Here is a 57,671-nt window from a genome sequence, read left to right on the forward strand (position 1 = left end):
TCCGCTTCCAGCGTTTTGATGGATTCCACTACGCCAGGATAGCGTGCCAGCACCTCGGCCGGGATTTCCGGCAGGCTGATGCTTTCGGCAATAATGCGGTTCTTCACGTGACGTTCGAACACTTCCGACAGCCCCTGTACGCGGGCTTCGTTACGGGTATTGCCCGCAGACATGCCGTTGGAAACGTACAGGTTCGCGACGATGTTCATCGGAATGTAGATGGTTTCGCCGTCGGACTGACGGGTAAACGGCAGCCCGCACACGCCGCGATCGTCGTTGCCGGACTGCAGATCGACCAGCATGCTGGCGGTCAGCTGATCGTCAGGATCGTAGAATGCGCGCAGGCGCGCGTCGAGCAGACCTTCCGGCACTTCGTCGTCGTCGGTCAGCGGGAACCATTTCTCATTCGGGTAGTGAACGAACGGGCCGTTGGCGATTTTGTCACCCAGCCAGAAGTCAGCGAAGAAATAGTTGGTCGACAGACGCTCGAAGTATTCACCCAGCGCGGATGCCAGCGCCGCTTTTTTGGTCGCGCCTTTACCGTTGGTAAAGCACAGCGAGCAGGCTTTATCACGGATATGTACCGACCAGACGTTAGGAACCGGGTTCAACCAGGAAGCTTCTTCAATATCGAAGCCTAGGTCGAGCAGCTTTTGCTGGAAGCGAGCGATGGAATCTTCCAGTGCGGCATCTTTGCCGGGGATATAGGTTTGCGTCATAGCAATCTCTTTTGTCGTACGGAAAGCGCGCAATGATACGGGTTTTGCGTGACGGGTGCTATCTTCGGCGAAAATAAAAGAGACGGCTATGCTTACAGGCAATAACCGACTGTTACGGCGCAGAAAAAATGAAAGCGTTTGATCTTCAGAGAATGGCATTTGACAACGTTCCGCCAGAATTTTTAGGCGAGGTGGCGCTGAGATGCGTGTTTACCTTCGCGCTGGTGTTTCTGTTTCTCAAAATGACCGGACGTCGCGGCGTGCGGCAGATGTCGCTGTTTGAAGTGCTGATTATTCTCACGCTGGGATCGGCGGCGGGCGATGTTGCCTTCTATGATGATGTCCCGCTGGTGCCGGTTTTTGTGGTTTTCATTTCGCTGGCGCTGCTGTATCGGCTGGTGATGTGGTTGATGGCGAAAAGTGAAAAGTTACAGGGCTTACTGGAAGGTAAAGCGATCGTCATCGTTAAAGAAGGGCAACTGGCCTGGGAAAACGTGCGCGCGGCAAATCTGACGGAGCTGGATTTTTTTATGGAACTGCGGTTGAACAGCGTGGAGCAGCTTGGGCAGGTCCGGCTGGCGATTATGGAAACCGACGGTCAGATTAGCGTGTTTTATTATGCTGACGAGCAGGTGAAGCCGGGGTTATGCATTTTGCCCGACAGCCTCACTCAGCGTTTTAAGGCAGTTCCTGCGCCAGGTGAGTACGCGTGTGTGCGCTGTAGCTACGTCGTTAGCATGCGGGCGGGGGAGCGACAATTATGTCCGCGCTGCGCAAATCCGGCCTGGACGAAGGTGAGCCGCGCGAAACGGATTGCCTGATAGCCATTTTGTCGGTTTTCACACGGCAAGACGGTAGAATCTATTGTGTGACGGAGGGCGCATTTCGCTGACGAAAGGTTTTAGACATTGCGGCGCGTGTCACTGAATGATAAAACCAATAGCCACAGGAATAACTTATGCCCACGCGTTGATGACGCGCGAGGCATGCGGTCAGACAACATTGCAATGTGGTGAGGGTTATGGCTCAGGTCTTTAATTTCAGTTCAGGTCCGGCGATGCTTCCGGCAGATGTCCTTAAACTGGCGCAGAAGGAACTCTGCGACTGGAACGGATTAGGCACGTCGGTAATGGAAGTTAGCCACCGTGGTAAAGAGTTTATCCACGTGGCGGAGGAAGCAGAAAAAGATTTTCGTGACCTGCTTAACATCCCATCCAACTACAAAGTGCTGTTTTGCCACGGCGGCGGGCGCGGCCAGTTTGCCGGCGTACCGCTGAACATCCTCGGTGATAAAACCACCGCTGACTACGTTGACGCCGGCTACTGGGCAGCGAGCGCGGTGAAAGAAGCTAAAAAATACTGCACGCCAAACGTGATTGACGCGAAGATTACCGTCGACGGTCAGCGCGCGGTAAAACCCATGCGCGACTGGCAGCTTTCCGATAACGCGGCGTATTTGCACTATTGCCCGAACGAAACTATCGACGGTATTGCTATTGATGAGACGCCTGACTTTGGCAACGAGGTTGTTGTTGCCGCTGACTTCTCCTCAACCATTCTGTCCCGCCCGATCGACGTGAGCCGCTTTGGCGTTATCTACGCCGGTGCGCAGAAAAACATTGGTCCTGCCGGCTTAACGCTGGTTATCGTGCGCGAAGACCTGCTGGGTAAAGCACATGTTGCCTGCCCATCTATCCTTGATTACAGCGTGCTCAACGACAACGACTCCATGTTCAACACCCCGCCGACCTTTGCCTGGTATCTGTCCGGTCTGGTCTTCAAATGGCTGAAAGAGCAGGGTGGCCTGGCCGTAATGGATCGTATTAATCAGCAGAAGGCCGATCTTCTGTATAGCACCATCGATAGCAGCGATTTCTACCGTAACGATGTGGCGAGCGCCAACCGTTCCCGTATGAACGTTCCGTTCCAGCTGGCAGACAGCGCGCTGGACAAAGTCTTCCTGGATGAATCGTTTGCCGCCGGTCTGCACGCGCTGAAAGGCCACCGCGTAGTCGGCGGGATGCGCGCCTCCATCTATAACGCCATGCCGCTGGCGGGCGTACAGGCGCTGACGGAATTTATGCAGGACTTCGAGCGTCGTCACGGCTAATCGATTTTTGACCTATCCTCCCCATGGCCGCGTCATGGGGTTTTTCTTTTGTTTTTTGAGAGTTGAGTTTCATGGAATCCCTGACGTTACAACCTATCGCGCGCGTAGACGGCACGATTAATCTGCCTGGTTCTAAAAGCGTGTCGAACCGTGCGCTGCTGCTGGCGGCGCTGGCAAGCGGCACCACCATCCTGACTAATCTGCTGGACAGCGATGATGTTCGCCACATGCTGAACGCGTTGAAAGCGCTGGGAATTCACTACACCCTGTCTGACGATCGCACGCGCTGTGAAGTCACCGGCAACGCGGGCCCGCTGCAGGGCTCTGGCGAACTGGAACTGTTCCTCGGCAACGCGGGCACCGCTATGCGCCCACTGGCCGCCGCGCTGTGCCTGGGGGCAAATGATATTGTCTTGACCGGTGAGCCGCGCATGAAAGAACGCCCAATCGGCCACCTGGTGGATGCCCTGCGTCAGGGCGGCGCGCAGATTACCTATTTAGAGCAGGAAAATTATCCACCGCTGCGCCTGAATGGTGGGTTTATCGGCGGTAGCGTTGAAGTAGACGGTAGCGTCTCCAGCCAGTTCCTGACCGCGCTGCTGATGACGGCGCCGCTGGCACCGCAGGACACAGTCATTACCATCAAGGGCGATCTGGTGTCCAAGCCGTATATCGACATCACGCTGCATTTGATGAAAACTTTCGGTGTTGAAGTTGAAAACCAGAACTATCAGCGTTTTGTTGTGCGTGGTAACCAGCAGTATGTCTCGCCGGGCCAGTATCTGGTTGAAGGCGATGCGTCATCGGCTTCCTACTTCCTGGCCGCTGGCGCGATTAAAGGCGGCACCGTGAAGGTGACCGGCATTGGCCGTCACAGCGTACAGGGCGATATTCGCTTCGCTGACGTGCTGGAAAAAATGGGCGCGACCATCACCTGGGGCGATGATTTTATTGCCTGCACTCATGGTGAACTGAATGCCATCGATATGGACATGAACCATATCCCTGATGCCGCTATGACCATTGCCACCGCCGCGCTGTTTGCCAAAGGCACCACCACGCTGCGTAATATATACAACTGGCGCGTTAAAGAGACAGACCGTCTGTTCGCCATGGCAACCGAGCTGCGCAAAGTGGGCGCGATCGTGGAAGAGGGCGAAGATTATATTCGCGTGACGCCGACGACGACGCTGAATTTTGCTGAGATTGCGACCTACAACGATCATCGTATGGCGATGTGCTTCTCTCTGGTTGCGCTATCGGATACGCCGGTCACAATCCTTGACCCGAAATGTACGGCGAAAACCTTCCCGGATTATTTCGAGCAGCTGGCGCGTATTAGTACTCTGGCCTAATCCTTTCCTACCGCCAAAACGCCGACTTGATGTCGGCGTTTTTTTTCGGACTTTTTTGCCCTTGCGATGCAGTGTTACCCTTTTGTGTGAAATAAATTATTGATATTTAATAGTAATCAATCAATGGATGATTCATATGAAGAATGCAAAGGTGATGCTGACGCTGGCGATTTCCGCCACGTTACTGGTTGGCTGTAAAAATATGCAGGGTATGGATACCAATGCATTGGTGGGGTCCGGCATGACGGCTTATAAAGCGGCAACGCTGTCCGATGCTGACGTGAAGGCCCTATCTGACGATGCCTGTCAGCAGATGGACGGCGAAAACCAGCTTGCGAGCGCGTCCAGTCAATACACCAAACGGCTGAACAAAATTGCCAAAGCGCTGGGCAATAACATCAACGGCACGCCGGTGAATTATAAAGTCTACATGACCGCTGACGTTAACGCGTGGGCAATGGCTAACGGCTGCGTGCGCGTCTACAGCGGTCTGATGGACTTGATGAACGACAATGAAGTCGAGGGCGTGCTGGGCCACGAGCTGGGCCACGTTGCGCTGGGCCACTCGCGTAAAGCGATGCAAACCGCCTATGCGACCGTTGCGGCGCGCGACGCGATTTCAGCCACCAGCGGCGCGGCGGCGCAGCTGTCAAAATCACAGCTCGGCGATATTGCCGAAGGCGTGATTAACTCGGCGTTTTCTCGTTCCCAGGAGTCTGAGGCCGATGATTTCTCCTACGATCTGCTGAAAAAACGCGGCGTCAGCGCCCAGGGATTGGTGGGTAGCTTTGACAAGCTGGCCAGCCTTGACGCGGGTCATACGAAATCGTTGTTTGACTCTCACCCTCCTTCAGCCGAGCGCGCGCAGCACATTCGCGACCGCATTGCGGCGGATAAAAAGTAAATCATCATCATTTTCGGGTCGGCGCTTTGCCGGCCCACTATACTTATTTATTCTCCTGCAGTGAGCGCGTCTCATTCTGTCATTCGCAGACAAAAGTAACCGTCTGGCGCAGAGATGCGTATAATGCGCGGCGTTTACGTTGTGTATGCCTTTTATTAAGGAGAGAAAAATGACGGCAATTGCCCCGGTAATTACCATTGATGGTCCAAGTGGCGCGGGTAAAGGCACGCTGTGCAAAGCGATGGCCGAAGCGCTGCAATGGCATTTGCTGGACTCTGGCGCGATCTATCGCGTGCTGGCGCTTGCGGCTTTGCATCACCATGTTGATGTGAACTCAGAAGATGCCCTGGTCCCGCTGGCGGCCCATCTGGACGTACGTTTTGTCTCTACCGACGGCGCGCTGGAGGTGATCCTTGAAGGGGAAGACGTCAGCGGTGAAATCCGCACCCAGGAAGTGGCCAATGCCGCTTCGCAGGTCGCTGCGTTCCCGCGCGTGCGTGAAGCGCTGCTGCGCCGTCAGCGGGCTTTCCGCGAAGCGCCGGGCCTGATTGCCGACGGCCGCGATATGGGCACGGTGGTGTTCCCGGATGCGCCGGTCAAAATCTTCCTCGACGCGTCATCGGAAGAACGTGCGCAGCGTCGCATGCTACAGTTGCAGGAAAAGGGCTTTAGTGTTAACTTTGAGCGCCTTTTGGCAGAGATAAAGGAGCGTGACGATCGCGATCGTAATCGTGCTGTTGCGCCGCTGGTTCCTGCCGCCGATGCTTTAGTGTTGGATTCCACCACCTTAAGCATTGAGCAAGTAATTGAAAAAGCGTTAAACTATGCGCGCCAGAAATTGGCAATCGCGTAAAACGCGACCGAATTTGCAGTACCCCCGTTGCAATGGACTGACAGCGGGTATGTGAAACAACCCCATCCGACAAGGTGTCAGGTGGACGTTAATACTTAACCTGAAGATTAAACATGACTGAATCTTTTGCTCAACTGTTTGAAGAATCCTTAAAAGAAATCGAAACCCGCCCGGGTTCCATCGTTCGTGGTGTTGTTGTTGCTATCGACAAAGACGTAGTACTGGTTGACGCCGGTCTGAAATCTGAGTCCGCCATTCCGGCAGAGCAGTTCAAAAACGCCCAGGGCGAGCTGGAAATCCAGGTTGGTGACGAAGTTGACGTTGCTCTGGATGCAGTAGAAGACGGCTTCGGTGAAACCCTGCTGTCCCGTGAGAAAGCTAAACGTCACGAAGCTTGGATCACGCTGGAAAAAGCTTACGAAGACGCTGAAACTGTAGTTGGTGTTATCAACGGCAAAGTTAAAGGTGGCTTCACTGTTGAGCTGAACGGTATTCGTGCGTTCCTGCCGGGTTCCCTGGTAGACGTTCGTCCGGTGCGTGATACTCTGCACCTGGAAGGCAAAGAGCTTGAGTTCAAAGTAATCAAGCTGGACCAGAAGCGTAACAACGTTGTTGTTTCTCGTCGTGCCGTTATCGAATCCGAAAACAGCGCAGAGCGCGATCAGCTGCTGGAAAACCTGCAGGAAGGCATGGAAGTTAAAGGTATCGTTAAGAACCTCACTGACTACGGTGCATTCGTTGATCTGGGCGGCGTTGACGGCCTGCTGCACATCACTGATATGGCATGGAAACGCGTTAAGCATCCGAGCGAAATCGTGAACGTTGGTGACGAAATCAACGTTAAAGTGCTGAAATTCGACCGCGAGCGTACTCGTGTATCTCTGGGCCTGAAACAGCTGGGCGAAGATCCATGGGTAGCTATCGCTAAGCGTTATCCGGAAGGTACCAAACTGACCGGTCGCGTGACCAACCTGACCGACTACGGCTGCTTCGTTGAAATCGAAGAAGGCGTTGAAGGCCTGGTTCACGTTTCCGAAATGGATTGGACCAACAAAAACATCCACCCGTCCAAAGTTGTTAACGTTGGCGACGTAGTGGAAGTTATGGTTCTGGATATCGACGAAGAACGTCGTCGTATCTCCCTGGGTCTGAAGCAGTGCAAATCTAACCCATGGCAGCAGTTCGCAGAAACCCACAACAAGGGCGACCGCGTTGAAGGTAAAATCAAGTCTATCACTGACTTCGGTATCTTCATCGGCCTGGACGGCGGCATCGACGGCCTGGTTCACCTGTCTGACATCTCCTGGAACGTTGCAGGCGAAGAAGCAGTTCGTGAATACAAAAAAGGCGACGAAATCGCTGCAGTTGTTCTGCAGGTTGACGCAGAACGTGAACGTATCTCCCTGGGCGTTAAACAGCTCGCAGAAGATCCGTTCAACAACTGGGTTGCTCTGAACAAGAAAGGCGCTATCGTTAACGGTAAAGTGACTGCAGTTGACGCGAAAGGCGCAACCGTAGAACTGGCTGACGGCGTTGAAGGTTACCTGCGCGCTTCTGAAGCTTCCCGTGACCGCGTTGAAGATGCAACTCTGGTTCTGAGCGTTGGCGACGACGTTGAAGCTAAATTCACCGGCGTTGATCGCAAAAACCGCGCAATTAGCCTGTCTGTTCGTGCGAAAGACGAAGCTGACGAGAAAGATGCAATCGCTACTGTTAACAACAAACAGGAAGACGGCAACTTCTCCAACGCTATGGCTGAAGCATTCAAAGCAGCTAAAGGCGAGTAATCTTACGCATTTGGGTTTAACAACCTGAATTGTGATGAGTTTACTTGACAGATTGCAGGTTTCGGCCTGTAATCTAGCACAAAGGGCGGCTACGGCCGCCCTTGTTTAATAAGCTGTTAGCTAATTTTCCTTAAAAGGAAACCGGAGGAATCATGACCAAGTCAGAATTGATTGAAAGACTTGCCAGCCAGCAATCCCATATCCCTGCAAAAGCAGTGGAAGATGCGGTAAAAGAAATGCTGGAGCATATGGCCTCGACCCTGGCACAGGGTGAGCGCATTGAAATCCGCGGTTTCGGCAGCTTCTCTCTGCACTATCGAGCACCACGTACCGGGCGTAACCCGAAGACTGGCGACAAAGTGGAACTGGAAGGCAAATACGTGCCGCACTTCAAGCCGGGCAAAGAACTGCGCGATCGCGCCAACATTTACGATTGAGTTTCTGGCGCTAGCTTGCGCTAAACTTGATTGAGAGAAAAGCACCTGCGGGTGCTTTTTTCATTTCTGCACGCCGATTGTGGAATCGTCCTTCCAACGTTTTCTCAATGCCTGTACGCAGCGAATTCATGCTGCGAGCCGCCACGCAAACTGACTTTTCTGATCATGGCGTAGACGTTGTCGCGCGCGATACTCCTTGCAACAAGGAGGTATCGATGCGCTTGCCACTGCTGGCCTGCTACGTGCTGGCCGGAATATTACCGCTGGCCGTACTGCCTGTCTTACCCTCGCTCGAATATATTAAGATCGCTGCTGTTGGGCTCACCGCGCTCGGCGTTTGCGGCCGGGCAGGGCGCCGCATTGCTCTGGTGGGGCTACTGTTCTGCTGGGGGGCGCTGGCGGCCTGGCAGCTTCAGCTATCTGCGCAGATGCTGCCGGGTAAAAACCGGCAGGTTGAGCTGACGCTCACGCAAACGGACGGGCAGACGGTGCATCAGGGCACGCTCACCCGTCTGGAAGGGCAGCGCTTGATGCCGGGCATTCGGATTGCGCTCTACGGCAGCTACCTGCCACAGCCGCCATGCGTGGGCCAGCGCTGGAAGATGACGATTCGCGCCCGTGCAGTGCATGGTCAACTCAATGACGGCGGGTTTGATGCCCAGCGCTATGCGCTCTCCCAGCACCGTGCGCTGACCGGGCGAATCATTAGCGCTGAACCGTTAGCGCTCAGTTGCGGCCTGCGAGCGCGCTATCTGGCATCGCTAAAAACCACGCTAGCAGCATACCCCTGGCGTGACGTGCTGCTGGCGCTTGGGATGGGTGAACGGCTCTCGGTCTCGCCAGAGATTAAAACGCTGATGCAGCAAACCGGTACTTCGCATCTGATGGCGATATCTGGCCTGCATATTGCGCTCGGCGCTTCGCTGGGCTGGCTGCTGGTACGCGGCATACAGTTTTTTCTACCGGCATGGCTGATTAACTGGCGGCTACCGCTGCTGGCCTCGCTGGCAAGCGGGCTGGCTTACGCCATGTTGACGGGCATGCAGCCGCCCGCCCAGAGAACGATCGTTGCTGCGGCCGTCTGGTGTTTACTGCGGCTAAGCGGCAGGCAGTGGGCCGGTTGGGAGGTGTGGCTCTGTTGCCTGGCGGCTATCCTGTTTGTAGACCCGCTGGCGGTGCTTTCCGACAGTCTGTGGCTATCAGCATTTGCCGTTGGTACGCTCTTGTTCTGGTACCGGTGGGTACCGCTGCCGGAATGGCATTATCCGCGCCTGCTGCGTCCACTGGCGCAGCTGATGCATTTACAGCTAGGGCTGATGCTCCTGCTGACGCCGCTACAAATTCTGCTGTTCCACGGCATCAGTACCACTTCGCTGCTGGCAAATCTGCTGGCGGTGCCGGTGGTTACCTTCATTGCCGTGCCCTTGATTCTGCTGGCGATGTTTCTGCATCTGTGTGGTCCGGTGGTGCTGGAGACGCTGATTTGGTATTGCGCCGACAGGGTGATGGCGCTGGTGTTTGGCTACCTGCGGCTGTTGCCCGAGGGATGGTGGTACATTGGGCGAGCATGGCTGGGGGCGTCGTTATTACCGTGGGGGGCGCTGTTGCTCTGGCGGCTCCACGGCTGGCGGCGTTTTCCGGCATTGTGGATGTCACTAAGCGTGCTGCTGACGTTTCCACTCTGGCGAAAAACGCCGCCGGACCAGTGGCAGGTGACGATGCTGGATGTCGGGCAGGGGCTGGCAATGGTCATTTCACGCGGCGACAAAGCGCTGCTCTATGACACCGGGCTGGCGTGGCCCGGCGGCGACAGCGGGGCTCAGCTGATTGCGCCCTGGCTTCGTTGGCACGGGCTGACGCCACAGGGCATTATTCTGAGTCACGATCACTTAGATCACCGCGGTGGCCTGCGAACGCTCCAGCAAAACTGGCCGAAGGCATGGGTCAGAAGCCCGCTCGCGTGGTCCGGCCATCAACCCTGTGCACGCGGGCAGGCCTGGCGCTGGCAGGGGTTAATCTTTCGTGCGCTTTGGCCGCTGCCCGGTAAAGTACAGAAAGGCAATAATGGTTCCTGTGTGGTTAGGGTTGACGACGGTAAAAACAGTTTTCTGCTGACCGGAGATATTGAATTACCGGCAGAAATGGCCATGATGAGCCATTTCTGGCAGCCATTTGCGTCTACAATTATCCAGGTTCCTCATCACGGCAGCTCGACGTCTTCCGGTATCTCGCTGATTCAGCGGGTCGGTGGTGCCGTTGCGCTGGCTTCGGCATCCCGCTATAACGCGTGGCGCCTGCCTTCTGCGAAGGTAAAGGCCCGCTATCTGCAGCGGCATTACGGTTGGTTTGACACGCCGCACCAGGGCCAGATAACGGTCACTTTTGACGCGAAAGGCTGGCAGATTGAAGGCTTACGAGATCAACTTTTACCTCGTTGGTATCATCAGTGGTTTGGCGAGTCTCTCGATAACGGGTAGAATATGCGGCTATTTCAACATAAGCTGGTTTTTTGAATGCAGAACGACAAAGATCTCTCCACGTGGCAGACCTTCCGCCGACTCTGGCCAACTATTGCGCCGTTTAAAGCAGGGCTGATCGTGGCGGGCGTCGCGTTAATCCTTAACGCAGCCAGCGATACCTTTATGCTATCGCTTCTTAAACCGTTACTGGATGATGGTTTTGGCAAAACAGACCGCTCAGTGCTGCTTTGGATGCCGCTGGTCGTTATTGGCTTGATGATCCTACGTGGTATTACAAGCTATATCTCTAGCTATTGTATTTCCTGGGTTTCTGGCAAGGTCGTGATGACCATGCGCCGTCGGCTGTTCAGCCATATGATGGGCATGCCGGTTTCCTTCTTTGACAAGCAGTCCACCGGGACCCTGCTGTCGCGCATAACCTATGACTCTGAGCAGGTGGCATCCTCTTCCTCTAGTGCCTTGATTACCGTGGTGCGTGAAGGGGCTTCTATCATTGGCCTGTTCATCATGATGTTCTACTACAGCTGGCAGCTGTCGGTCATCCTCATCGTACTGGCACCTATCGTGTCGATGGCGATCCGCGTGGTGTCCAAGCGCTTCCGTAGCATCAGTAAAAATATGCAGAACACCATGGGGCAGGTGACCACCAGCGCCGAGCAGATGCTGAAAGGGCATAAAGAAGTGCTGATGTTCGGCGGCCAGGAAGTGGAAACCAAGCGTTTTGATAAGGTCAGCAACAAGATGCGTTTGCAGGGGATGAAGCTGGTCTCGGCATCGTCTATCTCTGACCCGATTATTCAGCTGATTGCCTCTCTGGCGCTGGCGTTTGTGCTGTATGCCGCGAGCTTCCCAAGCGTGATGGAAACCCTGACTGCCGGTACGATCACGGTCGTCTTTTCCTCCATGATTGCGCTGATGCGCCCGCTGAAATCGTTAACCAACGTCAACGCGCAGTTCCAGCGCGGGATGGCGGCCTGTCAAACGCTGTTCGCTATTCTGGATAGCGAGCAGGAAAAAGATGAAGGTAAGCTCGAAGTAGACCGTGCCAAAGGCAGCGTTGAGTTCCGTAACGTGACCTTCACCTATCCTGGCCGTGAAACGCCGGCGCTGCAAAATATCAACCTGTCGATCCCGCAGGGAAAAACGGTGGCGCTGGTAGGGCGTTCTGGTTCAGGTAAATCAACCATCGCCAGCCTGCTGACCCGTTTTTATGATATCGATGAAGGTGAGATTCTGCTCGATGGTCATGACCTGCGTGAGTACAAGCTTTCTTCGCTGCGTAATCAGGTAGCGCTGGTTTCCCAGAGCGTGCATCTGTTTAACGACACGGTGGCGAATAACATCGCCTATGCGCGTACCGACGAGTTCAGCCGCGAGCAGGTTGAAGAAGCGGCGCGGATGGCCTACGCGATGGACTTTATCAACAAAATGGATAACGGCCTTGATACGGTCATCGGTGAAAACGGCGTGCTGCTTTCCGGCGGCCAGCGTCAGCGTATCGCGATTGCGCGCGCGCTGCTGCGTAATAGCCCAATCCTGATTCTTGATGAGGCCACCTCGGCGCTGGATACCGAATCGGAACGTGCGATTCAGGCGGCGCTGGACGAACTGCAGAAAAACCGGACTTCTCTGGTGATTGCGCACCGTCTGTCGACAATTGAACAGGCTGATGAAATCATTGTGGTGGAAGACGGCCGGATTGTTGAACGCGGCAGCCATAGCGATCTGCTTGAACAGCGCGGCGTCTATGCTCAGCTGCACAAAATGCAGTTTGGCGAATGATAGCCAGAATCTGGTCCGGTGAATCGCCGCTCTGGCGGCTGCTGCTGCCGCTCTCCTGGCTATATGGTCTGGTGAGCGGCATCATCCGCCTGTGTTATCAACTGGGGCTGAAAAAGTCCTGGCGTGCGCCGTGTCCGGTCGTCGTGGTGGGTAACCTGACGGCAGGTGGCAACGGTAAAACACCGGTGGTCATCTGGCTGGTGGAGCAGCTTCAGCGTCAGGGCGTTCGCGTTGGCGTGGTTTCCCGTGGCTACGGTGGTAAAGCGGAGCGTTACCCGCTGCTGCTAAACGCGGATACCACGACCGCGCAGGCCGGAGATGAACCGGTGCTGATTTATCAACGTACCGGTGCGCCCGTAGCGGTTTCGCCGGTAAGAGTCGATGCCGTCAAAGCGCTGCTGGCGGCTCACGATCTCCAGATGATCGTCACCGATGACGGGCTGCAGCATTACCGTCTGGCCCGTGATAAAGAGATCGTGGTGATCGACGGCATACGTCGATTCGGCAACGGCTGGTGGTTGCCGGCCGGGCCCATGCGTGAACGAGCCTCGCGTCTTGAGAGTGTAGATGCGCGGATCGTTAACGGCGGCGAAGCGCTGGCGGGCGAGATCCCGATGACGCTACGTCCTGGTGAGGCAGTCAATCTGCTGACCGGCGAGCGCCGGCCGGTTGCCGCGTTGAACAACGTCGTCGCGATGGCCGGTATTGGGCATCCGCCGCGCTTTTTTGCCACCCTTAACGACGGCGGCCTGAAGCCGGTGCGCACGGTGGCGCTGGCCGACCATCAGGCGCTGAGTGAAGCCGACGTTCAGGCGCTGGTGGCACCCGGGCAGACGCTGATCATGACCGAAAAAGACGCGGTAAAATGCCGCCGTTTTGCGCAGGAGAACTGGTGGTATCTGCCGGTCGATGCCGTGCTTTCCGGCGATCGTGCGCAGACGCTGCTACAGGATTTGATTACCCTCGCACGGCGTTAATAGGCGTCGGCGATAGCAGGGGAAAAGCATGACACAGCTGCAGTTAACCCTTCGCGCCGCGCGTCATCTTCACCTGGCGGCGCAGGGGCTTCTGAACCGTCCGCGCCGCCAGCCTCAAGCGGCGGATATCCTTCGTACCATCCAGCAAATGTCGCTGCTGCAAATCGATACCATTAACGTGGTCGCCCGCAGCCCCTATCTGGTGCTCTTCAGCCGTCTTGGCGCTTACCCTTCCGCATGGCTTGATGATGCGCTTGCCCGCGGCGAGCTTATGGAATACTGGGCCCACGAGGCCTGTTTCCTGCCGCGCAGCGATTTTCCACTGGTTCGCCATCGTATGCTTGCGCCGCATAAGATGGGCTGGAAGTACCATCAAAGCTGGATGGATGAGCACGCCGACGAGATTATTGCGCTGAAGGCGCATATTGCTGAAAACGGGCCGGTACGCTCCGCCGACTTTGCGCATCCGCGTAAAGGGCAGAGCGGCTGGTGGGAGTGGAAGCCGCATAAGCGCCACCTGGAAGGGCTGTTTACCGCTGGCGAAGTGATGGTGGTTGAACGCCGCAACTTTCATCGGGTTTACGATCTGACGCAACGGGTGATGCCGCAGTGGGACGATCGCCGTGATGCGCTCACGCAATCGCAGGCCGAGGCGGCGATGCTGGAAAACAGCGCCCGCAGCCTGGGTATTTTCCGCCCTCAGTGGCTGGCGGATTATTACCGGCTACGGCAGCCAGATCTCCACGCGCTGCTGGCGCAGTGGCAGGCGCTGGCGCAGGTGGTACCGGTAGAGGTTGAACAGCTCGGTGAGATGTGGGTACATCGCAGCCTTCAGCCCGCGCTGGAGCGTGCGGCGGAGGGTAAGCTGACGGCGACGCACAGTGCGGTACTGTCGCCCTTCGACCCGGTGGTCTGGGATCGAAAACGCGCCGAACAGTTTTTCAACTTCACCTACCGCCTGGAGTGCTACACGCCTGCGCCGAAGCGTCAGTACGGTTATTTTGTCCTGCCGCTGCTGCATCGCGGTGAGATTGTCGGCCGCATGGACAGCAAAATGCACCGCAGCGACGGCGTACTGGAGATTTTCGCCCTCTATCTGGAAGCGGGCGTGCGGGTCAGCCAGCATCTGGAAAAAGGCCTGACGCAGGCCATCAACGATTTTGCCCGCTGGCAGGGCGCGACGCGGGTTAAACTTGGCGCGGTAGCGGAGAAACTCTTTCTTAATCAACGCGACGGTTGGGAGATTGACGCCGGCCGGTAGCGCTCTATGATATGCTGCACTGGTTTTCGATACGGCCCATCAGGAGGAATCATGGATCACCGTCTACTTGAAATTATTGCCTGCCCGGTTTGCAACGGCAAACTCTACTATAGCCAGGACAAGCAAGAACTGATTTGCAAAATTGATAATCTGGCGTTTCCCCTGCGTGACGGTATCCCCGTATTGCTGGAAAACGAAGCCCGCGTTTTAGCTGCAGAAGAGAACCGACCATGAGTTTCGTTGTGATTATTCCGGCGCGCTTTGCTTCTACGCGCCTGCCGGGCAAACCGCTGCAGGACATCAACGGCAAACCGATGATTGTGCACGTGCTGGAGCGCGCGCGCGAATCCGGTGCCGAGCGTATCATTGTCGCCACCGACCATCCCGACGTTGCAAAAGCCGTTGAAGCGGCGGGCGGGGAAGTCTGCATGACCCGCGCCGATCACCAGTCTGGTACCGAACGCCTGGCGGAAGTGGTAGAGAAGTGTGGTTTCAGCGACGACACGGTGATCGTCAACGTGCAGGGCGATGAGCCGATGATCCCGGCGGTCATTATTCGTCAGGTGGCTGAAAACCTCGCTGCCAGCCATTCCGGCATGGCGACGCTGGCGGTACCGATTCACGATGCGGAAGAAGCCTTTAACCCGAATGCGGTGAAAGTGGTGATGGACAAAGACGGCTATGCGCTTTATTTCTCCCGTGCGACTATCCCGTGGGACCGCGATCGCTTCGCCAAAAGTCGCGACGAGATTGGTGACACCCTGCTGCGCCACATTGGTATCTATGGCTACCGCGCCGGGTTTATTCGCCGCTATGTCAACTGGGCGCCAAGCCCGCTGGAGCACATTGAGATGCTCGAGCAGCTGCGCGTGTTGTGGTACGGAGAAAAAATCCACGTTGCCGTCGCCAAAGAAGTGCCGGGGACAGGCGTTGATACGCCGGAAGATCTGGCCCGCGTTCGCGCCGAACTGAAGTAGTCCTGCCGCCCCCTTGCCACAAGGGGGCGCCTCCCGTCGGGTATTTCCTCTCTTTCTGTTGCAATTTTGATCTTGTCTGGTGAAATTCACCCTTCATATGCTCATTATGAAAGCAATGGCTTTCATAGGGGTAATCTGACATGGAACAGCTACGTGTAGAACTCAGCCATCTGTTGGGTGAATCGCTCAGCCGCGTGGAGTGCATTAATGAGCAGGCGGATACGGCGCTGTGGTCGCTGTATGATGCTGAAGGTAACCCGCTGCCGCTGCTGGCGCGCAGCTTTTCATCCCCCGGCGTGGCGCGCCAGCTGGCGTGGAAAATCTCGACTCTTGCGCGCCAGGGCACCGTACGTATGCCCGTGGTTTACGGCATCATGACCCATGAAGAACATCCCGGACCCGATGTCCTGCTGCTAGAGCGCCTGCGCGGCGTCGCCGTTGAAGCACCGACGCGCAGCCCGCAACGCTGGGATGCGCTCAAAGATCAAATTGTCGAAGCGCTGCTGGCCTGGCACCGCGTGGACAGCGCTGGCTGCGTCGGCTTTGTCGATAGCGCTCAGGAAAACAGCTGGCCGAACTGGTATCGCCAGCGAATTGAAGTGCTGTGGGGGACGCTGAATCTGTACCAGAACACCGGCCTGACGATGCAGGATAAGCGGCTGCTGTTCCGCACCCGCGAATGCCTGGATGCGCTTTTTGAGGACTTTAACGACAACTGCGTGTTAATCCATGGCCACCTGACGCTGCGCAGCATGCTGAAGGACTCGCGGAGTGACCAACTGTTAGCCATGGTAGGCCCGGGGCCGATTTTATGGGCCCCGCGCGAATATGAACTGTTCCGGCTGCATGAAAGCCCGCAGGCTGAACAGCTGTTGTGGCGCTATCTCCAGCGCGCGCCGGTCGCCGAGGGGTTTATGTGGCGGCGCTGGCTCTACCTGCTGTGGGACGAAGTCGACAGGCTGGTGAATACGGGTAAATTCAGCCGTGATAATGTCGATTTGGCGGCGAAATCACTGCGCCCCTGGCTTGTCTGAATCGGCTTTCAGCCATTGCCAGATACGCCCCAGCGTTTCATAGCCCACCCGGTCGCTGTGCATCAGCCACACCGGTGAGGGAATCATGCGCTCCCACGGGTTCAACGGCGAGGCGATCGCCAGCTGATTAGCCGGTGCAGGCAGCGGGTGAAGGCCCGCCTGTTGGAAGAAAATCATGGCTCGCGGCAGGTGTGATGCCGACGTCACCAGCAGGAACGGCGCCTCGCCAATGGCGGCCTTCACGGCGCTGGCTTCTTCTTCGGTGTCTTTCGGCGTATCGAGGACAATAATGGCATTGCGCGGCACCCCGAGGCTTTCGGCGACGCGCGCCCCCGCTTCGGCGGTGCTGACCGGGTTAGTCAGCGCTCGCGCCCCGGTAAAGATCAGCTTCGCTCCGGGGTTGGCCTGCCACAGCCGAATGCCCTCCGCCAGGCGGGGCAGACTGTTGCTGATCAGGTTTGAACTTGGCGCCCATTCGGTATTCCACGTATACCCGCCCCCGAGTACGACCACATACTGAACCGGCTGTTCGCCGCGCCAGGTAGGATACGTATCTTCAATCGGCTTGAGCAAGCCGTCGGCCACCGGCTGGAGGCTTAGCAGGAGTAAAAAAAGCCAGCCGAGGGTAATGGCGCTTTTGCCCAGCTTCTGGAAGCGGGTAAACCAGACCAGGACAATTCCTAAACCGATGAATGAAAGGAGGAGAGGCAGCGGCAGCATCATCCCGCCGATGAACTTTTTCAGCATAAAAAGCATTCTGTAGCGTACCTTTTTTAACCATCTGACCGCATGAATGCAGGGATATTACACCAGATAGCTTCATTCTCGCCGTGGGTGTGACAAAATAGACCCTTTGTGGCTGGCGAAGTAAGGACATCCCGTGCAGGATCGCAATTTCGATGACATTGCGGAAAAGTTTTCGCGCAATATATACGGCACCACTAAGGGCCAACTGCGTCAGGCTATTCTGTGGCAGGATCTTGATGCGCTGCTCGCAACCCTGGGTTCGCAGCCGCTGCGTATTCTGGACGCCGGCGGCGGGGAAGGCCAGACGGCGATCAAAATGGCGCAGCGTGGTCACCATGTGACGCTGTGCGATCTGTCTGCTGAAATGATCGCCCGGGCAAGCCAGGCAGCCAGCGACAAAGGTGTGAGCCACAACATGCATTTCATACAATGCGCGGCGCAGGACGTGGCCGGGCATTTGGAAAGCCCGGTTGATCTGATATTGTTTCACGCTGTACTGGAGTGGGTGGCTGAACCACAGGCGGTATTAAAAACGCTGTGGTCGGTGCTTCGCCCGGGCGGCGCATTATCATTAATGTTCTACAATGCAAACGGCCTGTTGATGCACAACATGGTAGCGGGCAACTTTGACTACGTCGTTGCCGGCATGCCGAAAAAGAAAAAGCGTACGCTGTCGCCGAACTATCCGCGCGACCCGCAGCAGGTCTACGGCTGGCTGGAAGAGATCGGCTGGCGCATTAACGGGAAAACCGGCGTGCGGGTGTTTCATGACTATTTGCGCGATAAGCATAAACAGCAGGACAGCTATGACATCCTGCTCGAGCTGGAAACGCGCTATTGCCGTCAGGAACCTTACGTCAGCCTGGGGCGCTACATTCATGTCACCGCGCTTAAGCCGCAGACAGAAACAAGGATAAACGATGAGTGAATTTTCCCAGACAGTCCCCGAACTGGTTGCCTGGGCCAGAAAAAATGATTTCGCCATTTCGCTACCCGTCGATAGGCTCTCATTTTTGCTGGCCGTCGCAACGCTGAACGGTGAACGGCTGGAAGGTGAAATGACGGAAGGCGAGCTGGTGGATGCGTTCCGTCACGTCAGTGATGCGTTTGAGCAAACCAGTGAAACCATCGGTACGCGTGCGAATAACGCGATTAACGATCTGGTTCGCCAGCGTCTGCTGAACCGCTTTACCAGCGAAGTCACAGAAGGAAACGCCATCTATCGTCTGACGCCGCTGGGCATTGGCATTACCGACTACTATATTCGTCAGCGCGAGTTCTCCACGCTGCGTCTGTCGATGCAGCTGTCGATCGTCGCCGGCGAACTGAAGCGAGCCGCCGATGCGGCGGAAGAGGGCGGCGATGAATTCCATTGGCACCGTAACGTCTATGCGCCGTTGAAATATTCGGTAGCGGAGATTTTCGACAGTATCGACCTCACGCAACGCATCATGGATGAACAGCAGCAATCGGTGAAAGACGATATCGCCCAGTTGCTGAATAAAGACTGGCGCGCGGCGATCTCCAGCTGTGAGCTGTTGCTGTCTGAAACCTCCGGCACCCTGCGCGAGCTGCAGGATACGCTGGACGCGGCGGGCGATAAGCTGCAGGCCAACCTGCTGCGCATTCAGGATGCCACGCTCAGCCATAACGATTTGCATTTTGTCGATCGGCTGGTGTTCGATCTGCAAAGCAAGCTCGACCGCATCGTCAGCTGGGGACAGCAGGCCATCGACCTGTGGATCGGCTACGACCGCCACGTCCACAAATTTATCCGTACCGCGATTGATATGGATAAAAACCGCGTCTTCGCTCAGCGTCTGCGCCAGTCGGTGCAGTCCTACTTTGATGCGCCGTGGGCCCTGACCTACGCCAGCGCCGATCGTCTGCTGGATATGCGCGATGAAGAGATGACGCTGCGCGACGAAGAGGTCACCGGGGAACTTCCGCCGGACTTAGAGTACGAAGAATTTAACGAAATCCGCGAACAGCTTGCCGCGCTGATTGAAGAACAGCTGGCTATCTATAAAACCAAACAGCTGCCGCTGGACCTCGGTCTGGTGGTGAAAGAGTACCTGGTACAGTATCCGCGTGCGCGGCACTTCGACGTGGCGCGTATTGTGGTGGACCAGGCGGTTCGTTTGGGCGTCGCGCAAGCAGATTTCACCGGACTGCCGGCCAAATGGCAGGCAATTAATGATTACGGAGCCAAGGTACAGGCGCATGTCATCGACAAATATTGAACAAGTGATGCCGGTTAAACTGGCACAGGCCCTGGCCAACCCCCTTTTCCCTGCGCTGGATAGCGCGCTGCGTGCCGGTCGCCACATTGGCCTGGACGAGCTCGATAACCACGCCTTTTTGATGGATTTCCAGGAATACCTGGAAGAGTTTTATGCCCGCTATAACGTTGAACTTATTCGCGCGCCCGAAGGGTTTTTCTACCTGCGCCCGCGTTCGACGACGCTGATTCCGCGTTCGGTGCTGTCCGAGCTGGACATGATGGTCGGCAAAATTCTTTGCTACCTCTACCTCAGCCCGGAGCGCCTGGCGAATGAAGGCATCTTCACCCAGCAGGAGCTGTATGACGAGCTGCTGGCGTTGGCCGACGAAGCCAAGCTGCTGAAGCTGGTTAACAACCGTTCCACCGGCTCTGACCTTGACCGTCAGAAGCTGCAGGAGAAAGTGCGCTCGTCGCTCAACCGCCTGCGCCGCCTGGGCATGGTGTGGTTTATGGGCCATGACAGCAGCAAGTTTCGCATTACCGAGTCCGTGTTCCGCTTCGGCGCCGACGTGCGCTCCGGCGACGACGCGCGCGAAGCGCAACTGCGCATGATTCGCGACGGTGAAGCCATGGCGATTGAAAATCATCTGCAGCTCAATGACGAGAACGATGACCATCAGCAGGATAGCGGGGAGGAAGAGTAATGATCGAACGCGGTAAATTTCGTTCGCTAACGCTGATTAACTGGAACGGGTTCTTTGCCCGTACCTTCGATTTAGATGAACTGGTTACCACCCTCTCGGGCGGTAACGGGGCGGGTAAATCCACCACCATGGCGGCCTTCGTCACGGCGCTGATCCCCGATTTAACCCTGCTGCACTTCCGTAATACCACCGAAGCGGGCGCGACCAGCGGTTCACGCGATAAAGGCCTGCACGGTAAACTGAAGGCGGGCGTCTGCTACTCCGTGCTGGACGTCATGAACTCGCGCCACCAGCGCGTGGTGGTGGGCGTGCGTCTGCAGCAGGTTGCGGGACGCGACCGTAAAGTCGACATCAAACCGTTCGCCATTCAGGGGCTGCCGACCTCTATCCAGCCGACCCAACTGCTGACCGAGACGCTCAACGAGCGACAGGCGCGCGTGCTGACGCTGCAGGAGCTGAAAGATAAGCTCGAAGCCATCGAAGGCGTGCAGTTCAAGCAGTTCAACTCGATCACCGACTACCATGCGCTGATGTTTGATTTGGGCATCGTCGCGCGCCGCCTGCGTTCTGCAGCCGACCGTAGCAAGTTCTATCGTTTGATTGAGGCCTCGCTGTATGGCGGGATCTCCAGCGCCATTACCCGCTCGCTGCGTGACTACCTGCTGCCGGAAAACAGCGGCGTGCGTAAAGCCTTCCAGGATATGGAAGCGGCGCTGCGCGAAAACCGCATGACGCTGGAGGCGATTCGCGTTACTCAGTCTGACCGCGACCTGTTTAAGCACCTGATCTCGGAAGCGACCGACTACGTGGCCGCTGACTATATGCGCCACGCCAACGAGCGTCGGGTGCATCTGGATAAGGCGCTGGAGTACCGTCGCGAGCTGTTCACCTCCCGCTCGCAGCTGGCCGCGGAGCAGTACAAGCACGTCGAGATGGCGCGTGAGCTACAGGAGCACAACGGTGCGGAAGGCGATCTCGAAGCCGATCACCAGGCTGCCAGCGACCATCTCAACCTGGTGCAGACCGCACTGCGTCAGCAGGAAAAAATTGAACGCTATGAAGCGGACTTAGACGAGCTGCAAATTCGTCTGGAAGAACAGAACGAAGTGGTCGCGGAAGCTGCCGAAAAGCAGGAAGAAAACGAAGCCCGCGCCGAAGCCGCCGAACTGGAAGTGGATGAGCTGAAAAGCCAGCTTGCCGATTACCAGCAGGCGCTGGACGTACAGCAAACGCGCGCGATTCAGTACACCCAGGCCCTCCAGGCGCTGGAACGAGCAAAAGAACTGTGCCACCTGCCGGACCTAACGCCGGAAAGCGCCGGTGAATGGCTGGAAACCTTCCAGGCCAAAGAGCAGGAAGCGACGGAAAAACTGCTGTCGCTCGAGCAAAAAATGAGCGTGGCTGAAACGGCGCACAGTCAGTTTGAGCAAGCTTACCAACTGGTGGCGGCCATCAACGGTCCGCTGGCGCGTAATGAAGCCTGGGCCGTGGCACGAGAGCTGCTGCGCGACGGCGTGAATCAGCGCCATCTGGCAGAACAGGCGCAGCCGCTGCGCAGCCGTCTGAATGAGCTGGAACAGCGTCTGCGTGAACAGCAGGAGGCTGAGCGCCTGCTCGCTGACTTCTGTAAACGCCAGGGTAAACAGTACGATATTGACGATCTGGAAAACCTGCATCACGAGCTGGAAGCGCGTATTGCTGCGCTGAGCGACAGCGTCACCGACGCTCGCGAGCAGCGGTTGCAGCTGCGCCAGGAGCAGGAACAGCTGCAATCGCGGATCTCCGCGTTGATGCACCGTGCGCCGGTATGGCTGGCGGCGCAGAACAGCCTGAGCCAGCTGTGCGAGCAGAGCGGTGAACAGTTTGAGTCCAGCCAGGACGTGACCGAATATCTCCAGCAGCTGCTGGAGCGCGAGCGCGAAGCGATCGTTGAACGCGACGAAGTAGGGGCGCGTAAGCGTGCCGTTGACGACGAAATTGAGCGTTTAAGCCAGCCGGGTGGTTCTGAGGACCCGCGTTTGAACGCGCTCGCAGAACGTTTTGGCGGCGTGCTGCTGTCAGAAATTTACGACGACGTTAGCCTGGAAGATGCGCCGTACTTCTCCGCGCTGTACGGCCCGTCTCGACACGCTATCGTGGTGCCGGATCTGTCGCAGATCGCCGAGTATCTGGAAGGGCTGGAAGATTGCCCGGAAGATCTCTATCTCATTGAGGGGGATCCGCAGTCCTTTGATGACAGCGTATTCAGCGTCGATGAGCTGGAAAAAGCGGTGGTGGTGAAAATTGCCGATCGCCAGTGGCGCTACTCGCGCTTCCCGTCGCTGCCGCTGTTTGGTCGCGCGGCGCGCGAAAGCCGCATTGAAAGCCTGCACGCCGAGCGTGAAGTGCTGTCTGAGCGTTTCGCGACCCTGTCGTTTGACGTCCAGAAGACCCAGCGTCTGCACCAGGCGTTCAGCCGCTTTATCGGTAGTCATCTGTCGGTGGCGTTTGACGATGACCCGGAAGCCGAAATTCGTAAGCTGAATACTCGTCGCAACGAGCTGGAGCGTGCGCTCAGCAGCCACGAAAGCGATAACCAGCAGCAGCAGGTGCAGTACGAACAGGCAAAAGAGGGCGTTGCGCTGCTTAACCGCATCCTGCCGCGCCTGAGTCTGCTGGCCGATGAAACGCTGGCCGACCGCGTGGATGAAATTCAGGAGCGTCTGGATGAAGCGCAGGAAGCCGCGCGCTTTATTCAGCAGCACGGTAACCAACTGGCGAAGCTCGAGCCGATGGTCTCTGTACTACAGAGCGACCCGGAGCAGTTTGAACAACTGAAAGAAGACTATGCCTGGTCACAGCAGGTGCAGCGCGAAGCGCGTCAGCAGGCGTTTGCCCTGACGGAAGTCGTGCAGCGTCGCGCCCACTTTGGCTACTCCGACTCGGCGGAAATGCTGAGCGGCAATAGCGACCTGAACGAAAAACTGCGTGAGCGTCTGGCGCAGGCGGAAAGCGAGCGTAGCCGCGCGCGTGAAGCTATGCGTAGCCACGCCGCCCAGGTGAGTCAGTACAGCCAGGTACTGGCATCGCTGAAAAGCTCTTATGACACCAAGAAAGAGCTGCTCAACGATCTGTATAAAGAGCTGAAAGACATTGGCGTGCGCGCCGATGCGGGTGCCGAAGAGCGCGCGCGTATTCGCCGTGACGAGCTGCATGCGCAGTTGAGTAACAACCGCGCGCGTCGTAACCAGTTGGAAAAAGCGCTGACCTTCTGCGAAGCGGAGATGGATAACCTGACCCGCAGGCTGCGCAAGCTGGAGCGTGATTACCTCGAAATGCGCGAGCAGGTGGTGAGCGCGAAAGCGGGCTGGTGCGCGGTGATGCGTCTGGTGAAAGACAATAACGTCGAACGTCGTTTGCACCGTCGCGAGCTGGCCTATCTCTCCGCTGACGATCTGCGCTCGATGTCGGATAAGGCGCTGGGTGCGCTGCGTCTGGCGGTGGCGGATAACGAACATCTGCGCGATGTGCTGCGCATGTCGGAAGATCCGAAGCGTCCGGAGCGTAAGATTCAGTTCTTCGTCGCGGTGTACCAGCATCTGCGCGAACGTATCCGTCAGGATATTATTCGCACCGACGACCCGGTTGAAGCCATCGAGCAGATGGAAATTGAGCTGAGCCGTCTGACCGAAGAGCTGACCAATCGCGAGCAGAAGCTGGCCATCAGCTCCCGCAGCGTAGCGAACATTATCCGTAAAACCATCCAGCGCGAGCAGAACCGTATTCGCCAGCTGAACCAGGGCTTGCAGAGCGTGTCGTTTGGCCAGGTCAACAGCGTGCGTCTGAATGTGAACGTACGCGAAACCCACTCAATGCTGCTGGATGTGTTGTCAGAACAGCATGAACAGCATCAGGATCTGTTCAACAGCAACCGCCTGACCTTCTCGGAAGCGTTGGCGAAGCTGTACCAGCGCCTGAACCCGCAGATCGACATGGGGCAGCGTACGCCGCAGACTATCGGTGAAGAACTGCTCGACTACCGTAGCTATCTGGAGATGGAAGTTGAGGTTAACCGTGGTTCCGACGGCTGGCTGCGCGCGGAGTCCGGTGCGCTGTCCACCGGTGAAGCGATCGGTACCGGGATGTCGATTCTGGTGATGGTGGTACAGAGCTGGGAAGATGAAGCGCGGCGTTTGCGCGGTAAAGATTTGTCACCGTGTCGACTCCTGTTCCTCGATGAAGCAGCACGTCTGGATGCGCGTTCTATCGCCACGCTGTTCGAACTGTGTGAACGACTGGAAATGCAGCTTATCATCGCGGCGCCGGAAAACATCAGCCCGGAAAAAGGCACCACCTACAAGCTGGTACGTAAAGTGGTGAATAACCATGAACACGTCCACGTGGTAGGGCTGCGCGGCTTTGCCGCCCAGTTGCCGGAAACGCTGCCGGGTACCGCCGAGGCGTCACCGGCCGGATAACATTGCCGGATGGCGGTTTTGCCTTATCCGGCTGACAGGTATCGAACTGTGTAGGCCTGATAAGCGTAGCGCCATCAGGCAGGCCGTCCCGGAAGTTTGAATACGGAATGAAGGGCGACAGCGATGTCGCCCTTTTTGTTTTCTGCTTTTGGCCGCTAGCGCGTTATTATCTTTAGACTTCTTTACATTTGAGCGGGCAAAAAAGTTTTTGTCTTTATATACTGAAGGTAAGCCCACGTTAGGGGTCTTCGTATATTTAACAGGGGGCAAGGGATGTTGCTGAAAAAAGAAAATGGTCGTCGTTTGTCAGCCATGAGTTTGTGTCTGGCTATGACGTTTGCTCCACTGTTTACTGCCTTTGCGGACGAGCCTGAATTGGTTCCTTCTGACAGTACCGCAACGCCAGCAGACCAGTCGCCGGTGCTTCTGCACCCTGGCGCCCAATCGCCCGCAATGGCGAGCCTCACCGGTGCGCAACCGCTGGCCGAAGGGACGGCAGCAAAAAGCCGCGCCGAGCTTCTTGCCACGCTGCCTTCTGGCTACCAACCCGTCTATCTCAACCCGCTGGTGACGCTGTATGCCGCCCGCGAAATGAAGCCCATGTGGGAAAATCGCGAGGCGGTGCGCGCCTTCCAGCAGCAGCTGGCGGAGGTGGCGATTGCCGGTTTTCAGCCGCAGTTTACCCGCTGGGTTGAGCTGCTGACCGATCCCAGCGTCAACGGCATGGCGCGTGATGTGGTGCTTTCCGATGCGCTGATGGGCTATCTGCACTTTATCAGCGGTATCCCGGTACAGGGCAACCGCTGGCTGTATAGCGCTAAGCCGTATGCGCTGGCGACACCGCCGCTGTCGGTGATGAATCAATGGCAGCTCGCGTTGGACAACGGTTCGCTGCCGCAGTTTATTGCCGAGCTGGCACCCCAGCATCCGCAGTATGCAACGATGCATCAGGCGCTGTTGGCGCTAACCGGCGACGCGCGCCCGTGGCCGAAGCTGACCTCAACGGCGTCGCTGCGTCCAGGGCAGTGGAGCAGCGACGTGCCAGCGCTGCGCGAAATCCTCCAGCGTAACGGTATGCTGGATAACGGCCCGGCGATTGCGCTGCCGGGCGATAATGTCGGTAAAACGAAAAAAACGGCGAAGAGCGGACCGCAGGCCTACGACCGTCAGCTGGTGGAGGCGGTGAAGCGCTTTCAGGCCGCTCAGGGGCTGGGGGCCGATGGAGTTATTGGAGCATCCACCCGGGACTGGCTGAACGTTTCCTCTGCTGAACGTGCCGGCGTGCTGGCGCTGAACATTCAGCGTTTGCGTCTGCTGCCGGGGAAAGTATCAACCGGCATTATGGTGAATATTCCGGCCTATTCGCTGGTGTACTACCTCAACGGCAGCGAAGCGCTGGCTTCGCGGGTGATTGTGGGCCGCCCCGATCGCAAAACGCCGATGATGAGCAGCGCACTGAATAACGTGGTGGTTAACCCGCCATGGAACGTGCCGCCGACGCTGGCGCGTAACGATATTCTGCCGAAACTGCGCAACGACCCGGGCTACCTTGAACGGCATAACTACACCGTGCTACGCGGCTGGAACAGCAAAGAAACCATCGATCCGTGGCGGGTTGACTGGTCTACCATCACGCCGTCAAATCTGCCGTTCCGCTTCCAGCAGGCGCCGGGAGAACACAATTCTCTGGGGCGCTATAAGTTTAATATGCCAAGCTCCGACGCCATTTATCTGCATGATACGCCTAACCATAATCTGTTCCAGAAAGATGTGCGGGCATTAAGTTCGGGCTGCGTGCGGGTAAATAAGGCCTCCGATCTGGCAAATATGTTGCTGCAGGATGCGGGCTGGAATGACGCGCGAATTTCTGATGCGCTGAAGGGCGGGAATACGCGATACGTGAATATCCGGCAGAATATTCCGGTTAATCTCTATTATCTGACCGCCTTTGTCGGCGCTGATGGTCAGACACAATATCGAACAGATATTTACAATTACGATATCACCGCGCGATCGGGTGCACAGATTTTGCCAAAAGCGGAACAATTGATCAGATAAATGAAGTAGTTCAGGTAATGTAGTTGTCGAACTAAAAGCGCAGATGCCAGCCCCGCAGGTCCAGGGCTGGCGGCTCTGCGCGGTAGGCCGCCTTGACGCTGGCTTTCATGCCCGGTAAGGTGCTTAACGTGCGCCAGAAGTGCATATATTTCGATTACATTACTGACTGTAGACCTGATTATCATGGACAAATTTGACGCTAATCGCCGCAAGCTGCTGGCGTTAGGTGGGGTTGCGCTCGGCGCTGCCGCCATCTTGCCCACGCCTGCGTTTGCAACCCTCTCGACCCCACGTCCGCGTATTTTAACGCTGAATAACCTGCATACAGGTGAGTTGATAAAAGCCGAGTTTTTTGACGGCCGAGGCTATATTCAGGATGAATTAGCAAAACTGAACCATTTTTTCCGTGACTATCGCGCGAATAAAATAAAGAGTATCGATCCTTCTTTGTTCGATCAGCTTTATCGCCTTCAGGGATTATTAGGAACAAATAAACCTGTGCAATTAATCTCCGGGTATCGTTCTATTGATACCAATACCGAGCTCAGAGCGCACAGCCGTGGGGTGGCTAAAAATAGCTATCACACGAAAGGTCAGGCAATGGATTTCCATATCGAAGGCGTTTCATTGAGTAATATACGCAAAGCCGCGTTATCTATGCGCGCAGGTGGTGTAGGATATTACCCACGAAGCAACTTTGTGCATATTGATACCGGTCCGGTCCGGCACTGGTAGCTCTACGCCAATCGTTCAGGCACATTGATGCGTTTGAACGGTGACGAGCCTAAACAGGAGCAACATGAATTATCGCATTATTCCGGTGACTGCGTTCGCGCAAAACTGTTCATTGATCTGGTGTGAGCAAACCAAACTGGCGGCGCTGGTCGATCCGGGCGGTGATGCCGAAACTATCAAGCAGCAGGTTGCTGAAGCGGGCGTAACGTTGCAGCAAATTTTGCTGACCCATGGTCATCTTGACCATGTGGGCGCGGCGGCCGAGCTGGCGCAGCACTACGGTGTGCCGATTATCGGGCCGGAAAAAGAAGATGAGTTCTGGTTGCAGGGGCTCCCTGCGCAAAGCCGGATGTTTGGCCTTGACGACTGTCAGCCGTTAACGCCGGACCGCTGGCTGAACGAAGGTGATGTGGTTAGCGTTGGTAACGTGAAGCTGCAGGTGTTGCACTGTCCGGGGCATACGCCGGGGCACGTGGTCTTCTTCGATGACCAGGCGCGTCTGCTGATCTCTGGCGATGTTCTGTTTAAGGGCGGCGTTGGGCGCAGTGATTTTCCGCGTGGCGACCACGCGCAGCTGATTGATGCTATCAAGCGTAAACTGCTGCCGCTGGGCGACGACGTGAAGTTTATTGCGGGCCACGGGCCGATGTCGACGCTGGGCTATGAACGGCAGCACAACCCGTTCCTGCAGGATGAACTTCCTGTCTGGTAAGTGATAATAAAAAAGGCCGCGAATGCGGCCTTTTTACTTTCTGGTGACGTCTGCAAGACATAGCCGAATGGCGGCGTAAACGCCTCATCCGGCCTACGCGGTTACAGCACGGCGACGATGGCTTCGCACAGCGGCGCCATGTTGTCCGGCGTCATGCCTGCCACGTTGATGCGCCCGGAAGCGACGGCATAGATACCAAACTCTTCACGCAGACGCAGCACCTGATCTTTGGTCAGGCCACTGAATGAGAACATCCCGTTCTGTTTGGTGATGAAGGTGAAGTCGCGGCTCGCGCCTTTTTCCTGCAGCGTGTTCACAAACAGCAGACGCATGCGCTGAATGCGCTGGCGCATATCGGTCAGCTCTTGTTCCCAGATGGCGCGCAGCGCGTCGTTGCTGAGAATGGTCGCCACCACGGAGGCACCGTGAGCCGGCGGGTTAGAGTAGTTGGCGCGGATAACGGCTTTCATCTGGCTGAAGGCGCGATCGGCGGTATCGGCATCGGCGGTCACCAGGGTGCAGGCGCCAACGCGTTCGTTATACAGGCCGAAGTTTTTCGAGTAAGAGCTCGCGACGATCAGCTCTTTATGCAGCGCGGCGAACGCGCGAAGACCTTCAGCATCTTCTTCCAGACCGCGGGCGAAGCCCTGGTAGGCGAAGTCGAACAGCGGCAGCCAGCCTTTTTCGATGGACAGGGTAGCCAACTGCTGCCACTGCTCCAGCGTAGGATCGATGCCGGTTGGGTTATGGCAGCAGCCGTGGAACAGCACTACGTCACCGGCCTGAGCGTCGCTCAGGCTTGCCAGCAGGCCGTCAAAGTTGAGGGCGTGTTTTTCGGCGTCATAGTAATCATATTCGCGTACTTCGAGGCCAGCAGCGCCGAAGACGCTTTTGTGGTTCGGCCAGCTCGGGTTGCTTACCCAAACGCGCTTCACGTCAGTGTTTTTTGCGAGGAAGTCCGCCGCTACGCGCAGGGCGCCGGTACCGCCAGGCGTCTGAGCGGTGCGCGCACGTTTATCGCTGATGATGCTGTTGCCTTTGCCGAACAGCAGCTCCTGCGTGCAGCGGCCAAACTCAGGAATACCATCAATACCGAGATAGTTTTTGGTCGTTTCATTCTCCAGCAGATACTGCTCAGCTTTTTTAACGCTGGTCAGCACCGGCGTCTTGCCGGTTTCATCTTTATAAACACCAATCCCGAGATTGATTTTTCCCGGGCGTTCGTCGGCGCGAAACAGATCGGCCAGGCCCAGAATCGGGTCGGCAGGGGCGGCGGTAATGTTCTCAAACATGACGAGGTTCCATTAATAAGTTCTGGGGAAATCCGCTATCAGGTTAACGGCAGATTTACAAAATGCCAACCGTTAGAGACTAAAAGCGCGAAGCTTTTCAAAAGTTGCGATCTTCCTCTCTTGAACGCAAAAAAGCAGGACCGAAGTCCTGCTTTTGAGGCATATAGCAGCGAGGGTCTGCTGATTAGAACTGGTAAACGATACCCACAGCAGCCTGATCGTCGGTCGCCAGACCGGTAGCTGCACTGTAAGCGTTGTCGTCCAGCAGGTTGAACTTGTACGCCGCGTAGACGTTCATGTTCTTGTTGAAGTAGTACCAGGTACCCACTTCGATGTATTTAACCAGGTCAGCATCGCCGCCTTTGAAGCCAGTGCCTACACGTTCATGCAGGTCTTTACCTTTAGACTGTACGTAGCCGATGGACGGACGCAGACCGAAGTCGAACTGGTACTGAACCACTGCTTCGATGTTCTGCGTTTTTTCAGCAAAGTTGCCGTCGTTTTCACGAGTCATGTTCAGAGTCTGAGCATACATGACAGCAGCATAAACATTGTTTGCATCATATTTGAATGCTGTGGACCATGCTTCCGCTTTGCTACCATCTGCGCTTGCATTCCCGTAAACCAAACCAGCGTTAGGACCGGATGGAACGGTGAAGGTTTTCGGATTAACCTGGGCGTTAGTGCGGTCTGCAACTTCATAACCAGCAGCAAATGCCATGCCGTTACCGAAGTCGTATTGTGCAGATGTGCTGAAGCCGTCGCCGTTTGCTTTCGCGCCGTTACCGGTCAGGCTGTAGCTCTGTGCTGCGCCGCTGTTATCATCGTAGTCAACAGTAATTGGGCTGTTACGATCATTTTTTCCCTGGTACTGCAACGCGAAGCTTAGACCATCAACCAGACCGAAGAAATCGCTGTTACGGTAGGTCAGCAGGCCGGAAGAACGACCGTTCATGAAGTTGTCGGTAGCAGCCCAAGAGTCGCCGCCCCACTCAACCAGCATATCGGTGTAAGCTGCGACGTCGTAGATAGCGCCGTAGTTACGACCGTAGTCCAGAGAACCTGCATCGCCAAATTTCAGACCAGCGAACGCCAGACGAGTTTTGTTGCCCTGGGAGCCTTCCGCGTTGGAGGCGTCCATGTTGTATTCCCACTGACCGTAACCCATCAGTTGATCGTTGATCTGGGTTTCACCTTTGAAACCGATACGGGCATAGGTGGTGTCTTCGTTGCTGGTGTTACCGTTGGTGGTCCAAATGTGCTCACCAACTGCTTTACCGTAGAAGTCCAGTTTGTTGGCATTTTTGTTATAGATTTCGGCCGCGTTGGCCGCGCCAGCTACCAGCAGGGCAGGGATTACCACTGCCAGGATATTACGCTTCATCATTATTTATTACCCTCATTAGGTTTTTTTTTATAGACACTCGCCACTGCCGCCAATAACTTCCGTCAATAAAAATTTACGGAACTATTGATGATAGTTTGGTGTCTTTATGTGTCTGAGAGGCATCTTTCCATTCAAAACACCCTTTCGCCACCCTGAAAATGCTACAAACATCGAGAATGAGTAAGCAAAAGAAATAATGTGTAACTAAATGTGTATTTTAAGGAACTTTGTGAAGTACCTCAAAGTTCTGGGGTGGCGGAGATTAATTAAGCAGCAGCTTATCTATCAATATGAATTTTTTATCTTTTATTCGCATAACGCTTTTTCCTATCGCACAGAGCGGATGTGTGATCATTTCGTTATGATATTTTTTAGCCGTCTGGATAGCTGTCGTTTTGAACAAAAAACGTGCTAAGCGCAAGGTGATTCTTAGGTGCAATAAGAATTAGTGTGTTTTTTGTACAGTTTTATTTCTGCGAAATGTGATGTAACAAACAGCGCGCGGCAAGGTGTTGATGTTTAGGTTTGTTAAAATTAATAAAGATTTCTTTACATGAGCAGTAAAAAAAAGGCCAGCGCGAACGGCTGGCCTTGAAGAGACGTCGGACTTTAGAAACTGGCGTTACGCGGCGTTCTTGGGAACGGAATTACATCGCGAACGTTCTGTACGCCGGTGACGTAGGCAATCAAGCGTTCGAAGCCCAGGCCAAAGCCGGAGTGCGGTACGGTGCCGTAACGACGCAGGTCACGGTACCACCAGTAGTCTTCTTTATTAAGGCCCATTTCGGCCATGCGCGCATCGAGCACGTCCAGACGCTCTTCACGCTGGGAGCCCCCGATGATTTCACCAATGCCCGGAGCCAGAACGTCCATTGCGGCAACGGTTTTACCGTCTTCATTAAGACGCATATAGAAGGCTTTGATCTCTTTCGGGTAGTTTTTCACTACGACCGGCGCTTTGAAGTGTTCTTCGGCCAGGTAGCGCTCGTGCTCAGAGGAAAGGTCCACACCCCAGTAAACCGGGTTTTCGAACTGCTTGCCGCAGTTTTCCAGAATGGTTACCGCGTCGGTGTAGTCGACCTGCGCGAAATCGGCGGATACGAAACGCTGCAGACGATCGACCGCGTCTTTATCGACGCGTTCAGCGAAGAATTTCATGTCGTCGGCACGTTCTTCAAGCACGGCTTTGAAGACATACTTCAGCATGGCTTCCGCCAGACGGGCGTTATCTTCCAGATCGGCAAACGCCACTTCCGGTTCCAGCATCCAGAATTCCGCCAGGTGACGGCTGGTGTTGGAGTTTTCTGCACGGAAGGTCGGGCCGAAGGTGTAGATTTTTGACAGCGCACAGGCGTAGGTTTCGCCGTTCAGCTGGCCGGAAACGGTCAGGAAGGCTTCTTTGCCGAAGAAATCTTTATCGTAATCGACTTTGCCTTGATCGTTACGCGGCAGGTTTTCCATGTCCAGCGTGGACACGCGGAACATTTCGCCAGCGCCTTCGGTATCGGAAGCGGTAATCAGCGGGGTGGAAACCCAGAAGAAACCCTGTTCGTCGAAGAAACGGTGCAGCGCCTGCGCCAGCGTGTGGCGAACGCGGGCAACCGCGCCAATCAGGTTGGTACGCGGACGCATATGCGCGACTTCACGCAGATACTCAATGCTGTGGCGTTTCGCCGCCATCGGGTAGGTGTCGGGATCTTCAACCCAACCGGTGACTTCTACGCTGGCAGCCTGAATTTCAAAGCTCTGGCCTTGACCCTGAGACGCGACCACTTTACCGGTGACAATCACCGAGCAGCCGGTGGTCAGGCGCAGGACTTCGTCATTGTAATTGGGCAGAGAATTATTAATAACGGCCTGTACAGGATCAAAGCAGGAACCGTCATAGACGGCGAGGAAGGAAAAGCCAGCTTTTGAATCTCGGCGGGTACGTACCCAGCCGCGCACGGTGACTTCGCTGTCAACGGCTACGCGGCCCTGGAGTACGTCGGCTACAGGCACAACGCTCATAATAGTCTCTCTATTCGTAGTCCAATAAAAAAATCGTTTACCCCGGAACGGCGGGGGATATCTATGTTACCTGTCATCTTCCGTCAGACAAGCAGAATTCGCATAGCGAGAGGGTGTTTTGAGAAATAAATAAGAAGAAGGGAGCCTTCAGGGCTCCCTTTGGTGATTAACTGGCCTTTTTGATCTGTGGGAGATCGAAGGCTTTGCGCAGCGCGCGAACAAATGCCTTATCGTGGCAGATGGTTTTGCCCGGGCTGTCGGAGAGTTTTGCTACCGGTTTGCCGTTACATTCGACCAGCTTGATGACAATGTTCAGCGGCTTCACCTGCGGGATATCGCAGGTCAGGCGAGTGCCGATGCCAAAGCTCAGGTTAATGCGCGAAGAGAAGTGACGGTAGAGCTCTACGGCCTTCGGCAGATCGAGGTTGTCGGAAAACACCAGCACTTTGCTCATCGGGTCAATGCCCAGCTTCTGATAGTGGTTGATGGCTTTTTCGCCCCATTCAACCGGATCACCGGAATCGTGACGCAGCCCCTGATAGTGCGTCGCAAACTCCCGGCCGAAGTCGCGCAGAAAGGCGTCCATCGTGATGCAGTCGGTGAGTGCGATGCCAAGCTGGTCGGGATACTCTTCCAGCCAGGCGGCCAGCGCGGCCCGCTGGCTGGTGGCCAGATCCGGACTAATTTGCTGATGTGCCTGGAACCACTCGTGCGCCTGGGTGCCCATAGGGGTTAGGTTCAGACGACGTGCCAGGTCATAGTTACTGGTGCCGGTAAACCACGGCTCCTGCTGCAGGCGGCTGACGATAGCCTCTTGTACTTCACGGGAGAAACGGCGGCGGGTACCGAAGTCCATCAGTTTGAAAGCGGACATATTCAGGTCAGCCGTCATTTGATTAAAGTCGGTAAGCTTATGTTCGAGCATTGCCAGCGCCTGCGGCACGCCGTTTTCCGGCGAACGATAGCGGTGCACCAGCTCGCTTATTACGGCGAGCAGCGGAACTTCCCACATAATCACTTCACGCCACGGCCCTTCCAGACGGATATTCAGCTTACCGTTATCGTTGATGACGGTAACCTGCTGCGGATCGTAGCGGAAGTCACGCAGCCAGCGGAGGTAGTCCTGCTTGAAGAAAGGCAGACCGGACAGCCAATGGTATTCATCATCACGCAGCGTGAGTGAACGCATGGCTTCGACTTGTTCGCGAATAGCGTCAGCATAAATGCCCAGCAGATCGTCCCCACGGCAGCGGAATTCAGCCGCGACGTTTACGTCGTAGTAGTGGTGGAAAACGGCCTGCTGCATATGCAGTTTGTAGGCATCTGTATCCAGCAGCGAATGCAGAACAGGAGAAGCGAATTGTGTCATGGTGCGCAGTAGCATCCTCTCACAGGAGCGTTTAGTACAATAAACAACAGGGGAGAATGGCTGGAGTATACCTTGTTTATCGATTTATTGAACCCCGATCACATCATAAGGCACGAAGCGCCACCTGTGCGTTTTGTGCGGCATGTTGCGTAAATGTATCATTTTTCCCTATTTGACTGGAAAAGATGAAGATTCTGCGTAGCGCGTTTAACACAACAGGAATAGACTGAGGTGACATTTACAAAAGATGCTAAAGGTTTTTTATGACACAACAGCCCCAAGCCAAGTACCGCCACGACTACCGTGCGCCGGACTACCTGATTAGTGATATCGACCTGGCCTTTGACCTGGATGCCGCAAAAACCATCGTGACTGCGGAAAGCCAGGTTTCCCGTCATGCAGCGTCTGATGTGCCGCTGCGCCTGAATGGCGAAGACCTGACGCTGGTCTCCGTTCATGTTAACGGCGCGCCGTGGGCCGACTATAAAGAAGAAGATAATCAACTGGTGCTCTCCGGCCTGCCCGAGCGTTTCACCCTGAAGATTGTTAACGAGATAAGCCCGGCGGCGAATACCGCGCTGGAAGGGCTGTATCAGTCTGGCGAAGCGCTATGTACTCAGTGTGAAGCTGAAGGTTTCCGTCATATTACCTGGTATCTCGATCGCCCGGATGTGCTGGCGCGCTTTACCACCAAAATTACCGCCGATAAAAGCAAATATCCGTTCCTGTTGTCCAACGGGAACCGCATTGCCGAAGGCGAGCTGGAAGACGGTCGTCACTGGGTTCAGTGGCAGGACCCATTCCCGAAACCATGTTATCTGTTTGCCCTGGTCGCGGGCGATTTTGACGTGCTGCGCGATACCTTCAAAACCCGTTCCGGGCGCGACGTTGCGCTGGAGCTGTTTGTCGATCGCGGCAACCTTGACCGTGCGCCGTGGGCGATGACCTCGCTGAAAAACTCCATGAAGTGGGACGAAGAGCGCTTCGGCCTTGAGTACGACCTCGACATCTATATGATCGTCGCCGTCGACTTCTTTAATATGGGGGCAATGGAGAACAAAGGCCTGAACGTCTTTAACTCCAAGTATGTGCTGGCGCGTACCGATACCGCCACCGATAAAGATTACCTCGATATCGAACGCGTTATTGGCCACGAATATTTCCATAATTGGACCGGCAACCGCGTGACCTGCCGCGACTGGTTCCAGCTGAGCCTGAAAGAAGGCCTGACCGTGTTCCGCGATCAGGAGTTCAGCTCGGATCTCGGCTCACGCGCCGTGAACCGCATCAGCAACGTGCGCACCATGCGCGGGCTGCAGTTTGCCGAAGACGCCAGCCCGATGGCGCACCCGATCCGCCCGGATAAAGTTATTGAAATGAATAACTTCTATACCCTGACGGTCTACGAGAAAGGGGCGGAGGTGATCCGCATGCTGCACACCCTGCTGGGCGAAGCAAACTTCCAGAAAGGCATGCAGCTCTATTTCGAGCGCCACGACGGCAGCGCCGCAACCTGTGATGATTTTGTTCAGGCGATGGAAGATGCCTCCAATATCGATCTCTCGCATTTCCGCCGCTGGTACAGCCAGGCCGGTACGCCGATTGTCAGCGTCCACGATGACTACAATCCGGAAACGGAGCAATACACCTTAACCATTCGTCAGCGCACGCCGGCAACCGCCGAGCAGGAAGAGAAGTTCCCGCTGCACATTCCGTTCGATATCGAACTGTACGATAACGAGGGGAAGGTGATCCCGCTGCAAAAAGACGGTCATCCGGTGCATCACGTGCTGAACGTCACTCAGGCAGAACAAACGTTTGTTTTTGATAATGTTTACTTCCAGCCGGTGCCATCGCTGCTGCGTGAGTTCTCCGCGCCGGTGAAGCTGGAGTATAAATGGAGCGATCAGCAGCTCACGTTCCTGATGCGTCATGCGCGTAACGATTTCTCCCGTTGGGATGCGGCGCAGAGCCTGCTGGCGACCTATATCAAACTCAACGTCGCGCGCCATCAGCAGGGCCAGCCGCTGTCGCTGCCGGTACACGTTGCCGATGCGTTCCGCGCGATTCTGCTTGATGAGCACATCGACCCGGCGCTGGCGGCTGAAATCCTGACGCTGCCATCAACGAGCGAAATTGCTGAGCTGTTCGAGATTATTGATCCTATCGCTATTGCTGCGGTGCGCGAAGCGCTGACCCGTACGCTGGCGACTGAACTGGCCGATGAATGTCTGGCGGTGTATAACGCCAACAAGCTCGACAGCTATCGCGTAGAGCATGCCGACATAGGCAAGCGTTCGCTGCGCAATACCTGCCTGCGCTATCTGGCATTTGGTGACCGTGAGCTTGGCGATAAGCTGGTGAGCGATCAGTACCATCATGCCGATAACATGACGGATGCGCTGGCGGCGCTGTCGGCGGCGGTGGCGGCAGAGCTGCCGTGTCGCGATGCCCTGATGCAGGAATATGATGATAAGTGGCATCACGACGGTCTGGTGATGGATAAATGGCTGATTTTGCAAGCGACCAGTCCGGCGGAAGATGTGCTGGCGACGGTGCGTAAACTGCTGAACCACCGCTCATTCAGTATGAATAACCCGAACCGTATTCGCTCTCTGATAGGTGCTTTTGCCGGTAGTAACCCGGCGGCGTTCCATGCCCAGGACGGTAGCGGCTACCAGTTCCTGGTGGAAATGCTCACCATACTGAACAGCAAAAACCCGCAGGTGGCTTCACGTCTGATTGAGCCGCTGATCCGCCTGAAACGCTATGATGCCAAACGCCAGGCGCTGATGCGTGCGGCGCTGGAGCAGCTGAAAGGGCTGGAAAATCTGTCCGGCGATCTGTTCGAGAAGATTACGAAAGCGCTAGCGTAATCGTTGCCCCGGAAGGCGTTAACCTCCCGGGGGTTCTTCACGCAATAAATGAAAAACGCCGCGGGTATTTGCCTGCGGCGTTTTTTTTATCAAACATGGGCAGCCTGTCGCGCGGTATTTAAAGCGGGGACCTGAATGTCCCGCCGGTGCAGCGCCTGCCAGAATGTCTCCAGCGCGTTGTCCAGCCGCGTGTGCAGGTTCGGGCTGAACTGCGGCTTGTGCTGATAATCGGTCACCTGGCTGTCGTCGGCGAATACGCCCTGCAGAATCTCCTGTGCTTTCAGCGCGTTGAGCACCGGTTTGAGGGCGTAATCGACCGCCAGCATATGCGCCACGGTGCCGCCGGTGGCCAGCGGCAGCACGATTTTTCCTTCCAGCGCGCGCTCTGGCAGCAGATCGAGCAGAGCCTTTAACGCGCCGGCAAATGAGGCTTTATACACCGGCGTGGCGATAATAAGCCCATCCGCATGGCTCAACTGTTCGGTTAAGGTTTGCAGCGCCGGGCTGTCAAAACGAGCGTGGAAGAGATCTTCCGGCGCAAAATTCTGCAGATGCCAGTGAAACACTTCGACGTCGGCCGCTGACAGCTTCTCGCGTGCGTATTCCAGCAGCGCGCTGGAGCGAGAAGGAAAGCGGGGACTGCCAGCTAAAGTAATGACGCGCATAATCTCTCCTTATAACCAAAAATAAACATAAAGTTAAAGTTGATAACATTTGTACCAGTGTCTCAAAGCCGTTCTGGCGCGCGAAATACTTTTTCCGGCGTAGGATTACCGGAAAATGCATATGCGCTGAGCGCGATAAAGGAGGAGAGGAAAACGATTGCGCTTTTTTTGCCATAGGTCAATTCCCTTTCGAAGCAAGATCGCACATAATACGCCCCCGGTTTGCACACCGGGAATCCAGGAGAGTTCATGTACTATCCCTTCGTTCGTAAAGCACTTTTCCAGCTCGATCCAGAGCGCGCTCATGAATTAACGTTCCAACAATTACGCCGTGTCACCGGTACGCCGCTGGAAGCGCTCGTGCGCCAGAAAGTACCGGAAAAACCGGTCACCTGTATGGGGCTGACGTTTAAAAACCCTCTCGGTCTGGCCGCCGGTCTGGATAAAGACGGTGAATGTATAGATGCCTTAGGGGCCATGGGATTTGGTTCGATCGAAATTGGTACCGTTACGCCGCGCGCGCAGCCGGGTAACGATAAACCGCGCCTGTTCCGCCTGGTGGATGCGGAAGGGCTGATCAACCGCATGGGCTTCAATAACCATGGTGTAGATAACCTGGTTGAGAACGTTAAAAAGGCGCATTTCGACGGTATTCTGGGGATTAATATCGGCAAAAATAAAGACACCCCTGTCGAGCACGGCAAAGATGACTATCTGATTTGTATGGAAAAAATCTACGCCTATGCGGGTTATATTGCGATTAATATTTCATCGCCAAATACCCCGGGATTACGCACGTTGCAATATGGTGAGGCGCTGGACGATCTGCTTTCTGGTATTAAAAATAAACAATCAGAGCTTCAGCAAAAGCACCATAAATATGTTCCTGTGGCAGTGAAGATCGCGCCGGATCTTTCTCACGAGGAGTTGATCCAGGTGGCCGATAGTTTGCTTCGCCATAATATCGATGGGGTAATTGCCACCAATACGACATTGGATCGTTCGCTGGTTCAGGGGATGAAACACTGTGATGAAACCGGTGGTTTGAGCGGTCGTCCATTACAATTAAAAAGTACCGAAATTATTCGTATGCTGTCGGCTGAATTAAAAGGTCAGCTGCCTATTATTGGCGTCGGTGGTATCGATTCGGTGATGGCGGCGCGCGAAAAGATGGCGGCTGGCGCAACGCTGGTACAGATTTATTCCGGCTTTATTTTTAAAGGCCCACCGCTGATTAAAGAAATCGTCACCCACATCTAGTCTTTTTCTTCGTAATGTGATCCAGGGCTTTATTTCCAGCCCTGGTTGCTTTATATTTCCCTATTGTTGCTTATTTAGACATATTAGTCTTTTATTATTTAGGGCGACAATAACGGAATGGAAGAACAGACAGCGCAATGGATGCAAAAATGATGGGGGAAACACATGCGAATTAAACCTGATGATAACTGGCGCTGGTATTATGATGAAGAGCACGATCGTATGATGCTCGATTTAGCCAACGGCATGTTGTTCCGCTCGCGTTTTGCTCGTCGCATGTTAACGCCCGATGCTTTTGCTCCTACCGGTTTTTGCGTCGATGACGCTGCACTGTATTTCTCTTTTGAAGAAAAATGCCGCGATCTGCTGCTGTCGAAAGAACACCGCGCTGAACTTATTCTTAACGCGCTGGTGGCGATCCGCTTCCTGAAGCCGCAAATGCCGAAAAGCTGGCACTTCCGCGCCCATCAAGATGCCTGGACGCCGGTCACCGGCGATGCGGCTCGCGTCTGGCTGAGCGATGACGACAGCCAGGTGAACCTGCTGGTGGTTGAGCCGGGTGAGAACGCCGCGCTGTGTCTGCTGGCCCAGCCGGGTCTGGTTCTGGCCGGGCGCACAATGCAGCTTGGCGACCCGATCAAAGTGATGAATGACAGGCTGCAACCGCAGCCTGGGCTCGACGGTTACAGCCTGGAACAGGCGGTTTAACTTTTTAGCCTCAGCGCCGTTTTAGGTATGCAGCTGCAGCTCAGTATGGTGCCGTCGGCCGCGACCGCGCTTTTTTTAAGCGGGCTGACTTCCCCTTCAACCAGCGTCACGCGGCAGCTACCGCACAGGCCAGCGCGGCAGGAGTAGGGGATGCGAATACCCTGCTGCTCGAGCTGCTCCAGCAATACCTGCTGATTATTGCCGCTGAAGGTGTTTCCCTCCCAGTCAATATCGACCAACGCATTTTGCTGCGCCTGCGGCGCCACGGCTTCGTCGCTCTGCGCGGCGGTATAGACTTTGCCCGGCCCGGTCGCGAGAATATCCACCTCATCACCCACGCGTACAACGCCGCTATTGCGGGCAATCAGATTCTGGCCAAAATCGACGTCGCCGCTGGTCGGATCGGTACGAAACGTCTGCAGAGTATTTAACGGTTCCCCGGCGGGATGCTTTTGCCCTTTCTCCGGGCTGATGGTCGTAAAAATACATCGGCTGCACGGCTTAACGACGTCAAACACGACGTCGCCGATGCGAATCGTTTTCCACGTATCTTCTACCCATGGGGCTACGCCGGTGACCACCAGGTTAGGGCGAAACTGCTCCATCCTTACGCTGGCCGGGCAACGCTGCTGTAGGTCGCGCAGAGAGGCTTCGTTGACCAGCAGGAAAGGGAAACCGTCGGCAAACGACAGCGGCACGGCATCATGGCGTTTGACGCGGCGCGTGAGGTCGGCACCGAGCCAGCGCAGCTGGACGTCGCGTTTAAAGAACGGAGAAAGCCACTGATTAATGGTATCCGGCGCGATACGCGAGGTAAAATGATTGCCCCAGACTTCGGTCGGCGAAGGCTGGCCGATGAAATCGGCAAAGCGCACCAGCGCGCTGCTGCCGTCGGGCGCGGTGAGGTGTAAACCGTCGTGCAGGACCGCGGGGGTAAAGCGAACCATCGCCGGAAACTGGCGGGCGGTAATAAAAGTGCCGTCGGGTTCGGTGATCATAAAAATGCGGTCAAATGCTAATCCGCTAATATCAGCAAAGGCGTGCGTGAGGCCAATGCCCCGCATCGATTTCACCGGATGTATAAAAAGTCGCGATAACGTGGCCACAACGCTGTCCCTGAGTCGAAAATAAGCCTTTAACTTTATGACATGGGGCGCAGATTGGCTATAATGCGCAACAATTTTCTGCGAGTAAAAGTGACGATATGAATTCTCTGTTTGCCAGTACGGCCCGTGGGCTGGAAGAGCTGTTAAAAACTGAACTGGAAGGCCTGGGTGCCCAAGAGTGCCAGATTGCCCAGGGCGGCGTCCATTTCCAGGGCGACACGCAGCTTCTGTACAAAAGCCTGATGTGGAGCCGCCTGGCGTCGCGCATTATGATGCCGCTGGGAGAATGTAGCGTCTGGAGCGATCTCGATCTTTACCTGGGCGTGCAGGCCATTGACTGGACGTCTATCTTTACCCCCGATGCCACCTTTGCGGTGAGCTTCGGCGGCCTGAACGATAGCATTCGTAACAGCCAGTACGGCGCGTTGAAGGTGAAAGATGCGATTGTCGATGCCTTTACGCGTAAGAATCTGCCGCGTCCGAACGTCGATCGTGACAATCCGGATCTGCGCATTAACGTCCGTTTGAATAAAGAGACCGCTTATATTTCGCTTGATCTGAGCGGTGAAGGTCTGCACCTGCGCGGCTACCGCGATCGTACCGGTATGGCGCCGATCAAAGAGAACCTGGCGGCCGCTATCGTCATGCGTTCCGGCTGGGTGCCGGGGACGCCGTTGCTCGATCCGATGTGTGGTTCCGGTACGCTGCTTATCGAAGCGGCAATGTGGGCTACCGACCGCGCGCCGGGGCTGCATCGTGGTCACTGGGGCTTCAGCGGTTGGGCACAGCACGATGATGCGGTCTGGAAAGAGGTAAAAGCTGACGCTCAGACCCGCGCTCGTGCCGGTCTGGCGGCCTATGAATCCCGTTTCTTTGGTTCTGACGTTGACAGCCGTGTGGTTGAGCTGGCGCGCAGCAACGCCCGTCGCGCCGGAATTGGCGAGCTTATCACCTTTGAAGTGAAAGACGTGGCGCAGCTGACCAACCCGCTGCCGAAAGGCCCTTACGGTACCGTTATCAGCAACCCGCCATACGGCGAGCGTCTGGAAAGCGAACCGGCATTGATTGCGATGCATAGCCTGCTGGGCCGCAATATGAAAAACCACTTTGGCGGCTGGAACCTGTCGCTGTTTAGCGCCTCTCCGGAGCTGTTAAGCTGCCTGCAGCTGCGCGCTGAGCGTCAGTTTAAAGCCAAAAACGGCCCGCTGGACTGCGTACAGAAAAACTACCATCTGACCGAAACTACCGGTGAGAAGCCCGCTTCTCTGGCAGAAGATTACGCCAACCGTCTGCGTAAAAATCTGAAGAAATATGAAAAGTGGGCAAAACAGGAAGGAATTGAATGCTACCGCTTGTACGACGCTGACCTGCCGGAATACAACGTGGCCGTTGACCGCTACGCCGACTGGGTGGTGGTGCAGGAATACGCGCCGCCGAAAACCGTTGATGCCAATAAAGCGCGTCAGCGTCTGTTCGACATTATTGCCGCCACTATCGCCGTATTGGGCATCGCGCCAAACAAGCTGGTGCTGAAAACCCGCGAGCGTCAGAAAGGTAAAAATCAGTACCAGAAGATGAACGAGAAGGGCGACTTTATGCAGGTGAGCGAATACAACGCGCGCCTGTGGGTCAACCTGACCGACTACCTGGATACCGGCCTGTTCCTCGACCACCGCATCGCTCGCCGCATGCTGGGTGAAATGAGCAAGGGCAAAGATTTCCTCAATCTGTTCTCGTACACCGGCAGCGCCAGCGTGCACGCAGGTCTGGGCGGCGCACGCTCCACGACCACCGTGGATATGTCGCGTACCTACCTGGAGTGGGCGGAGCGCAACCTGCGCCTGAACGGCCTGACCGGCCGCGCGCATCGCCTGATGCAGGCAGACGTGCTGGCATGGCTGCGCGATACTGACGAACAGTTCGACGTGATCTTTATCGATCCGCCGACCTTCTCCAACTCCAAACGCATGGACGATGCGTTTGACGTTCAGCGCGACCACCTGCGTCTGATGAAGGATCTGAAGCGTCTGCTGCGCAAAGGCGGCACCATCATGTTCTCCAACAACAAACGCGGTTTCCGTATGGATCACGACGGCCTGGCAGAACTGGGACTGAAAGCACAAGATATTACCCAAAAAACACAGTCACAGGATTTCGCTCGTAACCGTCAGATCCACAACTGCTGGCTGATTACCGCAGCCTGAAAGGAATAAAGAATGTCATTAATTAGTATGCATGGCGCCTGGCTGTCGTTCAGCGATGCGCCGCTTCTCGATAATGCCGAACTGCATATTGAGGATAACGAGCGCGTCTGTCTGGTCGGCCGTAACGGCGCGGGCAAATCAACGCTGATGAAGATCCTCAACCGCGAACAGGGCCTGGACGATGGACGCATTGTCTACGAGCAGGATCTGGTCGTCGCGCGTCTGCAGCAGGATCCGCCGCGCAACGTGCAGGGCAGCGTATATGATTTTGTCGCCGAGGGTATTGAAGAACAGGCGATATACCTCAAACGCTATCACGATATCTCGCATCTGGTGATGAGCGATCCGAGCGATAAAAATCTGCAGGAGCTGGCAAAGGTTCAGGAACAGCTGGATCACCACGGCCTGTGGCAGCTTGAAAACCGTATCAACGAAGTGCTGGCGCAGCTTGGGCTGGAGCCGGATATGGAGCTGGCCTCGCTCTCCGGCGGCTGGCTGCGTAAAGCGGCGCTGGGCCGTGCGCTGGTCAGCGCGCCCCGCGTACTGCTGCTCGATGAACCGACTAACCACCTGGATATCGAAACCATCGACTGGCTGGAAGGTTTCCTGAAAACCTTCAAAGGTACGATTATCTTTATCTCGCACGACCGTTCGTTTATTCGCAATATGGCGACCCGTATTGTCGATCTCGATCGTGGCAAGCTGGTGACGTATCCGGGCAACTACGATCAGTATCTGATCGAGAAAGAAGAGGCGCTGCGCGTAGAAGAGCTGCAAAACGCCGAGTTCGACCGCAAGCTGGCGCAGGAAGAAGTGTGGATTCGCCAGGGCATTAAAGCGCGCCGTACCCGTAATGAAGGCCGCGTCCGCGCGCTGAAAGCGATGCGTAACGAACGTAGTGCCCGTCGTGAAGTGATGGGCAGCGCGAAAATGCAGGTTGAAGAGGCCTCGCGCTCCGGCAAAATTGTCTTTGAAATGGAAGACGTCAACTACCAGGTTGACGGCAAGGTGCTGGTGAAAGACTTCTCCGCGCAGGTACAGCGCGGTGACAAAATTGCGCTTATCGGGGCCAACGGCTGCGGTAAAACCACGCTGCTGAAGCTGATGCTTGGCCAGCTGCAGGCCGATAGCGGTCGCATTCACGTCGGTACCAAACTGGAAGTCGCCTATTTTGATCAACACCGCGCTGAACTGGATCCGGATCGGACGGTGATGGATAACCTGGCGGAAGGCAAGCAGGAAGTCATGGTCAACGGCAAGCCGCGTCACGTGTTGGGCTATCTGCAGGACTTCCTGTTCCACCCGAAACGGGCAATGACGCCGGTGCGCGCGCTGTCCGGTGGGGAACGTAACCGTCTGCTGCTGGCGCGTCTGTTCCTGAAGCCAAGTAACCTGTTGATTCTCGATGAACCCACCAACGACCTCGATGTTGAAACGCTTGAACTGCTGGAAGAGTTAATTGACGGCTATCAGGGTACCGTGCTGCTGGTGAGCCACGACCGTCAGTTTGTCGACAACACCGTCACCGAATGCTGGATCTTCGAAGGCGAAGGGCGCATCGGTCAGTATGTTGGCGGCTATCATGATGCGCGCGGTCAGCAGTCGCAGTCATTGGCGCAAAAACAGGCAGTAGCGAAAAAAACGACGGAAGTTGTTCAGCCAAAAGCAGAAACTGTCAAACGCGGCAGTAACAAACTAAGCTATAACCTGCAGCGCGAGCTGGAACAGCTGCCGCAAAAACTGGAGTCGCTGGAAGCCGAACTCGAGGTGTTACAGGCGCAGGTAGCGGATGCGGCGTTCTTTAGTCAGCCACACGACCATACCCAAAAGGTGCTGGCCGATCTGTCCCAGGCAGAGCAGGCGCTGGAAGAGGCGTTTGAACGTTGGGAATATCTGGAAGCGTTGAAAAACGGCTCCTGATTGAGGAATTTTCATGTGCGATCAACATCATGCTGCGCAGCATATTCTCTGCTCACAGTGCGACATGCTGGTGGCGTTGCCGCACCTTGAGCACCGACATAAGGCCGCGTGCCCGCGCTGCGGCACAACGCTGACCACCGCGTGGGACGAGCCGAGACGCCGTCCCACGGCCTATGTGCTGGTGGCGCTGTTTATGCTGCTGCTGGCCAACCTGTTCCCGTTTATCAGCATGAACGTGGCGGGGGTTAACAGCCAGATTGAACTGCTGGAAATTCCCGGAGTCATGTTTTCCGAAGACTACGCCAGCCTGGGCACTTTCTTCCTGCTGTTTGTCCAGCTAGTGCCGGCGTTTTGTCTTGTCACTATTCTTCTGCTGGTAAACCGTGTGCGTATGCCGCATCGGCTGAAGGCTTTCCTGGCACGTATTCTGTTCACGCTGAAAACCTGGGGAATGGCGGAAATCTTCCTTGCCGGGGTGCTGGTGAGCTTCGTGAAGCTGATGGCCTATGGCGATATTGGCGTGGGCAGCAGTTTCCTGCCCTGGTGTCTGTTCTGCCTGCTTCAGTTGCGTACGTTCCAGTGCGTCGACCGCCGCTGGCTGTGGGATGATATTGCGCCCATGCCGCCGCTGAAGCAGACGCTGCAACCTGGCGTCACCGGTATTCGCCAGGGGCTGCGTTCGTGTGCGTGCTGCACGGCGATTTTACCTGCCGACCAGCTCGAGTGCCCGCGCTGTCACAGTAAAGGCCACGTGCGCCGTAAGAACAGCCTGCAGTGGACCATGGCGCTGCTGGTGACCTCGATTATGTTGTATCTCCCGGCCAATATTCTGCCGATTATGATTACCGATTTGCTCGGCGACAAAATGCCATCGACGATCATTGCGGGGGTCATTTTGCTGTGGAGCGAAGGGTCATATCCGGTAGCGATGGTGATTTTCCTGGCCAGTATCATGGTGCCGACGCTGAAGATGATTGCCATTGCCTGGCTGTGTCTGGATGCCAACGGCATGAAGCGACGCCATCGCGACAGCGAGCGGATGCATCTGATTTATGAAGTGGTCGAGTTCGTGGGCCGCTGGTCGATGATTGACGTGTTCGTGATCGCCGTACTCTCTGCGCTGGTGCGCATTGGGGGATTAATGAATATTTACCCGGCAATCGGTGCGCTGATGTTTGCGCTGGTTGTCATAATGACCATGTTCTCGGCAATGACGTTTGATCCGCGTTTATCGTGGGATCGGGAACCTGAATCAAGCCATGAGGAGTCGTAAAAGCATGGAAACCAAGAGTGGGGAGGCAAAGGTGCAAAAAGTGAAAAACTGGTCTCCCGTTTGGATCTTCCCGATTGTGACTGCGCTTATTGGCGCGTGGATCCTGTTCTATCACTATAGCCATCAGGGCCCGGAAGTGACGCTTATCACCACCAATGCAGAGGGCATTGAAGGCGGTAAAACCACCATCAAAAGCCGCAGCGTCGACGTGGGCGTGGTCGAAAGCACTACGCTAACCGATGACCTGACGCACGTGGAGATTAAGGCGCGTCTGAATTCGGGGATGGAGAAGCTGCTGCATAAAGATTCCGTCTTTTGGGTGGTGAAACCGCAGGTGGGCCGCGAGGGCATTAGCGGGCTGGGCACGCTGCTGTCCGGTGCCTATATTGAGCTGCAGCCGGGCACCAAAGGTTCGACGCAGGACCAATATCAACTCCTTGATGCGCCGCCGCTGGCGCCGCCGGATGCGAAGGGGATTCGTGTCCTTCTCGACAGCAAGAAGGCCGGGCAGCTTAACCCCGGCGATCCGGTACTGTTTCGCGGCTATCGCGTCGGCTCGGTGGAAACCAGCTCGTTCGATCCGCAGAGTCGCAGCATTTCCTATCAGCTGTTTATCAGCGCACCTAACGATCGTCTGGTGACCAGCAACGTTCGCTTCTGGAAGGACAGCGGCGTGGCGGTAGACCTGACTTCTGCCGGGATGCGCGTAGAAATGGGCTCACTGGCGACGCTATTTAGCGGCGGCGTTAGTTTTGACGTGCCGGAAGGTGTAGATTTGGGGCAACCGATCGCCGAAAAGACCGAGTTCAAGCTTTATGACGATCAGAAGAGTATCCAGGACTCGCTGTATACCGAGCACGTTGACTATCTGATGTTCTTTAAAGATTCAGTGCGTGGTCTGCAGCCGGGGGCTCCGGTTGAGTTCCGCGGCATTCGTCTGGGGACGGTCGATCAGGTGCCTTTCTTCGTTCCGGGGCTTCAGCAGGCGCTGAATAATGACTACCGTATTCCCGTCAAGATTCGCATTGAGCCGGAGCGTCTGAAAAGCGCGCTGGGTGAAAATCCGGATATCGCCAGCCACCTTGATGAGCTAACCCAGCGCGGCCTGCGCGGGGCGCTGAAAACGGGGAACCTGGTGACCGGCGCGCTGTATGTCGACATGGACTTTTATCCGAAAGAACCGGCAGTGACCGGCATGAGAAGCTTCGGCGGCTACCAGATTGTGCCTACCGTCAGCGGTGGCCTGGCGCAGATTCAGCAGCGCCTGATGGACACCCTGGATAAGATCAACAATCTGCCGTTAACGCCGATGGTTGAACAGGCGACCAACACGCTGTCGGAAAGCCAGAACACCATGCGCCGTCTGCAAACAACGCTGGATAATCTGAACAAAATCACCGCCAGCCAGTCCGCTCAGCAGCTGCCGGCCGACATGCAGAAAACACTGCGTGAGCTGAACCGTAGCATGCAGGGCTTCCAGCCAGGATCTGCGGCTTACAACAAAATGGTCGCCGATATGCAGCGCCTGGATCAGGTATTGCGCGAATTGCAGCCGGTGCTGAAGACGCTGAATGAGAAGAGCAACGCGCTGGTATTCGAAGCGAAGGATAAAAAAGATCCAGAGCCTAAGAGGGCGAAATAATGAAAAAGTGGTTAGTCATTGCCGCCGCCTGCCTGTTGGCAGCCTGTAGCAGCACGGAGAATAAAACGTACTATCAGCTGCCGTTGGCTACGGGCACGGTGCAAAACGGTGCCAGCAGCACCGGTCAGCGGATGCTGTGGATTGAGCAGGTGAATATTCCTGACTTTCTTGCCGGCAGCGGCGTGGTGTACCAGACCAGCGACGTTCAGTACGTGATTGCCAGTAACAATCTGTGGGCCAGTCCGCTGGATCAGCAACTGCGCACGACGCTGGTCTCCAATCTGAGCAATCAGCTGCCAGGCTGGGTCGTGTCGTCGCAGCCGCTAGGTAGCGATCAGGATACGCTGAATGTCTCGGTGAGCGGCTTCCATGGCCGTTATGATGGCAAAGTGGTGGTCAGCGGCGAATGGCTGCTTAACCACCAGGGGCAGTTGACCAAACGTCCTTTCCACATTGAGCTGGCTCAGCAGCAGGACGGTTACGATGCGATGGTGAAAACGCTCGCCCAGGCATGGAGCCAGGAAGCGGCATCTATCGCCAGGACTATCAATCGTTAACTATAAGTAGAATTAATCGTTCTAAAGGCCGCCGCCGGTGTTAAACCGACGGCGGTTTTTTTATCCCTGATGTCAGCGTGTTACCTGTGCGGCCTCACATTTCTTGTACAAATGTTCTTCTGAGTAGCTCACAAATATGACAAAGGTATGAATTCTACGCATTGACGGGGCCATTTTTTAGCGGTATTCGTATTGTGTGGTTGCATACTTTGTAGCCACTGTTTTCTTTTCCACCAGACCAAGATATGAGGGAAACGAGGCATGAAGAGACAAAAACGAGATCGCCTGGAGCGGGCACATCAGCGTGGATATCAGGCCGGTATTACCGGGCGTCCGAAAGAAATGTGTCCTTACCAGACTATAAACCAGAGGTCTTACTGGCTGGGAGGCTGGCGAGAGGCCATGGAGGACAGGGCAGTAGTTGCCTGACACTGTCTCTTTAAAAAGAAACCTCCGCAGTGCGGAGGTTTCGCCTTAGATTCATCAGACAAATTTATCGCCAGCAGAAAGTGGCGATAACTCGTATCAGAATGCAGAGGTATCCTGGAACAAGCCGACTTTCAGGTCGGTTGCGGAGTAGATCAGGCGACCATCAACCAGCACTTCGCCATCCGCCAGGCCCATAATCAGACGACGGTTAACAACGCGCTTGAAGTGAATACGGTAGGTCACTTTCTTCGCCGTTGGCAGTACCTGACCGGTGAACTTCACTTCACCCACGCCCAGCGCACGGCCTTTGCCTTCGCCGCCCAGCCAGCCGAGGTAGAAACCGACCAACTGCCACATTGCATCCAGACCCAGGCAACCAGGCATTACCGGATCGCCGATAAAGTGGCAACCGAAGAACCACAGGTCCGGGTTAATATCCAGTTCGGCTTCAACGTAACCTTTGTCAAAATTGCCGCCGGTTTCGGTCATTTTCACGACACGATCCATCATCAGCATGCTAGGAGCCGGTAACTGCGGGCCTTTAGCGCCGAACAGTTCACCGCGACCAGAGGCAAGAAGGTCTTCTTTTGTATAAGATTCGCGTTTATCTACCATGTTTTAAGTAAGCCTTATTTTAAGTTCGGGACGCAGGATAGCTAACACGTGTACGCTGAACAAGTCCGATCAGTTGGAATTCGGACGGTTTAACCAGCGTAGCGGCCACGGATAGCGGTATCGAGGCTCCTGCTGAGTGGCTTGTGCAATGCGTTCCTGAATAGTTTGCAACAGCGTCTGGCCTTCGCCATCCCAGTTGAGCTGGGTGAGAAGCGGCAGCGCATCGGTGACGTCATCAATAGCCCAGATAGAGAACTCACCGGCCTCTACGGCTTCCTGTACCTCAGTTGCGAGGCTCAGATGGCGTACGTTGGCAGAGGGAATGATGACCCCCTGTTTTCCGGTCAGGCCGCGCTGAGCGCAGATAGCAAAGAAACCTTCAATTTTTTCATTCAGTCCGCCGACCGGCTGAGCACGGCCAAACTGGTCAACCGAACCGGTCATCGCGATGCTTTGATTAATCGGGACGTTTGCCAGGGCGCTGATCAGCGCACACAGTTCTGCCATTGACGCGCTATCGCCGTCGACTTCGCTGTATGACTGTTCAAAGGTCAGCGAGGCGGAGAACGGGATTTGCTGATCCAGGTCCAGTTCGGCCATCAGGAAAGCCTGCATTAGCATCATGCCTTTAGCATGAATGTTACCGCCGAGTTCGGCTTTACGTTCAACGTCGGTGAACTCGCCGTCGCCGATGTGGACAACGCAGCTAATACGCGACGGTTCACCGAACGGGCGCGGGTGGCCTGGGAAGTCAATGACCGACAGGGCGTTAATCTGGCCGATGCATTCGCCTTCGGTTTCAATCAGGATTTGCTCAAGCAGAATCTCATCCTGCATACGCTCGGCAAGGAAACCTTCGCGCCACTGGCGCTGAGTCAGCATCGTTTTCAGCTGTTCTGCGTTAATCACTTTATCGGTGGTAAACGGCGCCGCTTCGCGCAGCTGGCGGCTAATCCACAGCGGGCAGAGCGGCATGATTTCCTGGTCACCGGTATAGCGCGCGCCTTCCTGCATCAGCAGTGGCCAGGCGTCAGCGGCCAGCCCGGGCAGCGATTTTTCACGCGCTACGGTCCATACCCACTGACACCACTGGCGCAGCGTCTCTTCGTCGGCAAGCTGCACGCTGTCTTCAAATTCACTGTACAGTGAGGATTCGCAGAGCTCTGGCTCCATTTCCTGAAGATCCGCCAGCGAATCACGCTCGCCGACCAGAATAACCTTCAGATTAAGCGGCATTGAGGGAATGCTGACCGGCAGTGGACGAGCATCGTCAAAGGTCAGCCATTCAAAGCGCTGCTGGATCACCTGATTCTTTAAGCGCATCCACAGCAGCGGCTGGCTCATCAGCGTGCGCAGAGGCAGCACGAGAATGCCGCCGTTCGCCTGATGCACCAGGCCCGGCTGAAGGCTGATTTCGCCATTAAACTGACGCACGCAGCCAAACAGCTGCTCGGCCTCAGCCCAGTCGGCAAAAATGACCGGCCCCTGGCTGGCGAAGTTGTCTTCGGCACTGCTGGCGGGGTGCATGGTGATGTGACTGCCGGAAACCTGATAGTCGACGCCCGTCAGGGTTGGTTCTGCGTCATCACGCAGGGACTGCGTCGTTTGAGTGAGCAGCTGCAGGTACTCTTTTTCTTCTGGCGCTTTAACCAGTAAGAAAGGGGAGATGCCCTGAGGATGCAGAAACTGCTCAAGCGCGTAGTGTAAACGAGCCTGTAGCTCGCTGAATAAAATGTCGTTTTCTGAGGCTAAATCAGGCTGGGTAAATAGCGCCTGGAATGCTTCAGTCGCGGGGGCGAGAAAGCGCCGGGAAAGAGTATTTATAGTCAATGTCGCTATTTTTAGTCAGATGTAAAGTGCGTGATTATACCCGATGCCGTCGGGAAGCTCACGGAGAATAGGGAAGTATCTTGTACCACGGTTTTTATCCGTATCACAGTTGCAGATTTCTTCTCAGCACATTGAGAAAAAACTGTTATCCTGAAAAGAGTTACACGGTCACACTGAGATCGCAATGAAATATCAACAACTGGAAAATCTTGAAAGCGGCTGGAAGTGGAAATACCTGGTGAAAAAGCACCGGGAAGGCGAGCCCATCACCCGCTATATTGAAGCCAGCGCCGCGCAAGAGGCCGTCGATGTTTTGCTGAAGCTGGAAAACGAGCCGGTGCAGGTCAATGGCTGGATTGCTCAGCATATCAATCCGCAGCTCGTTAATCGGATGAAGCAAACTATTCGTGCGCGCCGTAAGCGCCATTTCAACGCCGAGCATCAGCATACCCGCAAGAAATCTATCGATCTGGAATTTGTGGTCTGGCAACGTCTGGCCGGGCTGGCGCAGCGTCGCGGTATTACGCTCTCTGAAACTATCGTTCAGCTGATTGAAGATGCGGAAAATAAAGAGAAATACGCCAGTAAAATGTCCAGCCTGAAGCAGGACCTTGAGGCTATGCTGGGCAAAGATAAATAGGCTATTTTGCTCGTCGTTCTGCAAAGCAGGCCGAGAAAAGGCCAAAAAAAACCCCGCAGCGCGGGGTTTTTTATTAGACGATAACTTAAGCCTGCGGCTGAGTTACAACGTCTTTGATGCCTTTAACTTCGATCTCTACGCGACGATCCGGAGCCAGGCAGTCGATCAGCGCAGCTTTCGCTTTTACGCCGTCACAGGTGTTGCCAGTAACCGGGTTAGATTTGCCCATGCCACGTGCAGAGATTTTGTCAGACGGGATACCTTTAGATACCAGGTAATCAACGACGGACTGAGCACGTTTCTCGGACAGACCCTGGTTGTAAGCGTCAGAACCGATGCGGTCAGTGAAGCCCAGAACAACAACGGAACCGTCTTTCGGATCCAGGTTGCTCAGCTGGGAGTACATCTGATCCAGAGCCTGTTTACCTTCCGGTTTCAGAGTTGCTTTGTTGAAGTTGAACAGAACGTCAGACTTCAGAGTGAAGTGTTTGGTCTGTACTTCTGGAGCCGGAGCCGGAGCCGGAGCAACTACCGGAGCTGCTGCATCCTGCTGGCCGAAGCGGTAGGAAACACCTACGCTCAGCATGCCGTTGTCAGGACGTACGCCGACGGTGTTTGCGTCGCCGATGTTGTTAACCCACTGGTATTCCAGACGGGTAGCGATGTCACGAGTAACAGCCCACTCAACGCCGCCAGCGAATACTGGGGAAACGCCGGTGTCGTGATGGTCGCCAGCGATGTTGTTGCTGGAGTCAGCACGCCATACCATACCGCCCAGACGGGTGTAGATGTCCAGGTCGTCAGTGATTGGGTAGCCCAGTTTAGCAGTCAGCTGAACGCCTTGAGCTTTCAGAGCGCCATTGGTCTGGCTGCCGGTGTATTCCATACGGCCCAGCCAGTCGTAACCCATTTCGAAACCAACGTACGGGTTAACCTGGTAACCACCGAACGCGCCTGCGCCCAGCTGGCTCTCGTGGGTGGAACCGTTGTTGTTCAGGTCACTCTGGTACCAACCGGTGTCATGGAACTGGGACCAACCCAGTTTACCACCAGCATACCAGGTGTTGTCTTGCGGAGCGGCCTGCGCTACAGAAGCGAAGCCTGCCAGTGCCACTGCAATCGCGATAGCTGTCTTTTTCATTTTTTGCGCCTCGTTATCATCCAAAATTTGCCATGAAGTTCTAAATAGACTCACGGTTAAATCCTTCCACCGGGGGCGGGGCTTAGTTAAATACTCAGCAGATATCTGCGGTGTTAAGCTGAGCACCCCTGGCGATGTAAAGTCTACAACGTCGCCGGAAACTTACAAGTGTGAACTCCGTCAGGCTTATGAAAAAAAAAGAGTTGTATACGCAATATTTAACAAATGCGTCGAAAAAATAATCGATATTAACGGCGGGAAACCGCATCAGACCGGCATTCTGCCTGAAAATGCCCAGAAAAACGGCGACATAAAAAAAATGCAAAAAAATTCCCAGGAAAATTCCTAATTTGGCTCAATGGAACAAATTTGAGTGAATTTTTATCCCATTGTATTGTCCTGTTGGGTGTAACGCAGACCGAACTGGTCGCATAATGAACACCATCGCGTTACCTTTCTCCGCTGCACTCTGTAAACGTGCATGTTCCTCAGCGGACAACTCGTCCGTCAACCAGCCAATAACCACGCTATAGTTACCGGTACGCGACGCGCGGATCATTGAATCAAGCATGTCGCAAGATGACATCTGGCGAAGCTGCATGACCTTGGTCAACGGTAAGCCGGAAGCTTGTACCCACTGGCGGCTCAGTTTCTGCTGTGGTGTGAGCCAGAGCTGCCAGCGCGACTGCTGGCCCAACTGCTGTAATAATGGCAAGAGCAGCAGCTGTGCCATCATTGGCTGATCCTCACGATATTGCACTTCACTAATTAACGCGGTATGCGCGCTATTGACGGAAGTCAGCGTATGAGAGGCCGTAGTGACGGCAGCGACAGAAGAACGATTTACGACACCAGAAGTATACATAGTTAATCCAGCCCTGTGGGTTACTGTATGAATATACAGTACTACCCTGAAGACTAAAGATCAACCTCATTTTCTGAAACCAACTCGCAAAATTGCATAAGAAACACCCGTGACTACAAATACACCTTGCCGTACCGGCGGAACTTCCCTATGTTGCTTATTATCTGATCGATTAACAAATCTGATGTATTCATGTGCATGATTATTAAGGATTAATCATGAAGATAATCTCGTATAAAAGGATTTACCAATCCATGGAATATTTTTCTGGATTGGGCAAAGTGCAGTCTCGGGCGCTGTTCGGCGGCTACAGCCTTGCGGTCGACAATACCGTTTTTGCCATGGTTGCAGAAGGGGAACTGTATCTGAGGGCGTGCGAAAAAAACGCTGCTTATCAGAGTCAGTACTCGCCTCCTCTGCTGACGGTACGCAAACGCGGGCATGAACAGCAGCTCAACTATTTTCGCGTCGACGAACGGCTTTGGTCGAATAAATCTGCCTTAGTGCAGCTTGGCCAATGTTCCCTGGAAGATGCGCAAAATGAAAAGCGACGACGACGGTGCCGCAGGCTCAGGGATCTTCCCAATCTTTCTTTTCATCTGGAACTGCTGTTGCACGAGGCTGGAATCAAAGATGTGCGTACGCTGCGGCAGATGGGCGCGAAAACGGCGTGGATGCGTTTGCGGCAGATACGTAAACAGCTGAACGTTAGCGTGCTGTATTCGCTAGAGGGGGCAATCATCGGAGTACATTCTGCCGCACTCCCGGCGCAAACGCGCCAGGAGCTGGAAATATGGGTGCAGAACTACACCCAACGACGGTGATTACATCATAACCTGCTTTTGCAGACGGCAAATTTCAGGCAGAAGTGAAATCATCAACCCAATTTGTTGCAGGACCAATGGTTCTTTGCTGTCCGGACGAGGATCGAGATGCTGGATCCTCGCCGCGAGCTCGCTAAGCGCACGTTGAACCCGCTCCTCATCGGAAGGCTGATGGTGCAGGGCATCATCGACATAGCAGACCGCATCGTCGAGAAGCGCCAGGATTTCCGGTGTGGTGAGTTTCTCTCGATGGGCACCCAGCGCAGAGATATAGCTGGTTAAAGTGTGGTTAAGGCAGAGAAGTCGAAACGCCGTTTCCCGCATTTCCGCCGTTACTTTCGGTTCCGTCGACATATTCGACACCACTGACGCCAGCTCGGCATCCCGATTATGCGCATCGCGGCGCGCAATACGATAGGCCAGACGGTTATCGCGCCCCTGGTGGTACTGTTCAAGAATGGCGTCCAGGTAGCGACAGTTGGCATCCACGGCGCGTTCCAGCACGCGCGGCAGGTTACGGAACTTCCAGTCCGGCCAGATAAAGCTTACCGCCAGCCACGCAATACCACAGCCAATCAGGGTATCTACGACGCGCGGTAGCGCCACTTCAAATCCTTCGCCGAGCAGGTTAAAGCACAGTAGCACCAGTAGCGTAATAAACATGGTGGCATGCGCGTACTGTACGTTGCGAAAAGCGAAAAACAGCACGCCGGTTACGACGATCAGAATCAACTGACCTTCCAGTGACGGTACCAGCCAGAGTATGGGCAGACCCAGCGCAACGCCAACCAGCGTGCCGATAATACGCAGCGCAAGGCGGTGACGGGTGGCGTTATAGTTGGGCTGGCAAACAAACAGGCTGGTCAGCAGGATCCAGTAGCCATGCTGTAGACCGGTGAACTGAATAAAGGCATAGCCCACGCACAGCACCACAGACATGCGAACGGCGTGGCGGAACAGCGCTGACTCCGGTGACATGTTGCGGCTCAGCCGCGAACGGATATCGGCGAAGCCGTGCAGGCTGTCGTCGGCGAGGAGGTTTTCCGTTTCGCTTCGCGTTTGCGACTGGAGCTGTTCTGACTCGATGGTGGCGAGCTGGGCATCAATTGCCCGCAGGTTATTGAGCAGAAAACCCAGCGCTTTCATTTGTTCCGGCGCGGTGCCGCCAGCGCGAATACGATCGAGCGCGGCATCCAGATGGGTAAACGCGCGTTCAAAGCGAGCATCGTGTTGATACGGCGTGCGCAGCAGGATGGCCTTCGCCAGATCCTGACAGGCGATAGACTGCATTGAGAGTAGGCGCTGGAAGCGGAACATGACGTCGCTGTAGCGAAACTGATCGCGCAGCGCCTGGTACTGGATATGCGATGAACTGGCGCGTTCGTGGATATCCTGAGCCACGAAATAGTAGTGCAGCGTCCGGCGCGTGCTGCGCTGGCCGCGGTCTCCACGCAGGCGTGTCAGTAACGATGTTTTAGTCTGGTTCAGCGTCGCCATCAGTTGCCCGTTCGCCAGCGCCAGTTCATATAACGGCGCCTGGTTGTCATCGTCGAGATCGGGATCGAACAGACGCGATTTCAGTTCGAGGTAGCGGGCGAGCTGTTCGTAGCTGCGCGCGAGGTTATCCTGCAGCGGGCGAATTGGGAAAATCAGGTGCCCGGTTAAGGTCAGCACGTTATACCAAACGGCTCCCGCAATCAGCAGCAGCGGCTGCTGATACCATTGGGCGTACAGCGATACGCCGAGCATCGTATAAATGGCAATCAGCAGCGCGCCGAAGGCGATAGTCGCATAGCGCTGCCCAAGGCCGCCGAGCAAAATAAAACCGATAGTGGAAAGGGTCAGTCCTACCGCAAATAACCACGGCCAGGGAAACAGCAGTTCTACCGACGCCGAGGCGATAAAAAAGCAGATGAGGGTAATGACCAGGTTACGCAGCCGCCCGGCCAAACGATCGTCGAGGTCCGTTAGCGCAGCAGCAACCACCCCCAGGGTGAGCGGAATGGTCAACTTTGCGTCGCCCAGCCACCAGGGCAGAGCGGTTGTGCCAATTAACGCAATAAATATCCTGGCGTTATATAGCCAGGTACTGTTCCATGTATAGCGGCGAAGCAGCGGGCTTAGCATAGCAATTAATCGTCCTGATTACTGGAAACGGCGGCGGGCGTTCGCTTCACGCGCCGCGCGTGCAACTTCGACAGGCACAACCCGGCGTCCTACGGGCCACAAAGCAATAGCGGCAATTTTAAAATTCGCAATGCCGACAGGAATACCAATAATGGTGATGCATTGGGCGATCCCGGCCATAATGTGCGTCAGGCACAGCCACCAGCCGAACAGCACGAACCACAGAATGTTGAGCAAGGTACCGCCAGCGTTCATGACGCCGCTTTTCGCGCCGGGCTCCAGTTCGTCAACGTGTACCGCTTCATTACCGTAAGGCAGCAGCGATAATTTGGTGATTTCCCAGCAGGACCGCGTGAGCGGCAGCGTAATAATCAGCACGATGCTGACCAGCGTTGCCAGCAGCCAGCCCAACGTTGTCAAAAAACCACCCAGCACAAAATTCAAAATATTCAGAACAGTACGCATAAATCCTCAGTGCAGCGCTGTGAATAATAAGTCCTGTTGATTGTAACGTTTTTTTAGGCTGGAGCACCTATTCTCTGGCGGTTACACTGTGAGATATCGAAAAAGTCAGGATTCAGCACGACATGGAATTAAAAGCAACGACGCTGGGCAAGC

47 protein-coding genes (2 of these 47 cut by a window edge) are annotated in these 57,671 nt (G+C 55.5%); 33 read left to right on the plus strand and 14 right to left on the minus strand.

Annotated features, from left to right (window positions below; translation table 11 throughout):
- Nucleotides 1-719: the 5' portion of a 30S ribosomal protein S12 methylthiotransferase accessory factor YcaO gene (gene ycaO, locus H7R58_RS08200; RefSeq protein ID WP_106928843.1), read on the minus strand. The gene continues 1,042 nt to the left of window position 1, outside the view; 719 of the gene's 1,761 nt are visible here — the first part of the coding sequence; the start codon lies at nt 717-719; its stop codon lies off the left edge, out of view.
- A gap of 128 nt (nt 720-847) precedes the next feature.
- On the opposite strand from ycaO, the gene H7R58_RS08205 reads away from it, so the two are divergent.
- The 14 genes from H7R58_RS08205 to H7R58_RS08270 all read left to right on the plus strand — a co-directional run bounded on the left by H7R58_RS08205 (nt 848) and on the right by H7R58_RS08270 (nt 16,676).
- Nucleotides 848-1,540 carry a DUF421 domain-containing protein gene (locus H7R58_RS08205; RefSeq protein WP_182929189.1) on the plus strand — a complete coding sequence of 231 codons (693 nt, stop codon included), beginning with the start codon at nt 848-850 and terminating at the stop codon, nt 1,538-1,540.
- Between the two features lie 200 nt (nt 1,541-1,740).
- Nucleotides 1,741-2,829 carry a 3-phosphoserine/phosphohydroxythreonine transaminase gene (gene serC, locus H7R58_RS08210; RefSeq protein ID WP_106928840.1) on the plus strand — a complete coding sequence of 363 codons (1,089 nt, stop codon included), beginning with the start codon at nt 1,741-1,743 and terminating at the stop codon, nt 2,827-2,829.
- Between the two features lie 71 nt (nt 2,830-2,900).
- A complete protein-coding gene (gene aroA, locus H7R58_RS08215; protein ID WP_182929188.1) occupies nt 2,901-4,184 on the plus strand; it encodes a 3-phosphoshikimate 1-carboxyvinyltransferase in 1,284 nt (427 codons plus the stop codon).
- Between the two features lie 136 nt (nt 4,185-4,320).
- The gene (locus tag H7R58_RS08220) at nt 4,321-5,088 is read left to right on the plus strand and encodes a metalloprotease LoiP (protein WP_182929187.1); all 768 of its coding nucleotides are present in this window, start codon (nt 4,321-4,323) and stop codon (nt 5,086-5,088) included.
- A gap of 169 nt (nt 5,089-5,257) precedes the next feature.
- Complete coding sequence (cmk, locus tag H7R58_RS08225; protein WP_106928836.1) at nt 5,258-5,941, plus strand: (d)CMP kinase; 684 nt, start codon at nt 5,258-5,260, stop codon at nt 5,939-5,941.
- Between the two features lie 113 nt (nt 5,942-6,054).
- Entirely contained in the window at nt 6,055-7,728 is a 1,674-nt protein-coding gene (rpsA, locus tag H7R58_RS08230; RefSeq protein WP_106928835.1) for a 30S ribosomal protein S1, read from the plus strand.
- Between the two features lie 152 nt (nt 7,729-7,880).
- Complete coding sequence (ihfB, locus tag H7R58_RS08235) at nt 7,881-8,165, plus strand: integration host factor subunit beta (protein ID WP_015965094.1); 285 nt, start codon at nt 7,881-7,883, stop codon at nt 8,163-8,165.
- Nucleotides 8,166-8,380: 215 nt separating this feature from the next.
- Nucleotides 8,381-10,642: a ComEC family protein gene (locus tag H7R58_RS08240; RefSeq protein WP_182934694.1), complete on the plus strand. Its 2,262-nt coding sequence runs from the start codon at nt 8,381-8,383 to the stop codon at nt 10,640-10,642.
- 36 nt (nt 10,643-10,678) lie between these two features.
- Nucleotides 10,679-12,427 carry a lipid A ABC transporter ATP-binding protein/permease MsbA gene (gene msbA, locus H7R58_RS08245; protein WP_182929184.1) on the plus strand — a complete coding sequence of 583 codons (1,749 nt, stop codon included), beginning with the start codon at nt 10,679-10,681 and terminating at the stop codon, nt 12,425-12,427.
- Nucleotides 12,424-13,404: a tetraacyldisaccharide 4'-kinase gene (lpxK, locus tag H7R58_RS08250; RefSeq protein WP_182929183.1), complete on the plus strand. Its 981-nt coding sequence runs from the start codon at nt 12,424-12,426 to the stop codon at nt 13,402-13,404. The genes msbA and lpxK overlap by 4 nt, the downstream gene beginning before the upstream one ends.
- A 28-nt stretch (nt 13,405-13,432) precedes the next feature.
- Nucleotides 13,433-14,665 (plus strand): winged helix-turn-helix domain-containing protein, encoded by a 1,233-nt coding sequence (locus H7R58_RS08255; protein ID WP_182929182.1) that lies wholly within the window; start codon nt 13,433-13,435, stop codon nt 14,663-14,665.
- 51 nt (nt 14,666-14,716) lie between these two features.
- Nucleotides 14,717-14,899, plus strand: coding sequence for a protein YcaR (gene ycaR, locus H7R58_RS08260; protein WP_106928826.1), 183 nt, complete (start codon nt 14,717-14,719; stop codon nt 14,897-14,899).
- Nucleotides 14,896-15,642 carry a 3-deoxy-manno-octulosonate cytidylyltransferase gene (gene kdsB / locus H7R58_RS08265; protein WP_106928825.1) on the plus strand — a complete coding sequence of 249 codons (747 nt, stop codon included), beginning with the start codon at nt 14,896-14,898 and terminating at the stop codon, nt 15,640-15,642. Before ycaR ends, kdsB begins: the two co-directional genes overlap by 4 nt.
- A 140-nt stretch (nt 15,643-15,782) precedes the next feature.
- On the plus strand, nt 15,783-16,676 hold the full coding sequence (locus tag H7R58_RS08270) for a YcbJ family phosphotransferase (RefSeq protein ID WP_182929181.1): 894 nt from the start codon (nt 15,783-15,785) through the stop codon (nt 16,674-16,676).
- Here the strand turns inward: H7R58_RS08270 and elyC are convergent.
- Nucleotides 16,653-17,432, minus strand: a complete 780-nt coding sequence (elyC, locus tag H7R58_RS08275) for an envelope biogenesis factor ElyC (RefSeq protein WP_182929180.1) — start codon at nt 17,430-17,432, stop codon at nt 16,653-16,655. The genes H7R58_RS08270 and elyC overlap by 24 nt on opposite strands.
- A 124-nt stretch (nt 17,433-17,556) precedes the next feature.
- Between elyC and cmoM the strand changes: the two genes are divergently transcribed.
- The 7 genes from cmoM to H7R58_RS08310 all read left to right on the plus strand — a co-directional run bounded on the left by cmoM (nt 17,557) and on the right by H7R58_RS08310 (nt 28,313).
- On the plus strand, nt 17,557-18,351 hold the full coding sequence (gene cmoM, locus H7R58_RS08280; protein ID WP_106928820.1) for a tRNA uridine 5-oxyacetic acid(34) methyltransferase CmoM: 795 nt from the start codon (nt 17,557-17,559) through the stop codon (nt 18,349-18,351).
- Nucleotides 18,344-19,666 carry a chromosome partition protein MukF gene (gene mukF, locus H7R58_RS08285; RefSeq protein WP_106928818.1) on the plus strand — a complete coding sequence of 441 codons (1,323 nt, stop codon included), beginning with the start codon at nt 18,344-18,346 and terminating at the stop codon, nt 19,664-19,666. Before cmoM ends, mukF begins: the two co-directional genes overlap by 8 nt.
- Complete coding sequence (gene mukE / locus H7R58_RS08290) at nt 19,647-20,351, plus strand: chromosome partition protein MukE (RefSeq protein ID WP_106928817.1); 705 nt, start codon at nt 19,647-19,649, stop codon at nt 20,349-20,351. Before mukF ends, mukE begins: the two co-directional genes overlap by 20 nt.
- Nucleotides 20,351-24,808, plus strand: a complete 4,458-nt coding sequence (mukB, locus tag H7R58_RS08295) for a chromosome partition protein MukB (RefSeq protein WP_182929179.1) — start codon at nt 20,351-20,353, stop codon at nt 24,806-24,808. The genes mukE and mukB overlap by 1 nt, the downstream gene beginning before the upstream one ends.
- Nucleotides 24,809-25,081: 273 nt before the next feature.
- A complete protein-coding gene (ldtD, locus tag H7R58_RS08300) occupies nt 25,082-26,866 on the plus strand; it encodes a L,D-transpeptidase (protein ID WP_182929178.1) in 1,785 nt (594 codons plus the stop codon).
- A gap of 183 nt (nt 26,867-27,049) precedes the next feature.
- Nucleotides 27,050-27,601 (plus strand): YcbK family protein, encoded by a 552-nt coding sequence (locus H7R58_RS08305; protein ID WP_106928812.1) that lies wholly within the window; start codon nt 27,050-27,052, stop codon nt 27,599-27,601.
- 64 nt (nt 27,602-27,665) lie between these two features.
- Nucleotides 27,666-28,313, plus strand: a complete 648-nt coding sequence (locus H7R58_RS08310; RefSeq protein WP_182929177.1) for an MBL fold metallo-hydrolase — start codon at nt 27,666-27,668, stop codon at nt 28,311-28,313.
- A gap of 101 nt (nt 28,314-28,414) precedes the next feature.
- Here H7R58_RS08310 and H7R58_RS08315 read toward each other — a convergent pair whose 3' ends face one another.
- The 4 genes from H7R58_RS08315 to pncB all read right to left on the minus strand — a co-directional run bounded on the left by H7R58_RS08315 (nt 28,415) and on the right by pncB (nt 34,371).
- The gene (locus H7R58_RS08315) at nt 28,415-29,605 is read right to left on the minus strand and encodes an amino acid aminotransferase (protein WP_106928808.1); all 1,191 of its coding nucleotides are present in this window, start codon (nt 29,603-29,605) and stop codon (nt 28,415-28,417) included.
- Nucleotides 29,606-29,789: 184 nt separating this feature from the next.
- Entirely contained in the window at nt 29,790-30,992 is a 1,203-nt protein-coding gene (locus H7R58_RS08320) for a porin (RefSeq protein WP_106928806.1), read from the minus strand.
- A gap of 609 nt (nt 30,993-31,601) precedes the next feature.
- Nucleotides 31,602-33,002: an asparagine--tRNA ligase gene (gene asnS, locus H7R58_RS08325; protein ID WP_106928804.1), complete on the minus strand. Its 1,401-nt coding sequence runs from the start codon at nt 33,000-33,002 to the stop codon at nt 31,602-31,604.
- A gap of 166 nt (nt 33,003-33,168) precedes the next feature.
- The gene (gene pncB / locus H7R58_RS08330; protein WP_182929176.1) at nt 33,169-34,371 is read right to left on the minus strand and encodes a nicotinate phosphoribosyltransferase; all 1,203 of its coding nucleotides are present in this window, start codon (nt 34,369-34,371) and stop codon (nt 33,169-33,171) included.
- Between the two features lie 263 nt (nt 34,372-34,634).
- Between pncB and pepN the strand changes: the two genes are divergently transcribed.
- Nucleotides 34,635-37,247, plus strand: a complete 2,613-nt coding sequence (gene pepN / locus H7R58_RS08335; protein ID WP_182929175.1) for an aminopeptidase N — start codon at nt 34,635-34,637, stop codon at nt 37,245-37,247.
- A gap of 89 nt (nt 37,248-37,336) precedes the next feature.
- On the opposite strand, the gene ssuE is transcribed toward pepN, so the two are convergent.
- Entirely contained in the window at nt 37,337-37,912 is a 576-nt protein-coding gene (gene ssuE / locus H7R58_RS08340) for an NADPH-dependent FMN reductase (RefSeq protein ID WP_106928798.1), read from the minus strand.
- Between the two features lie 249 nt (nt 37,913-38,161).
- Here ssuE and pyrD point away from each other — a divergent pair, with 249 nt between their 5' ends.
- Nucleotides 38,162-39,172, plus strand: coding sequence for a quinone-dependent dihydroorotate dehydrogenase (pyrD, locus tag H7R58_RS08345; protein ID WP_106928796.1), 1,011 nt, complete (start codon nt 38,162-38,164; stop codon nt 39,170-39,172).
- A 165-nt stretch (nt 39,173-39,337) separates the two neighbouring features.
- Nucleotides 39,338-39,880, plus strand: a complete 543-nt coding sequence (zapC, locus tag H7R58_RS08350; RefSeq protein ID WP_106928794.1) for a cell division protein ZapC — start codon at nt 39,338-39,340, stop codon at nt 39,878-39,880.
- Here the strand turns inward: zapC and H7R58_RS08355 are convergent.
- Entirely contained in the window at nt 39,877-40,986 is a 1,110-nt protein-coding gene (locus H7R58_RS08355) for a YcbX family protein (RefSeq protein WP_182929174.1), read from the minus strand. The genes zapC and H7R58_RS08355 overlap by 4 nt on opposite strands.
- Before the next feature lie 98 nt (nt 40,987-41,084).
- Between H7R58_RS08355 and rlmKL the strand changes: the two genes are divergently transcribed.
- The 6 genes from rlmKL (at nt 41,085) to rmf (ending at nt 49,011) form a co-directional block, all read left to right on the plus strand.
- Nucleotides 41,085-43,190, plus strand: coding sequence for a bifunctional 23S rRNA (guanine(2069)-N(7))-methyltransferase RlmK/23S rRNA (guanine(2445)-N(2))-methyltransferase RlmL (gene rlmKL, locus H7R58_RS08360; protein WP_182929173.1), 2,106 nt, complete (start codon nt 41,085-41,087; stop codon nt 43,188-43,190).
- 12 nt (nt 43,191-43,202) lie between these two features.
- Nucleotides 43,203-45,110: an ABC transporter ATP-binding protein gene (locus H7R58_RS08365; RefSeq protein ID WP_182929172.1), complete on the plus strand. Its 1,908-nt coding sequence runs from the start codon at nt 43,203-43,205 to the stop codon at nt 45,108-45,110.
- 13 nt (nt 45,111-45,123) lie between these two features.
- The gene (pqiA, locus tag H7R58_RS08370) at nt 45,124-46,383 is read left to right on the plus strand and encodes a membrane integrity-associated transporter subunit PqiA (protein ID WP_106928787.1); all 1,260 of its coding nucleotides are present in this window, start codon (nt 45,124-45,126) and stop codon (nt 46,381-46,383) included.
- 4 nt (nt 46,384-46,387) lie between these two features.
- Complete coding sequence (gene pqiB / locus H7R58_RS08375; RefSeq protein WP_106928785.1) at nt 46,388-48,025, plus strand: intermembrane transport protein PqiB; 1,638 nt, start codon at nt 46,388-46,390, stop codon at nt 48,023-48,025.
- On the plus strand, nt 48,025-48,582 hold the full coding sequence (pqiC, locus tag H7R58_RS08380) for a membrane integrity-associated transporter subunit PqiC (RefSeq protein WP_106928783.1): 558 nt from the start codon (nt 48,025-48,027) through the stop codon (nt 48,580-48,582). The genes pqiB and pqiC overlap by 1 nt, the downstream gene beginning before the upstream one ends.
- Before the next feature lie 261 nt (nt 48,583-48,843).
- Nucleotides 48,844-49,011 carry a ribosome modulation factor gene (rmf, locus tag H7R58_RS08385; RefSeq protein WP_035892402.1) on the plus strand — a complete coding sequence of 56 codons (168 nt, stop codon included), beginning with the start codon at nt 48,844-48,846 and terminating at the stop codon, nt 49,009-49,011.
- A 96-nt stretch (nt 49,012-49,107) separates the two neighbouring features.
- On the opposite strand, the gene fabA is transcribed toward rmf, so the two are convergent.
- Nucleotides 49,108-49,626 (minus strand): 3-hydroxyacyl-[acyl-carrier-protein] dehydratase FabA, encoded by a 519-nt coding sequence (fabA, locus tag H7R58_RS08390; protein ID WP_064548854.1) that lies wholly within the window; start codon nt 49,624-49,626, stop codon nt 49,108-49,110.
- Nucleotides 49,627-49,695: 69 nt separating this feature from the next.
- Nucleotides 49,696-51,456 carry an AAA family ATPase gene (locus H7R58_RS08395; RefSeq protein ID WP_182929170.1) on the minus strand — a complete coding sequence of 587 codons (1,761 nt, stop codon included), beginning with the start codon at nt 51,454-51,456 and terminating at the stop codon, nt 49,696-49,698.
- A 184-nt stretch (nt 51,457-51,640) separates the two neighbouring features.
- Between H7R58_RS08395 and matP the strand changes: the two genes are divergently transcribed.
- Complete coding sequence (matP, locus tag H7R58_RS08400) at nt 51,641-52,096, plus strand: macrodomain Ter protein MatP (RefSeq protein WP_106928779.1); 456 nt, start codon at nt 51,641-51,643, stop codon at nt 52,094-52,096.
- 85 nt (nt 52,097-52,181) lie between these two features.
- Here the strand turns inward: matP and ompA are convergent, their stop codons facing one another.
- Nucleotides 52,182-53,237: a porin OmpA gene (gene ompA / locus H7R58_RS08405; protein ID WP_106928861.1), complete on the minus strand. Its 1,056-nt coding sequence runs from the start codon at nt 53,235-53,237 to the stop codon at nt 52,182-52,184.
- A 355-nt stretch (nt 53,238-53,592) separates the two neighbouring features.
- Complete coding sequence (gene sulA / locus H7R58_RS08410) at nt 53,593-54,102, minus strand: SOS-induced cell division inhibitor SulA (protein ID WP_106928778.1); 510 nt, start codon at nt 54,100-54,102, stop codon at nt 53,593-53,595.
- A gap of 218 nt (nt 54,103-54,320) precedes the next feature.
- On the opposite strand from sulA, the gene H7R58_RS08415 reads away from it, so the two are divergent.
- The gene (locus tag H7R58_RS08415) at nt 54,321-54,926 is read left to right on the plus strand and encodes a TfoX/Sxy family DNA transformation protein (protein WP_182929169.1); all 606 of its coding nucleotides are present in this window, start codon (nt 54,321-54,323) and stop codon (nt 54,924-54,926) included.
- Here H7R58_RS08415 and yccS read toward each other — a convergent pair whose 3' ends face one another.
- The gene (yccS, locus tag H7R58_RS08420) at nt 54,927-57,053 is read right to left on the minus strand and encodes a YccS family putative transporter (protein WP_106928774.1); all 2,127 of its coding nucleotides are present in this window, start codon (nt 57,051-57,053) and stop codon (nt 54,927-54,929) included.
- 18 nt (nt 57,054-57,071) lie between these two features.
- Nucleotides 57,072-57,518, minus strand: a complete 447-nt coding sequence (locus tag H7R58_RS08425; protein WP_106928772.1) for a YccF domain-containing protein — start codon at nt 57,516-57,518, stop codon at nt 57,072-57,074.
- A gap of 122 nt (nt 57,519-57,640) precedes the next feature.
- Between H7R58_RS08425 and helD the strand changes: the two genes are divergently transcribed.
- On the plus strand, nt 57,641-57,671 hold the start of the coding sequence (gene helD / locus H7R58_RS08430) for a DNA helicase IV (RefSeq protein WP_182929168.1). The gene runs 2,024 nt beyond the window's last position; 31 of the gene's 2,055 nt are visible here — the first part of the coding sequence; it begins with the start codon at nt 57,641-57,643; its stop codon lies beyond the right edge, outside the window.

Origin of the sequence: Klebsiella sp. WP4-W18-ESBL-05 (assembly GCF_014169075.1) — a bacterium.
Classification (GTDB): domain Bacteria; phylum Pseudomonadota; class Gammaproteobacteria; order Enterobacterales; family Enterobacteriaceae; genus Kluyvera; species Kluyvera ascorbata_B.

What these genes read in the sequence shown, in the direction of transcription:
- H7R58_RS08205 (WP_182929189.1), top strand. Translation starts at nt 848, where the DNA reads ATGAAAGCGTTTGATCTTCAGAGAATGGCATTTGACAACGTTCCGCCA.
- serC (WP_106928840.1), top strand. Translation starts at nt 1,741, where the DNA reads ATGGCTCAGGTCTTTAATTTCAGTTCAGGTCCGGCGATGCTTCCGGCA.
- aroA (WP_182929188.1), top strand. Translation starts at nt 2,901, where the DNA reads ATGGAATCCCTGACGTTACAACCTATCGCGCGCGTAGACGGCACGATT.
- H7R58_RS08220 (WP_182929187.1), top strand. Translation starts at nt 4,321, where the DNA reads ATGAAGAATGCAAAGGTGATGCTGACGCTGGCGATTTCCGCCACGTTA.
- cmk (WP_106928836.1), top strand. Translation starts at nt 5,258, where the DNA reads ATGACGGCAATTGCCCCGGTAATTACCATTGATGGTCCAAGTGGCGCG.
- rpsA (WP_106928835.1), top strand. Translation starts at nt 6,055, where the DNA reads ATGACTGAATCTTTTGCTCAACTGTTTGAAGAATCCTTAAAAGAAATC.
- ihfB (WP_015965094.1), top strand. Translation starts at nt 7,881, where the DNA reads ATGACCAAGTCAGAATTGATTGAAAGACTTGCCAGCCAGCAATCCCAT.
- H7R58_RS08240 (WP_182934694.1), top strand. Translation starts at nt 8,381, where the DNA reads ATGCGCTTGCCACTGCTGGCCTGCTACGTGCTGGCCGGAATATTACCG.
- msbA (WP_182929184.1), top strand. Translation starts at nt 10,679, where the DNA reads ATGCAGAACGACAAAGATCTCTCCACGTGGCAGACCTTCCGCCGACTC.
- lpxK (WP_182929183.1), top strand. Translation starts at nt 12,424, where the DNA reads ATGATAGCCAGAATCTGGTCCGGTGAATCGCCGCTCTGGCGGCTGCTG.
- H7R58_RS08255 (WP_182929182.1), top strand. Translation starts at nt 13,433, where the DNA reads ATGACACAGCTGCAGTTAACCCTTCGCGCCGCGCGTCATCTTCACCTG.
- ycaR (WP_106928826.1), top strand. Translation starts at nt 14,717, where the DNA reads ATGGATCACCGTCTACTTGAAATTATTGCCTGCCCGGTTTGCAACGGC.
- kdsB (WP_106928825.1), top strand. Translation starts at nt 14,896, where the DNA reads ATGAGTTTCGTTGTGATTATTCCGGCGCGCTTTGCTTCTACGCGCCTG.
- H7R58_RS08270 (WP_182929181.1), top strand. Translation starts at nt 15,783, where the DNA reads ATGGAACAGCTACGTGTAGAACTCAGCCATCTGTTGGGTGAATCGCTC.
- elyC (WP_182929180.1), bottom strand. Translation starts at nt 17,432, where the DNA reads ATGCTTTTTATGCTGAAAAAGTTCATCGGCGGGATGATGCTGCCGCTG.
- mukF (WP_106928818.1), top strand. Translation starts at nt 18,344, where the DNA reads ATGAGTGAATTTTCCCAGACAGTCCCCGAACTGGTTGCCTGGGCCAGA.
- mukE (WP_106928817.1), top strand. Translation starts at nt 19,647, where the DNA reads ATGTCATCGACAAATATTGAACAAGTGATGCCGGTTAAACTGGCACAG.
- mukB (WP_182929179.1), top strand. Translation starts at nt 20,351, where the DNA reads ATGATCGAACGCGGTAAATTTCGTTCGCTAACGCTGATTAACTGGAAC.
- ldtD (WP_182929178.1), top strand. Translation starts at nt 25,082, where the DNA reads ATGTTGCTGAAAAAAGAAAATGGTCGTCGTTTGTCAGCCATGAGTTTG.
- H7R58_RS08305 (WP_106928812.1), top strand. Translation starts at nt 27,050, where the DNA reads ATGGACAAATTTGACGCTAATCGCCGCAAGCTGCTGGCGTTAGGTGGG.
- H7R58_RS08310 (WP_182929177.1), top strand. Translation starts at nt 27,666, where the DNA reads ATGAATTATCGCATTATTCCGGTGACTGCGTTCGCGCAAAACTGTTCA.
- H7R58_RS08315 (WP_106928808.1), bottom strand. Translation starts at nt 29,605, where the DNA reads ATGTTTGAGAACATTACCGCCGCCCCTGCCGACCCGATTCTGGGCCTG.
- H7R58_RS08320 (WP_106928806.1), bottom strand. Translation starts at nt 30,992, where the DNA reads ATGATGAAGCGTAATATCCTGGCAGTGGTAATCCCTGCCCTGCTGGTA.
- asnS (WP_106928804.1), bottom strand. Translation starts at nt 33,002, where the DNA reads ATGAGCGTTGTGCCTGTAGCCGACGTACTCCAGGGCCGCGTAGCCGTT.
- pncB (WP_182929176.1), bottom strand. Translation starts at nt 34,371, where the DNA reads ATGACACAATTCGCTTCTCCTGTTCTGCATTCGCTGCTGGATACAGAT.
- pepN (WP_182929175.1), top strand. Translation starts at nt 34,635, where the DNA reads ATGACACAACAGCCCCAAGCCAAGTACCGCCACGACTACCGTGCGCCG.
- ssuE (WP_106928798.1), bottom strand. Translation starts at nt 37,912, where the DNA reads ATGCGCGTCATTACTTTAGCTGGCAGTCCCCGCTTTCCTTCTCGCTCC.
- pyrD (WP_106928796.1), top strand. Translation starts at nt 38,162, where the DNA reads ATGTACTATCCCTTCGTTCGTAAAGCACTTTTCCAGCTCGATCCAGAG.
- zapC (WP_106928794.1), top strand. Translation starts at nt 39,338, where the DNA reads ATGCGAATTAAACCTGATGATAACTGGCGCTGGTATTATGATGAAGAG.
- rlmKL (WP_182929173.1), top strand. Translation starts at nt 41,085, where the DNA reads ATGAATTCTCTGTTTGCCAGTACGGCCCGTGGGCTGGAAGAGCTGTTA.
- H7R58_RS08365 (WP_182929172.1), top strand. Translation starts at nt 43,203, where the DNA reads ATGTCATTAATTAGTATGCATGGCGCCTGGCTGTCGTTCAGCGATGCG.
- pqiA (WP_106928787.1), top strand. Translation starts at nt 45,124, where the DNA reads ATGTGCGATCAACATCATGCTGCGCAGCATATTCTCTGCTCACAGTGC.
- pqiB (WP_106928785.1), top strand. Translation starts at nt 46,388, where the DNA reads ATGGAAACCAAGAGTGGGGAGGCAAAGGTGCAAAAAGTGAAAAACTGG.
- pqiC (WP_106928783.1), top strand. Translation starts at nt 48,025, where the DNA reads ATGAAAAAGTGGTTAGTCATTGCCGCCGCCTGCCTGTTGGCAGCCTGT.
- rmf (WP_035892402.1), top strand. Translation starts at nt 48,844, where the DNA reads ATGAAGAGACAAAAACGAGATCGCCTGGAGCGGGCACATCAGCGTGGA.
- fabA (WP_064548854.1), bottom strand. Translation starts at nt 49,626, where the DNA reads ATGGTAGATAAACGCGAATCTTATACAAAAGAAGACCTTCTTGCCTCT.
- matP (WP_106928779.1), top strand. Translation starts at nt 51,641, where the DNA reads ATGAAATATCAACAACTGGAAAATCTTGAAAGCGGCTGGAAGTGGAAA.
- ompA (WP_106928861.1), bottom strand. Translation starts at nt 53,237, where the DNA reads ATGAAAAAGACAGCTATCGCGATTGCAGTGGCACTGGCAGGCTTCGCT.
- sulA (WP_106928778.1), bottom strand. Translation starts at nt 54,102, where the DNA reads ATGTATACTTCTGGTGTCGTAAATCGTTCTTCTGTCGCTGCCGTCACT.
- H7R58_RS08415 (WP_182929169.1), top strand. Translation starts at nt 54,321, where the DNA reads ATGAAGATAATCTCGTATAAAAGGATTTACCAATCCATGGAATATTTT.
- yccS (WP_106928774.1), bottom strand. Translation starts at nt 57,053, where the DNA reads ATGCTAAGCCCGCTGCTTCGCCGCTATACATGGAACAGTACCTGGCTA.
- H7R58_RS08425 (WP_106928772.1), bottom strand. Translation starts at nt 57,518, where the DNA reads ATGCGTACTGTTCTGAATATTTTGAATTTTGTGCTGGGTGGTTTTTTG.